A 55,976-nucleotide genomic window follows, 5' to 3' on the forward strand; every position below is an offset into this window, starting at 1 on the left:
CCCGTACCGGAGGCGCCGCGTTCCGGCAGAACGACGCCACGGCCCGCGCCGCGCTGAGCTTCCTGCGCGATCTCGCGTGTCGCCCCGTCAGCGCCTGACCGCCGTCTCCCCGCCGCCCCGCGTTCCGAAGGACCCGTATGTCTCTCACCAGCGATCCACCCCTCGCCCCGGCCGCACCAGCCGTGCGGCCCGACTACGCCTCGCTCACCGTGGTGCCCGTGCGCCGGCCCTGGCGCTGGGTCGCCGTCGCCGTCACCGCGGTGCTCGTCGCCCAGTTCGGGCACGGACTGCTCACCAACCCGGCCTGGGAGTGGGACGTCTTCGCCCGCTTCTTCACCACCGAGACCATCCTCAAGGCCGTCTGGATCACCCTTCAACTGACGTTCTACGGCACGGCGCTCGGCTTCGCCCTCGGTGTCGTCCTCGCCTTCATGCGCCTGTCGGGCAGCCCGTTCCTGCGCGCGGTCGCCTTCGGCTACATCTGGGTGTTCCGCTCGATCCCGCTGATCGTGCAGCTCCTGTTCTGGTTCAACCTCGCCTATCTGTACAAGGAGTTGACGTTCGGCGTGCCCTTCGGGCCGGGCTTCTTCACCTTCGACACGGTGGGGCTCGTGGGCGCGATGAGCGCGGCCGTCCTCGGGCTCGCCCTGCACCAGGCGGCGTACGCGGCCGAGATCGTGCGCGGCGGCGTACTCGCCGTCGACAGCGGCCAGTTGGAGGCGGCGGCCGCCCTCGGCATCCCGCGCCTGAGGCAGATCCGCCGGATCGTGCTGCCGCAGGCGATGCGCTCGATCCTGCCGAACGCCGCCAACGAGATCATCTCGCTCTTCAAGGGCACCTCGATCGTCTCCGTCATGGCGATCGGCGAACTCTTCTACCAGGTCCAGGTCGTCTACGGCCGCAACGGCAGGGTCGTACCGCTCCTGATGGTCGCCACCGTCTGGTACGTGCTGCTCACCACCGTGCTCTCCGTCCTCCAGCACTACGTCGAACGCCACTACGCGAAGGGGGCCACCCGATGAGCGGCGCCATGGTCGAAGTCCGGTCCGTGCACAAGAGCTTCGGCTCCCTCGAAGTCCTGCGGGGCGTCGACCTCGACGTACGGGCCGGTGAGGTCACCGTCGTCCTCGGGCCTTCCGGCTCCGGCAAGTCGACGCTGCTGCGCACCATCAACCACCTGGAGAAGGTGGACAGCGGCTGGATCACGGTCGACGGCACGCTCGTCGGCTACCGCCGCTCCGGCGACAAGCTGTACGAGCTGCGCGAGCGCGAGGTCCTGAAGCAGCGCACCCAGATCGGCTTCGTCTTCCAGAACTTCAACCTCTTCCCCCACCTCACCGTCCTGGACAACGTCATCGAGGCGCCGGTGGCCGCCCTCAAGCGGCCCCGCAAGGACGCGGTGGCCGCCGCCGAGAAGCTGCTCGCCCGGGTGGGCCTGTCCGACAAGGCGGACGCCTACCCCAAGCAGCTCTCCGGCGGCCAGCAGCAGCGCGTCGCCATCGCCCGCGCGCTCGCCCTCGAACCCAAACTGCTGCTCTTCGACGAGCCGACCTCCGCGCTCGACCCCGAGCTGGTGGGCGAAGTCCTCGACGTCATCAAGGACTTGGCCGCATCCGGCACCACGATGATCGTGGTCACGCACGAGATCGGCTTCGCCCGCGAGGTCGCCGACACCGTCGTCTTCATGGACGACGGGGCGATCGTCGAGCAGGGCCCGCCCGCCCAGGTCCTCGACGCCCCGCGCCACGAGCGCACCCGCGCCTTCCTTTCCAAGGTGCTGTGATGTCCCTCTTCCTCAGGAGAACGTACGTGTCCACGCGCCGCACCCTCGCCGCCCTCGTCGCCGCGATCGCCACCGCCGGCCTCCTCGCCGGCTGCGGCACCGGGGACTCCGCCACCGCCGACGTCGCGCCCAAGGGCGCCCACGGCACCGGCATCAACCTCGGCCCGGACCAGAAGCGGATCAGGGAGCGGAAGGTCGATGCGATCGCCGCCAAGCTCCCGGCGGCCGTGCGCGCCCGGGGCGCCCTGAACGTGGGCGTGGCGACCGGCTCGGTGCCACCGCTCAGCTTCTACGCCACCGACGACAAGACCCCCATCGGCGTCGAGCTGGACATCGCCACGCTGGTCGCGGACACCCTCGGCGTGCAGGCGAAGTTCCAGCCGGTCTCCTGGGAGAACCTCTTCGTCGGCCTCGACAGCGGCAAGTTCGACGCGGTGTTCTCCAACGTCACCGTGACCGAGGAGCGCAAGGAGAAGTACGACTTCGCCACCTACCGCAAGGACCAGCTCGCCTTCGAGACGAAGAAGGGCGCGGGCTGGAAGGTCAACGGGCCCGCGGACGTGGCGGGCAGGACGATCGCGGTGTCCTCGGGCACCAACCAGGAGAAGATCCTCCTGGACTGGAGTGCCGAGGACGTCAAGGCCGGGCGCAAGCCGGTGAACGTGAAGTACTACCAGACGGCGACGGACTACTACCTCGCCCTCCAGTCCGGGCGCATCGACGCCTACCTCGGCCCCAACCCGTCGGCCGCCTACCACGTGGCGTCCGCCGGACAGACCGAGATCGCCGGCACGTACTCCGGCGGCGGCGCGGGGCTCCAGGGGGAGATCGCCGCCACGACCAAGAAGGGCAGCGGCCTGGTCGAGGCGTACGCCGCGGCCCTCGACCACGTGATCCAGGACGGCTCCTACGCGAAGGTGCTGGCGCGCTGGGGGCTCTCCGGCGAGGCCGTCGCGCACTCGGAGATCAACCCGCCCGGCCTGCCCAAGCCCACGTCCTGACCGACCCGGTGCGCCGTCGCCACGGGCGGCGGCGCACCCGTAGCCCTCACGAAAGGTCCCCCATGCCCGCACCCCCCGTCCGCAGCCCCGTGCACCTGGCCGCCTCCCTCGACGGGGGCGGGCACTACGAGGCCGGGCACTTCACCGCCCTCGCGCGCCTCGCCGAACAGGGCACACTCGACTTCGTCACGCTCGGGGACTCCTTCACCCGGCCCGGTCTCGACGCGCTCTCCGTGCTGGCCCGGGTCGCCCCCGCCACCCAGCGCATCGGGCTCGTACCGGTCGTGAACACCACCCACACCGAGCCGTTCCACGTCTCCTCCGCCGTCGCCACCCTGGACTGGGTCAGCCGGGGCCGGGCCGGCTGGAGCCCCGAGGTGTCCACCACCGAGGCCGAGGCCCGCCTCTTCGGCCGCCGGCCCGCCGCCCGCAGCAGCGAGGTGTGGCACGAGGCGCGTGAAGTCGCCGATGTGGCGGCCAAGTTGTGGGACTCCTGGGAGGACGACGCCGAGATACGCGACGAGTCCACCGGGCGCTTCATCGACCGGGACAAGCTGCACCACGTCGACTTCGAGGGCCGCGCCTTCTCGGTGCGCGGCCCCGCCGTCGTGCCCCGGCCGCCCCAGGGCCACCCCGTCACCGTCATCGACGCGACCGCCGCCGACCCGAGGGCCGCCGCCGTCCGGCACGCCGACGTCGCCCTGCTCCGCACCCAGGACCCGCTCGCCGCGCGCACCGCCCGGGAGGAACTGCTCGACCGGGCCCGCGCACACGGCCGGGACCCCGAGCGGCTGCGGGTGCTCGGCTCGGTCCCGGTGGCCCTGCACACCACCGCGGACGCCGTGGAGCTGGCCGGGCTCATCGGCGACTGGCACGACGAACGGGCCGTCGACGGCTTCCATCTGCGCCTCGCCGACCCCGAACGCGACCTCGCGCTCATCGTCAAGGCCACCGTGCCCGTCCTCCAGCACCGCTGTCTGCTGCGGCGCTTCTATCCGGGCGCCACCCTGCGCGAACACCTGGGTCTGGCCCGGCCCGTCAACCAGTACGCCACCGCCGGGGGAGTCCACCATGGCCACGGGTAGGCACACGAGCGCGGGCGGGAAACAGATCCACCTCGCCGCCCAGTTCCCCGGCGTCGACAACACCACCGTCTGGGCCGATCCGCGTTCCCGGTCGCAGATCGACTTCACCTCCTTCGAGCACCTCGCGCGCACCGCCGAGCGCGGCAAGTTCGACTTCTTCCTCCTGGCCGAGGGGCTGCGGCTGCGCGAACACAAGGGCCGTGTCCACGACCTGGACGTGGTCGGCCGCCCCGAGTCGATCACCCTGCTCAACGCCCTGGCCGCCGTCACCGACTGGCTGGGGCTAGCGGCCACGGTGAACGCGACCTTCAACGAGCCGTACGAGACCGCCCGCCGCTTCGCCTCGCTCGACCACCTCAGCGGCGGCCGGGCCGCCTGGAACGTCGTCACCTCGCCCGACGCCTTCACCGGCGAGAACTTCCGCCGCGGCGGCTGCCTCGACCGCGCCGGCCTCCCCCAAGGTTCCGACGCCGCTCGACCAGGGGGGACCCCCATCAGCCGCGCCGCCGAATTCCTCACCACGGCACGGGAGTTGTGGGACTCCTGGCCGGAGGGCGGGACACCGGGGCCCGTCGTCCACCACGGGCGGCACTTCACCGTCGAGGGCAGGTTCGGGGTGCCGCGCTCCCCGCAGGGACACCCGGTCGTCATCCAGGCCGGAGACTCCGGCGAGGACCGCGAGTTCGCGGCCTCGTCCGCCGACGTCGTCCTCACCCGGCACGGCACCCTGGAGGCGGGCCGCGCCTTCTACGCGGACGTCAAGGGCCGCCTCGCCCGCCACGGCAGGGAGCCCGACGACCTCAAGATCATGCCCGGGGTCACCGTCGTGCTCGGCGACACGGCGGCCGAGGCGCAGGAGAAGGCGGCCGAGATCCGCCAGCGGCAGGTCTCTCCGCAGAACGCGATCGTCGCCCTCGAACGGCTCTGGGGCCGCGACCTGTCCGCCTACGACCCCGACGGGCCGCTGCCGGACATCGACCCCGCCCCGGACTCCGCGCCCGTCCAGGGCCGGGTCGACATCACCAACGCCCAGGAGACCGCGGCCAAGTGGCGTGCCCTGTCCGAGGCCAAGGGGCTCTCCATCCGGCAGACGGTCATCGAGCACACCGGCCGTCAGTCCTTCATCGGTACCCCCGACGCCGTCGCCGCCGAGCTCGACAGGTTCGTGCAGAGCGACGCCGCCGACGGCTTCGTCCTCGTCCCCCACCTCACCCCCGGCGGCCTGGACGACTTCGTCGACCACGTGGTGCCGCTGCTCCAGGAACGCGGGGTGTACCGCACGGAATACACCGGAACGACGCTGCGCTCGCACCTCGGGCTGCGTCACCCGGTATGGAAAGGTTGATCGCATGAGCACGCAAGCACACAACGGCCCGGAGTCCGACCACGCGCTCGACTGGAAGCAGTGGCACGAGCACCGCGTCGCGACGGTCTCCGCGCCGTACGGCCCGCTCGCCCTGACCGCCACCCACTGGCTCGCGGACGGGGTGCCCGAGGAGCTGGGGCAGTGGCGCGAGGACGGTGACGAGGTGGTCGTGACCGCCACCGCCGGACACCAACTGGCGCTGGACGGAAGCCCGTTGGCGGGCGAGATCCGGCTCGGTGCCGACTCCGGTCCGGTGGACGGCTCCCGGCTCTCCCAGCGCGGCCGCCGGCTCGTGGTGCTGCGCCGCGAGGGTCTGTGGGCGGTCCGGGTGTGGGACCCCGAGTCCCCGGCCCGCCGGGCCTTCGCGGGCATCGAAGCGGCCGCGTACGAGGAGCGGTTCCGCCTGCCCGGCACCTTCCGCCCGTACGAAAGCCGACAGGTGAGGGTGCCCAACGCGGACGGGGTCGAGCGCGGTCTCGAACTCGCCGGGGAGATCGCCTTCACGCTCGGCGGCCAGGAGCACACCCTTCAGGTCGCGGTGGAGGCCGACGGTTCGCTGTGGGCCGTGTTCGCCGACGGCACCAGCGGCAATTCCACCTTCCGGTTCCGCTTCCTGCGCCCCGAGGCGCCCGCCGCCGACCACTCGGTGACCGTCGACTTCAACCGCGCCCAACTGCCGCCCTGCGCCTTCGCGGACCACTTCATCTGCCCCTTCCCGCCCCCGGGCAACACCCTCCCCATCGACATCCCGGTGGGGGAGCGCACCATCCGCACCAACTGACCCCGGCGCGCGCTCCCTCGCGGGCGTCCGGCCAAAAGGCCCCCTTGCGCGCCCCGGCCGGGCCCCCGAATACTCCTCCGCAGCGCTTGTCAGGAGCACGGCCGCACGACCCGTCGTACGGCCGTGCTCCTCGGCTGCGCCTCACGGGGTCCCCCCACCCATGGGCCCCTCGATTCCCCTCGGGAGGAAAAGAAGTGAGGATCAAGCGCACCACCCCCACAGCCCGCACCACCCCCACAGCCCCCTCCGGTCTCGTGAGACGTGCCAGGCTGGCCGCGGTCGCCGCCGGTCTGCTCGGTGCCGCGGCCATCGCCGTTCCGCACGCCAGCGCCGCCCCCGTCCAGACCTTCGGCGCCGCCGCGCTGACCGCCGCGAGCGACGCCGTACGCGGCGCGGACGTGGCCGGAACCGCCTGGAGCGTGGACAGCGCGACCGGCAGGGTCGTCGTCACCGCCGACTCGACGGTCACGGCCGCCGACCTCGCGAAGATCCGGCACGAGGCCGGAGCCAACGCGGACGCGATACGCATCGAGCGCACCCCCGGCAAGTTCACCAAGCTGCTCTCCGGCGGCGACGCCATCTACACCACCAGCTGGCGCTGCTCCCTCGGTTTCAACGTCAAGAAGGGCTCCACCTACTACTTCCTGACGGCCGGTCACTGCACGGAGGGCAAGCCGAACTACTACACCAACTCCTCGCACTCGACGAGCATCGGCCCCACCGTCGGCACCAGCTTCCCGGGCAACGACTACGGTCTCGTGCAGTACACCAACACCTCGCTCGCGCACCCGAGCGCGGTGGGCAGCCAGCAGATCACCAGCGCCGCCAATCCCACGGTCGGCCAGACGGTCACCCGGCGCGGCTCGACCACCGGCGTCCACAGCGGCAAGGTCACCGCGCTCAACCAGACGGTCAACTACGGCAGCGGCGACATCGTCTCCGGCCTCATCAAGACCACCGTGTGCGCCGAGCCCGGCGACTCCGGCGGCCCCCTGTACGCCGGTTCCACCGCCCTCGGTCTCACCTCGGGCGGCAGCGGGAACTGCACCTCCGGCGGCACGACGTTCTTCCAGCCCGTCGTCGAGGCGATGAACGCCTATGGTGTGACGTTGTTCTGACGATCCATCAGCCCCATGCGGCCGCCCGCGGCCCCGAGCCCCCGCCCGGAAACAGTCGGACGGGGGCTTCCGGCTGAACGTGATGCGTGGTTTTGGGAGGATGTGCAAGGGCAGGACGGAATACGGGTCCACCGATGACCCGCGCCGGACACACGGGGTGAGACGCATTGAAGCGCATCGGAGTGACCGGTCACCGGGACATCCCGCCCGAAGCCTTCGAGGAGATCCGCGACCGCCTGCGGGTGCTGCTGTGCGGCCACGACGGCTCCCTCGAAGCCCTCTCCAGCCTGGCCACCGGCGCCGATCAGCTCTTCGCCGCCATCGCCCTGGAGTGCGGCGCCGCCCTCACCGTGGTCATCCCCAGCGGCGACTACGAGACGGGCTTCGCCGACGCCGCCGAACTGGCCCGCTACCGGGGCCTGAAGCGCCGTGCGAGCCAGGAGGTCGACCTCGGCTATCCGCACGCCACGGACGAGGCGTACTACGCGGCCGGCGCCTACATCGCGGACAACTGCGACCGGCTCGTCGCCGTCTGGGACGGCCTGCCGGCCCGGGGCCTCGGCGGCACCGGGGACATCGTGCAGTACGCCCGCGGCCTCGGCCGCCCCGTCACCGTCATCTGGCGGGACGGCGTCCGGCGGTCGTAGGCGGCGGCACGTCAACTCCGCAGCCGGGCCAGCCAGTCGGTGTGCTGCGGCGAGACGATGCGCTCGGTCTCGTACACGGCCTGCGGCCACTGCCGTTCGGTCACCGTGTTCTCCATCGCCACGTGCATCTCCATCAGATCCTGCTCCACCAGCGAGTGCGCCGATATCAGCGGCTGGTGGCGGCGGATCTCGCTCCAGGCCAGACAGGCCGCGGCCGAGGCCGACAGCAGGCCCGCGACGTCCGCCCGCTGGGCGACCGAGAAGGTCCCGAGGACGGCGAGGAAGAGCGCGAGGAGGGTGAGCAGCGTGATCGCCGTCGACCACAGCCGGGTGGCCCGCCGCGAGGTCTCCTGGCGGCGCCGGTACCAGTTGCGCTGCTCGATCAGACGGTCGCGCACATAGGTCTCCTTGCGGACGCTGAACGCCCTGGCCCGCAACTCCCGCATGCCCGGCGTGACGAGGCCCCCGGCGGCGAGCTCCCCCTCCTCGCGCGGGTCGCGCCAGCCGACCTTCTTCAGCTCGCGCAGGCCCTCCTCGACCCGCGCGACGAACAGGCCGTCCGGATCCGGGGCGCTCAGGTCGAAGGGGGCGCCGTGCACGGCATAGCGCCAGCACATCGACTTGATGAACTCGGCGGCGGAACGGTTGAGTTGCCAGTGCGAGGCGGCATGGCGCCGGGCCGCCCCGAACGTGGCCAGCAGCACTCCCGCGTAGGCGAGCGCGCTCACGGCGCTGAGCAGCTGGAGGCCGGAGCCGGTGCGCACCTGCGGCAGTGCCGCCGCGGCCGCCCCGACGACCAGGAGCGAGAGCTGGGTGCGGGTGAGCTTGACCGCCGACTGCTGCCGGCCGATCGCCAGCGTGTCCGCGTGGTGGAAGAGGCCCGGCAGATCCGCGTTCCGGAAGACCATGCTCTGCAGTGGGCCGGGAATCGCCGTCACATGCACCCCCGTCTGCGGTTATACCTGAATTCTGTGCCGGGTAAGGCAGTTGTGCGCCCCCTTTGCGCACTCCACCCCCCGCTGGGGATGAGAGTAAAGTCGTCCTGCCGACACTGCAACGGTGCATGTGCCGGTGCCACTGTCCACGCGCGGTTATCACTCACCCCAGGGACGAACGTGAAAACCTCCGTAAATACAGTCTCATTCAGCACCGAGAAGAAGGCCCGGGTGCCGCTGGCCGAGCTGGCCGCGAAGGGTTCGGACCCGGCCGCCGAGAAGAAGATCGCCAGGGTGGTGCCCGCATCGGGCCACCCGTGCAGGGAAGGCGCCTCGTTCAACTCTGCTCTCTGACACCGGAGTTGGCGGCAAGGCCCCGCCGGGCGTGCCCGGCGGGGAACGGGTGACGGGCGGGCCGCACGAGGTCGTCCGGGCGGGGAGCGCGAGAACTCCCGGACCGGACACCCCCATTCCCGTTCTCGCTAAACTGGCGCAATGACAGGACCCCTGGTCCCATTCCGCGAGATCGTTCTCAAGGTGCACAGCAGGTGCGATCTCGCCTGCGATCACTGTTATGTCTACGAAGCCGGAGACGAGACCTGGCGCGAACAGCCCCGGGCGGTCTCCGACCACGTTATTTCGCACACCGCCCGACGGCTGGCCGAGCATGCCGAAAAGCACCGTCTGCCGTCCGTATCGGTGATTCTGCACGGTGGTGAGCCCTTGCTCGCCGGCCCCGGCCGACTGCGGCGCGTCTGCGAGGAACTGACCGCCGCCGTCACCCCGGTCGCGGAACTCGATCTGCGCATCCACACCAACGGGGTGCTCCTCGGCCCGCCCTACCTGGACCTGTTCGCGGAGTTCGGCGTGAAGGTCGGCATCTCCCTCGACGGCGACCGCGCCGCCAACGACCGCCACCGCCGGTTCGCCGACGGCCGCAGCAGCCACCCCCAGGTCCTGGCCGCCGTCGAACTGCTCCAACAGCCGCGCTACCGGCCGCTGTTCCTCGGCCTGCTCTGCACCGTCGACCTCGCCAACGACCCCGTCGCCGTGCACGACGCCCTGGTGGGACTCGACCCGCCGCGCATCGACTACCTCCTTCCGCACGCCACTTGGGAGACCCCGCCCCAACGGCCCGGCGACGCCCCGGCGCCCTACGCGGACTGGCTGCTCGCGGTCTTCGACCGCTGGGACGAAGGCGGCCGGACGGTCCCGGTGCGGCTCTTCGACTCGGTGCTCTCCACCCTGCGCGGCGGGCCCAGCCTCACCGAATCCCTGGGCCTTGCCCCCGCCGACATCGTCGTCGTGGAGACCGACGGCTCGCTCGAACAGGTCGACTCGCTGAAGTCGGCCTACGAGGGCGCCGCCGCCACCGGATTCTCCGTCTTCCGGGACGACTTCGACGCGGTCGCCGCCCACCCCGGCGTGCGGGCCCGCCAGCGCGGCCTCGCCGGAGTCGGCGCGCAGTGCCGCCGCTGCCCCGTCGTCCGCTCCTGCGGAGGCGGCCACTACACCCACCGCTACCGCGCCGACCGCGGCTTCGACAACCCCTCGGTCTACTGCCCCGACCTGATGGCCCTGGTGCACGGCATCGAGGCCCGCACGCCGGTGCCGGACGATCTCCTCGACGCGGCCCGACTGGCCGAGGAAGCACTGGAGTTGAACCGGCTCCTGCTGGCCCGGCTGCACTCCGCGCTCGACGGGCGGGGCGGACCGGACTGGGCGCGGATCTGGGAGCTCACCACATCGCTCGACGGCCCGGGGCTCGATGCCGCCCTGGCCGCCCCGTACACCCGCGGCCGGCTGCTCGACGCCCTGGCGGCGCTGGAGGAGGGGCGTCCCGATGCCGGGATCGCGGCCCGGCGTCTCGCCGCGTGCACGGTCGCCGCGGCCGTGCACGACGGCGTCCCGCTGAGCCTCGCCGTCCCCTGGTCCGACGGCCGGCTGTACCTGCCGACCTTGGGGGAGCTGAGCCTGGGGGACCCCGGCACCCAAGGGCTGGCCGAGGTCACCGTCGGACGGCACGGCTTCTCGGTACGGCACGCCCACGCCGAGCACCACGTGCCCCGTCCCGGCCGACCCGCCCCGAAGTGGCGGCCGTTGACCAGGACCGACGACCTGATCGTCGACGACCTCGACCCCTACCGCGACTGCTTCGGCACCCCCGTGTCGCCCCGGCTCGATGCCCACCAGGCGCGCGAGTGGGGGCGCCGGGTGGCCCGCGCCCGCGCCCGCCTCGCCGAAGCCGTCCCTCCCTGCGCCCCGCCCGGCCCCCTCACCACCTTCACCCCGCTGGCCGGCGGGGCGGATCCCGCGGTGGGGCGGCACGGCTTCGGCGCGCTCGGTCTGCCCCTCGGTCTCACGGACCGCGCGCTCGACATCGCCCTGCTGCGCGGGGGACGCGCGGCGACCCTGCGCGCCCTGCTCGACGTGGCGGACCTGTACGACATGGACGGCGCGTGGCAGCATCCGTCGCCCCGGGGGCCGGTCCCGGTCTCCCGGCTGCTGGCCGAGACGTTCGAAGGGGTCGCGGTCGCCGCCCACACGGGCGACGCCCCGGCCCTGGCGGGGCTCGGTCCGGCCCTCGACTCGCTGGAGCGGGCGGCCGAACTCACCGTCACCGGAAGGCGCCTGGTCCAGACCCTGCGCCAGGAGTGGGAAGAGGCAACGCGTGCCCGAGAACACCGCTGAGGACCACGGGGAGCACACCGCGGGGGACCTCGCAGGCCAACTGGGCGCCCTCGGTGTGCGCGAGGGCGGCATCCTCCTCGTGCACGCCTCGCTGCGCGGCACCGGGCTGCGCAGCGCCGTGCTCCTGGACGCGCTGCGCACGGTGCTCGGCCCCGAAGGCACCCTGGTGGTCCCCGCGTTCACCCCCGAGAACTCCGACACCTCGCCGGCCCATCTGGCCCTCCTGCGCGAGGCCCCCGACCCGGTGGCGTTCCGGGCCGCGATGCCGCCCTTCGACCCCGAGCACACCCCGTCCCCGGGCACGGGACGCCTCGCCGAACGGGTCAGGACCACCGAGGGCGCCGTCCGCAGCGACCACCCGCAGACCTCCTTCGCGGCGCTCGGCGCCCGCGCCGCCGAGCTCATGAAGGGCCACGCCCTCGACTGCCACTTCGGCCCGGAGTCCCCGCTGGCCAAGCTCGTCGCGGCCGACGCCCAGGTGCTCCTCGTCAACGTGGGCTTCGCGGTGTGCTCCGCCTTCCATCACGCCGAATACCTGGTGCCCGCCGCGCCGACCCGCACTTACCGGGCGGTGATCAGGGACGAAGGGGGCGCGGCGAGGTGGTTCGCGTACCAGGACGCCGACCTCGACGACAGCGACTTCGCCCGCATCGGCGACGACTTCCCCGCGGCCCGGCTGCGCCAAGGCCCGCTGGGGCGCCGCACCGCCCGGCTCTTCCCGATCGGCGCGGCCGTCGAGCACGCGGTGGCCTGGATGGTCCGCCACCGGCCCCGAGCGACGACCGGGAGGGACGGTGGGAGCCCGTGAGAGCCCGTGAGTGCCCGGTGGGCCGCCCGGGGCCTCCTGCCGGGTGTTCGGGGCACCGGCCGGCGCTCCGGCCCGTCCGGCCGCAGACCATTCGCGGACAGGGGGCCCGGCGCAGGCCTCCCCCTGGGGGTGATGCGGAGTTACCGTCGAGGTACACGTCCGATTCGGACCCTTGGGGGCCGTGATGGTCGAGGCACTGGTGGCGGCCGGCATCGCCGTCGGATCCGGCGGGGTGCTCTACGCGCTGGCCGCGGCCCGCGTCGTCAAGCAGTACGAGCGCGGGGTGGTGCTCCGGCTCGGCAGGCTGAAGGACTCGGTGCGCGGGCCCGGACTCACGATGATCGTCCCCTTCGTGGACCGGCTGCGGAAAGTGAACATGCAGATCGTGACGATGCCGGTGCCCGCCCAGGACGGCATCACCCGGGACAACGTCACGGTCCGGGTGGACGCGGTCATCTACTTCAAGGTGATCGATCCGGCGGACGCGGTGATCCAGGTCGAGGACTACCAGTTCGCGGTCTCGCAGATGGCGCAGACCTCGCTGCGCTCGATCATCGGCAAGAGCGACCTGGACGACCTCCTGTCGAACCGGGAGAAGCTCAACCAGGGCCTGGAGCTGATGATCGACAGCCCGGCCATCGGCTGGGGCGTGCAGATCGACCGCGTCGAGATCAAGGACGTGTCGCTGCCGGAGACGATGAAGCGCTCGATGGCCCGCCAGGCCGAGGCCGACCGTGAGCGCCGGGCCCGCGTGATCAACGCGGACGCCGAACTCCAGGCCTCGAAGAAGCTGGCCGAGGCGGCCGGGGTGATGTCCGAGCAGCCGGCCGCTCTCCAGCTGAGGCTGTTGCAGACGGTGGTGGCGGTGGCCGCCGAGAAGAACTCCACGCTGGTCCTGCCGTTCCCGGTGGAACTCCTGCGCTTCCTGGAACGCGCCCAGCCGTCACCGGCCGGCCCGGCCGAAGCCCCGGCAGCGCCCACTGGAGCCCCGGCCGTGCCCGCCGAACCCCCGGCAGCGCCCGCCGAGCCCCCGGCAGCGCCCGCCGAAACGTCGGCCGCGCCGGAGATTCCCGCGGCGCAGGCGCATTCGGAGATCGTGGGCGAGGGCGGAGAAAACAACCCTCCGAAAAACTTGTGAAAGTTTTCACAAGCGCGCATGGGTCTTAAGTCCTGAGCTGTCAGTGCAGCTCAGCGCCGCATTTCGGATGACGGCCGGTCAATTGAAAGGACCTTCTGCCTTCGGGAACAGGGCTTTGTCGGGCCCGCGAGCACCGCGAACAGGTGTCGAATTGAGACATCGGAAAAGCATCGCAACGCCCGCAATGCTCCTAGCGCTCGACAAGAAGGAGTTCCTGCCATGGAGGCCAAGAACGCCGAGGACGTCACGACCGCCGAGACCGTCGTCGACACATTGGTGCGCGGGGCCCAGGAGGCCCTCGGCCGGTTCGAGACGTTCACCCAGGAGCAGGTCGACCACATCGTCAAGAAGGCCTCGCTGGCCGCGCTGAGCGAGCACGGCGAACTGGCCCGGCTCGCCGTCGAGGAGACCGGCCGCGGCCTCTTCGAGGACAAGGCCGTCAAGAACCTCTTCGCCTGCGAGCACGTCGTCAACTCGATGCGTGGCCTCAAGACCGCCGGGGTGATCAGCCGCGACGAGCTGAACGGCATCACCGAGATCGCCGAACCCGTCGGCGTCATCTGCGCGATGACCCCGGTCACCAACCCCACCTCGACGACCCTCTTCAAGGCGCTGATCGCCCTGAAGACCCGTAATCCGATCGTCTTCGCCTTCCACCCCTCCGCGCAGAACTGCTCGGCCGCGGCCGCCCGGATCGTGCGGGACGCCGCGATCGCGGCCGGGGCGCCCGAGGGCTGCGTGCAGTGGATCGAGACCCCCTCGATGGAGGCCACCGGGCTCCTGATGAACCACGAGGGCGTCTCCACGATCCTGGCCACCGGCGGCAACGCGATGGTCAAGGCCGCCTACTCCTGCGGCAAGCCCGCCCTCGGCGTCGGCGCGGGCAACGTCCCGGCGTACGTCACCCGCAGCGGCAAGCTCGCCCGGGCCGTGCACGACATCGTGCTCTCCAAGTCCTTCGACCACGGCATGATCTGCGCCTCCGAGCAGGCCGTCATCCTCGACCAGGAGGTGTACGAGCGGGGTCTGGCCGAGTTCCAGCGGCTCGGCGCGTACGTCCTGAGCGCGGCCGAGAAGACCAAGCTGGAGGAGTTCGTCTTCGGCACCACCGCCTTCGCCAGCGACTGCGCGGGCGCCAAGCTGAACGCCTCGGTCGTCGGCAGGTCCCCGCAGTGGATCGCCGAGCAGGCCGGCTTCGAGGTGCCGGAGACCACCTCGATCCTGATCGCCGAGTGCGCGGAGGTCGGCGAGGGCGAACCCCTCACCCGCGAGAAGCTGTCCCCGGTCCTGGCCGCCCTCAAGGCCGACTCCACCGAGCACGGCCTCCAACTCTCCGCGCAGATGGTCGAGTTCCACGGTCTGGGCCACAGCGCCGCCATCCACACCGAGGACGACGAGCTGGCCGAGGAGTTCGGCAGGCGCGTCAAGGCGATCCGCGTGATCGTGAACGCGCCCTCCACCTTCGGCGGCATCGGCGACGTCTACAACGCCTTCCTGCCCTCGCTCACCCTCGGCTGCGGCTCCTACGGACACAACTCGGTGTCCAACAACGTCTCCGCGGTCAACCTCGTCAACGTCAAGCGGATCGGACGGCGCAACAACAACATGCAGTGGTTCAAGGTCCCGCCGAAGATCTACTTCGAGCGCAACTCCATCCGCTACCTCGGCGAGATGGACGGCCTGAAGCGGGTCACGATCGTCACCGACAAGACGATGGGGAAGCTCGGCTTCGTCCAGAAGGTCAGCGACATCCTCCAGGCCCGTCCCGGCTCGGTCGTCCTCCAGGTCATCGACAACGTCGAGCCCAACCCGGAGCTGTCGACGGTCCGGACCGGCGCCGCGATGATGCGCGACTTCGAGCCGGACACGATCGTCGCCCTCGGCGGTGGCTCGGCCATGGACGCCGCCAAGATCATGTGGCTGATGTACGAGCACCCGGAGGTCGAGTTCGCGGACACGAAGGAGAAGTTCTTCGACATCCGCAAGCGCGCCTACAAGTTCCCGGCGCTCGGCGAGAAGGCCCAGCTGGTCGCCATCCCGACCACCTCGGGAACAGGCAGCGAGGTCACCCCCTTCGCGGTCATCTCCGACCCGGAGGCCGCGCAGAAGTACCCGCTGGCCGACTACGCGCTCACCCCGAACGTCGCGATCGTCGACCCGGTGCTCCCCATGGGCCTGCCCGCCACCGTGACCGCCGACTCCGGCTTCGACGCCCTGACCCACGCCACCGAGGCGTACGTCTCGGTCTACTCCAACGACTACACCGACGGCCTCTGCCTCCAGGCCATCAAGCTGATCTTCGAGAACCTGGAGCGCTGTGTGGTCGACGGGGCCGCCGACCCCGAGGCGCGCGAGAAGATGCACAACGCCTCGACGGTGGCGGGCATGGCCTTCGCCAACGCCTTCCTCGGCCTGGTGCACGCCATGGCACACACCCTCGGCAACACCTTCCACGTCGCCCACGGCCGCACCAACGCGCTGCTCCTGCCGCACGTCATCCGGCACAACGGCCAGGTGTCCGGCAAGGCGACCCCGTGGCCGAAGGCCGAGGTCTACCGGGCCCCGGAGCGCTTCCAGGAGATCGCCAAGATGCTGGGCCTGCCGGCCGCGACCCCCGAGGAGGGCGTCGAGTCCTACGCCCGGGCCGTCGAGGAACTGCGCGCCAAGTGCGGCATCCCCGCCTCCTTCCAGGAGGAGGGCGTGGACGAGACCGCCTTCATCGAGGCCCTGCCGGTCCAGGCGATGAACGCCTACGCAGACCAGTGCGCCCCGGCCAACCCGCGGATGCCGATGATCGACGACATGAAGGAGCTCATGACGCGGGCGTACTACGGCAAGTAGGCCGCCTCACGTCCCCAGGTCCGCCGGATGCGGGGCCGCCCTTCGACGGGGCGGCCCCGCATCGTGTCTCCGGCCGGCCGGTCAGGCGTCCGGCCGGTCAGGTCTCCGGGTGGTCGGGCGGGGACAGGAAGCGGCCCATCGGGAGCACCGGGCGGCCCCAGGTCGAGGCGAGGATCTGCCCCGCGAGGAGATAGGTCGCGCCGAGCGCCGCGCACAGTCCGGCCCACCCGGCGATCCGGTTCCAGACCACCTCGCCCGTGAACCCGTTGCAGACGAGCCCGACGAAGACGACGAGCACGCAGGTGAAGGTGGAGAGCAGTGCCAGATGGATGCGGAAGCTGCCCAGCCAGAGCACGAACACCACGAACACCCAGGGCAGGGTGAACAGCCCCATCGCGTCGCCGCGCAGCGACGGGTCGAGCGCCGGTGTCACCCACTGGAGCATCAGCGCCTTCGCCATCCAGAACACCCCGAAGCCGCCGAAGACCGTGGCGTGCCAGGTGTCGCCGCGCTGGGCCTGGAAGAGTCCGGCGAGCAGCTGGGCCAGGCCGCCGATGAAGAAGCCGACCAGCGGCACCACGGACGCCGCGAGCTTCTCGGGGAAGACCCCCGCGTCGATGCCGGTGGCGATGGTGGTCACCACGATGAACCCGGTCAGGCCGAGCGGACCGAGCTGTGCCTGCGCGCTCGGTTCCATCCGCCTTACGGAGAAGGCCTGTTCGGCCGGGCCGGAGCGGCGGGGGATGTTCACACGCCCACCGGCCTCTCGGCACGGTCGCGGCGCAGACCGGCGAGCACCATGGTGATGACGGCGCCGGCCACCGCCCAGACCGACAGCACCAGGAGCGGGCCGGTGACCGCCTCGCCCCGGAAGTAGGCGATCGAGCGGGCCGCCCAGGTGCCGGCGCCGGGCGGCAGGCCCGGCCCGATCGTCCGCCAGAACGGCGGCAGCAGGGGATACGGGTAGGCGCCGCCCGCGCTCGGATTGCCGAGTACGACGATGACCAGGATCGCCAGGCCGATGCCGACGACTCCGGCGAGGCCCTGGAAGGCGAGAGTGGTGGCGCCCACCGCGAACACGACGAGCGCGCCGAGCCCGGCGAGGCCCAGGTAGCTCCCCGGCAGCGCGCCGAGCACCGGTCCGATGATGAGCGAGCCGAGCAGCCCGGCGGCGATCGAGTACACGGCGAGCACCGCGAGCCGGATCAGCGCGCGATGGGTGTTGGCGGGCCGGGCGCCCGCGCTGATCGCGAGGATCGCGGCGCACAGATAGCCGCCCACGCACCAGCCGACGACGAGGTAGAACGCGGACAGCGTGCGGGAGTCGCCCGCGGCGGCCGGGGCGACGTCGGTCACCTCGACGGTACGCTGCTGGGCCTTCTCGGCGGCCGTCGTGATGGCCTCCACGGCCTGCGCGAGCGAGGCCCCGCCGCCGCTCGCCACGAGCAGCCGGTCGGTGGTGCCCCGCGGATCCACCAGCAGGGCCCCGTCGATGCTGCGGTCGCGCAGCTGGCGGGTGGCGTCCGCCGCGTCCTTCGCGGTGCGCACGTCCAGTGGCGTGCCGGGGAGCGCGCCCAGCTGCTTGGTGAGCTGCCCCTGGATCTGCGCGGGGGCGACCACGGCGAAGGGGATGTCCTTCGGCTTCGGGCTGTGGAAGGCGCCGGCGTAGGACGCGATGAAGGCGACCATCAGCCCCAGTACGCCGATCACCAGCAGGGCGGCCCGTACGGAGACGGCGCTCTTCACCTCGTCGACGAATGTCATGCCCCCACGCTCCGCTGCCCCGGTCGCCCCCGCAGTCGGGCTGACCCAAACGACTGACCGGGGCCCTCCGGGGTACTGGGGCCGCCCACACGGGCGCGGGGCTGTGACGTTTGCGCGGCTTCGCCGCGGTGGGCGCGGCCGGGAGGGGTGCTGGGTCGCCACAGGGGCGCGGGGAACTGCGCGAGGAGCGGGCACGGTCCGCAGCCGGGAAGGGGGTTGGGGGCGCGGGGAACGGCGCGAACAGCCACGCGTGGCGCGAGGACGAAAAGGGATTTGGGGGCGCGGGGAACGGCGCGAGCGGCCACGTACGGCTCGTACTCGACAGTGGGTCGGGGCGGGGGAGGCCGACCGGGGGCACCCCGTCGCAACCCCGCCCGGAGGGGCCGGACCGGGATTCGAACATGTGTGTCGCACGCACGTTCGAACTGGTCTATGGTTGAAGGGAGGGGGTGAGAGACGGCTCGGCAATCGGTAGGAGGCGCGGATGCCAAGGTTCACGCATCTGCACACCGTCTCGGGGTTCTCCCTCCGCTACGGCGCCTCACACCCGGAACGGCTGGCCGAGCGCGCCGTCGAGCGCGGCATGGACGCCCTCGCCCTGACCGACCGGGACACCCTCGCCGGTACCGTCCGCTTCGCGAAGGCCTGTGCCGAGGCCGGGATCCGTCCCCTGTTCGGGGCCGAGCTCGCCGTGCCGGAACACCTCGGGAACACCGGGGCCGGGCCGGGCCGGGGCCCCGCCCGGCGCACCCCCGTACGAGGCGGCGCGTTCGTCGACGAATCCGCCCCCCGCGTCACCTTCCTCGCCCGGGACGGCGCGGCCGGCTGGGCCGAGCTCTGCCGCCTGGTCAGCGCGGCGCACACCGCCGGGGGCCGCCCGCTCCTGACCCACGCCGACCTGCCCGCCGAAGGGCTCACCGTGCTGCTCGGCCCCGCCTCCGAGATCGGCCGCGCACTGAGCGCCGGCCGCCCCGACCGGGCCGCGCGCCTGCTCGCCCCCTGGCGGGAGATCTACGGCGACGCCCTCCGCCTGGAAGCCGTCCACCACGGCCTCCGCGGCACCGGCCCCGGCTCCCTGCGGCTGGCCGCCCGCACCGTCGGCTTCGCCGCCGAACAGGGCGTACGCGCCGTCCTGACCAACGCCGCGCGCTACGCCGACCCCGGCCAGGGCCCGGTCGCCGACGTACTGGACGCCGCGCGGCGCCTCGTTCCGGTGCGGGCACCGTTCGACAGCGGCGAGCGCTGGCTCAAGGACCCGGAGGCCATGTTCAAGATCGCCGAGCGGGTCGCAGAGGCGGCCGGCTGGCGGCGCGACGTCGCCCACCGGCTGCTCGCCATGACCGAGGAGACCGCCGCCGAATGCCTGGTCGACCCCCAGGACGACCTCGGCATGGGCACCGCGAGTTACCCCGAGCCGTATCTCGTCGGCGCCGCCCACCGCGCCCCCCAGCGGGTCCTCGCCTCCCGGGCCGCGGCCGGCATGGTGCTGCGCGGCTACGCGGGCCGGCGCACGTACTGGGAGCGGATGCACCACGAACTGGACATCATCGCGCACTGGGGTTACGCCTCGTACTTCCTCACCGTTGCCCAAGTCGTCGACGACGTGAAGGAGATGGGCATCCGGGTGGCCGCGCGCGGCTCCGGCGCGGGCTCGCTCGTCAACCACCTCCTCGGCATCGCCCACGCCGACCCGATCGAGAACGGGCTCCTGATGGAGCGCTTCCTGTCCAAGCGGCGCCCGGTGCTGCCCGACATCGACATCGACGTCGAGTCCGCCCGTCGGCTCGACGTCTACCGCGCGATCATCGACCGCTTCGGCACCGAGCGCGTCGCCACCGTCGCCATGCCCGAGACCTACCGCGTGCGGCACGCCATCCGCGACGTGGGCGCCGCCCTGTCCATGGACCCGGCCGTCACCGACCGGATCGCCAAGTCCTTCCCCCACATCCGGGCGCGCGACGCCCGCACCGCCCTCCAGGAACTGCCCGAACTGCGTTCCCTGGCAGGGGAGATGGAGAAGTACGGCAGGCTCTGGGAGCTCGTCGAAGCGCTGGACGCCCTGCCGCGCGGCATCGCGATGCACCCGTGCGGCGTGCTCCTGTCGGACGCCTCGCTGCTGCGCCGCACCCCGGTGATGCCCACCAGTGGCGAAGGCTTCCCCATGTCCCAGTTCGACAAGGAGGACGTGGAGGATCTGGGGCTGCTCAAGCTGGACGTCCTGGGGGTGCGGATGCAGTCCGCGATGGCCCACGCGGTCGCCGAGATCGGCCGGGCCACCGGGGAGGAGCTCGACATCGACGACCCCGCCCAGGTCCCGCCGGGCGACGCCAGGACGTACCAACTCATCAGCTCCACCGAGACGTTGGGCTGCTTCCAGATCGAGTCCCCCGGCCAGCGCGACCTGGTCGGCCGGCTCCAGCCGTCGACCTTCCACGACCTCGTCGTGGACATCTCGCTGTTCCGGCCGGGGCCGGTCGCGGCCGACATGGTGCGCCCGTTCATCGAGGCCCGGCACGGCCGCGCCCCGGTCCGCTTCCCGCACCCCGACCTGGCGGACGCGCTGCGCGACACCTATGGCGTGGTCGTCTTCCACGAGCAGATCATCGAGATGGTGAACGTTATGACCGGCTGCGGCCGGGGCGAGGCCGACCGGGTGCGGCGCGGGCTCTCCGACCCGGAGTTGCAGGCGCACATCAAGGTCTGGTTCGCCCAGCTCGCCCAGGAGCGCGGCTACTCGCCCGAGGTGATCGCCCGTACCTGGGAGATCATCGAGGCCTTCGGCTCGTACGGCTTCTGCAAGGCGCACGCGGTCGCCTTCGCCGTGCCGACCTACCAGTCGGCCTGGCTCAAGGCGCACCACCCGGCCGCCTTCTACGCCGGGCTGCTCACCCACGACCCCGGGATGTACCCGAAGCGGCTGCTGCTCGCGGACGCCCGGCGGCGCGGGGTGCCGATCCTGCCGGTGGATGTGAACCGGTCCTCGGTCGCACACACAATCGAACTGGTGTCCGGTAAGTGGGGAGTGCGCCTCGCGCTCTGCGACGTCCACGGCATCAGCGAGGCCGAGAGCGCGCGCATCGAGGCCGGCCGGCCCTACGTCTCGCTGCGGGACTTCTGGCAGCGGGCCAGGCCCGGCCGCCCGGTCGCCGAACGGCTCGCCCGGATCGGCGCGCTCGACGCGTTCGGCGCCAACCGCCGCGACCTGCTGCTCCACCTCTCCGAACTGCACGGCTCCCGCCGCGCCCCCGGCGGTCAACTCCCGCTGGACGGCGGCACGTTGACGGCCCGCGCCGGACTGCCCGACCTGGACGACGCGGAGCGGCTCAGCGCCGAACTCGGCGTCCTCGGCATGGACGCCTCGCGCCATCTGATGGAGGACCACACCGCGTTCCTCGACGAACTCGGCGTCGTCTCCGCCAGGCGGCTGCGCGACGCGAAGCACGGCGAGACCGTTCTGGTCGCGGGCGCCAAGGCAGCCACCCAGACGCCGCCGATCCGCTCCGGCAAGCGGGTCGTCTTCAGCACCCTGGACGACGGCACGGGCCTGGTCGACCTGGCCTTCTTCGACGACAGCCACGATGCCTGCGCCTACACGGTCTTCCACTCCTGGCTCCTCCTCGTACGGGGTGTGGTGCAGCGGCGGGGACCGCGCAGCCTCAGCGTGGTGGGCGCCCGCGCCTGGAACCTCGCCGAACTCGTCGAACTGCGCAGCGAGGGCGGCCTGGACGCGGTCTCGGCCCGTCTCGCGACCCCACCCGAGCCGGCGTCCCGGCCCGGAGCCTCGGACGGCGGCAAGTCCGGGCCCGGGGCGGGGATCGGGAGCGGGGCCGAGGCCGGGGGTAGGCCCGAGGGCGGGGCCGAGGCCGGCCCCGCGTCCGACGGTGCGACCGCGCCCACCGCCGACAACGGCCGCCGCATCCACCTGTCCACCGGCTACGAACTGAACCCCTGGGCCGACCTGCAACCCGCGGGTGAACGGGCCGCCACCGGGCGGAAGTTGTGGCATTCGAGCCCGGGGAGTGCGGGATGATCCTCTGTGCACATTTCGGTCTCGCGGAGGCGGGCACGGCGCTGCCCGCGCTGGTCGCCCTCGCCGAGGGCCTCACCCCGGTCGTCCAGGCACTCCCGCCCGACGGCCTCCTCGCCGACCTGGGCGGCGCCGAGAAGTACTTCGGGCAGGACGCCGGACAACTCGCCGCCGTCCTGCGGGTCCGCGCGCTCGCCCACTTCGGCCTGGACTGCGCCATCGGGCTCGCCCCCAACCCGATGCTGGCCAGGATGGCCGCGCGGGACGCCGGACCCGGCACGACCCGCACGGTCCGCCCCGGCGAGGTGGACCGGTACCTCGCCGCGAAGCCGGTCCGCGCGCTCGACGGCGTCGGCCGCTCGACCGCCGGCCGCCTCTGCGCGTACGGACTCGACACGGCGGGCCGCCTCGCCGCGGCGCCGCCGGGCACCGTCCAGCGGATCCTCGGCGCCCGGCAGGGCCGGGACCTCCAGGAGCGCGCCCGCGGCATCGACCGCACCCCCGTCGTGCCGAACGCCTCCGCCCGCTCGCTGGCCGCCGAACGGACCTTCCCCCGCGACGAGTTGGACCCGGTACGTCATCATCGGGCACTCCTCTCCCTCGCCGAGGAGCTGGGCGTCCGGCTGCGCGGATCCGGTCAGGCGTGCCGCTCCCTCACCCTCACCGTGCGCTACGCCGACCGGTCCACCACCACCCGCACCCGCGGCCTGCACGAGCCCACGGCCCACTCGCCCGCGCTGGCCGACCTCGCCCGCGCCCTCCACGCGGCGCTCGGTCTGCAACGAGCCAGGGTCCGCGGCATCGCGCTACGGGCCGAGGGGCTGATGGCGGCCGAACACACCGCCCACCAGCTGACGTTCGCCCCCGAGGACGAGCGGGCCCGTCGCATCGAAGCGGTGGCCGACCTGGCCCGGGCCAAGTTCGGCCCCCGCGCCGTCATTCCGGGCTCACTGTCCGACGCGGCCTGAACCGACCCGGCCCGCGCGGTCCCCGCGCCCGCATTGGCCCGGCCCGAAAACCCCGACTGGCGTCGCCCGAACCGAGGGCCCGAACCGAGGGGCCGAACCGAGGGCCCGAACCGAGGGATCCCGGGGCGGAACGGGTGGGGGCCTCAGGAAGCCAGTCGCTTCTTGACGTCCGCCACCTGCGGTCCCGCATCGACGGCCGGGACCTTCCAACGGTTCTCGGCTCCGGTGGCGTCGGTGTAGACGAGCGTGCCGCCGCCCTTGGCCTGATCCGGTGTCAGGTCGAAGACCTCGGAACGCGACTGGGAGGTCCCCGGCTCGATCCTGCCGGTGCCGTCGTAGCCGTTCACCAGGATCTTGGGCGCGCTGCCGTTGCCCTCGGCGACGCTCTGTCCGTTGGCGGCGAGCCAGCGCCAGCCTCCCTTCGTGCCGCCCGCACGCGCGGGCTCCTCGTCCGCGGCGTTCGCGGTCAGTGAGGCGTCCTTGGTGGTCACGACGGCGAAGGTGCCGAACCGTGACGTCGTGCCATCTGCCTCCTTGGTGTAGACGACGGTGGTCGGGGTGATCTCCAGGACTCCGACGAGCTGGCTCCCGACGGTCCGGGACGGCACGCCGAGCGCGAGCGCGGTTCCCCCGGCCCCGGGGTTCGCACTCGGCGTCGCCGAGTCGTTCCCCGGGGTGGCGGTGGGCGAGGAAGCGCCGGCGGACGGCTGCGCGGCGGTGGACGCGGAGGCGGACGCAGGGGTGGAGGCGGACGGTTTGCTGTCGGAGCCGCCTCCGTCCGGGCCGCAGGCGGTCAGGGCGAGGCAGGCGGCGGCGACACCGGCGGCGGCAGCGGTCAGGAACAGGGTCTTGCGCATTGGTTCCCCCCAAGGCATTGGCACTCTTCGCGAACGTACCGCGATGGAGGGGGCGCCCAGCGTGAAGTGACCGTACTGGGACGAACGGGTGCCTGTCGTTGCGAACTCCCCACAACCGGGCCCTGGTTGAGAGAAATCCGGCTGCCCGACTGCCCGGCTGTCCGGCTGCCCGGGTCCTTCGCCCGCTTGCTTCCTTACGCTCCCGAGGCCAGGCGGGCACCTCCGTCCACCGTCAGGACGATGCCGGTCGTGAAGCTGTTGCCCACCAGGAAGGAGATCGCGTCCGCGATGTCCTCGGGTCGGCCGCAACGGCCGGCCGGGGTGGACTTGGCGTAGGCCGCGAAGGTCTCCGCCTTGGCGTCCTCGTCCATCCAGTCCCACCAAGGGGTGTCCACCACACCCGGTGACACCGCGTTGAAGCGGACCGGGGCCAGCTCCACGGCCAGGACCGGGACCATGGCCGCCACCGAGGCGTTGACCGCGGCCAGGCCGGCCGTGCCGGGCATCGCGGCGCCCGCCGACGCGGCGGTCACGAACGTGATGGACCCGGTGGGGGAGAGGACGTCGAGCGCGGCCCGCGCGGTGACGCTGTGCGCGATCAACTTGCCCTCGCTCGCCTCGCGCAGGGCGTCCGTGGTCACCGAGCGGAACGGCCCGGCGGCTGTCGAGCCCGTGGCGGCGACCACGACGTGGTCGACCCGGCCGAGGTGTGCGAAGAACTCTCGCGTGGCCGTCTCGTCCCGAGCGTCCACGACCGAGCCGCTCGCCGTGCCCGCCGTGCCTTCCTTCGCGGTCGGTTGGGCCAGATCGGCCAGTGCGGTCCGCAGGCGCTCGGGGTCGCGGCCGGTGACGACGACGTCCCGGCCCGCGCCGAGCTGGCGGCGCGCCGTCTCCAGACCGATGCCGGAGGTACCGCCGACGATCACAACTCGCTCATTCATGGTGCGTGTCCTTCCAGGCCCTCTCGTACGGGCCTCCGTGCTTTTCGAGGCTCACTGTCTCGTAAAGAGTATTCCGATACATGGTGTCTTGTAAACTGTCCGCATGAAGAAAATCGAGAACGGACCGGGCGAGCCGGCCGACGGCTCCCCGCCGCGTGGCCGCCCCCGCAGCGAGACGGCCAGGCGCTCGGTGCTCGACGCGGCCCTGGAGCTCTGCCGGCGCGACGGGTACCAGGAGTTGACGATCAAGGGCATCGCGGACGAGGCCCAGGTCGGCCGGCAGACGGTCTACCGCTGGTGGCCCACCAAACAGGACGTGTTGCTCGAAGTCCTGACGGAGCTTCCGCACCGCAGCCAGGACGAGCTCTTCCCCGACACGGGGGATGTGTACCGCGACGTGGCGGAGCTGCTCGGCCACACCTTCCGGCTGACCCGCGGCGCCATCGGCCGGGCCGTCGTAGGGCTGATGGCCGACGCTCAGGCGGACGCCTCGCTCGCGCGCAGGCTCCAGACGGAGGTGATCGCCCCGCGCCGGGCCGCGCTGCGCGAGATCCTCGAACGGGGCGTGGCGCGCGGTGAGTTGAGGCAGGACGGGCCCGCCTCCCTCGACCTGGCGGTCGACTTCGCCTTCGGGGTGATGTGGTACCGGCTGCTCAGCGGTCACGCCCCGGTCGACGGCCCGCTCGCCGAGGAGATCGCCGTCGCGCTCGGCCCCCTCCTCGGAAGCGAGGCCGCGCGACGACACTGAGGCACGGGATCGGACGGGGGGCGGGCCGAGCAGGGTCGAGCAGGGCCGAGCAGGGCTGAGCAGGGCCGAGCGAGGGTGCGCCTGGGCGGGGCGGGGTGCGGGCCCGTCGGCAAGTGCCGTGCGAGCGGTGCGACAGTTTTTTACTGACGCGTAACTTCACTCCTGGGCTACCCGTGCGTAATTTGGCGTGAGCACGCCCCGTACATACCCAGTACGGCACTCACTTGTGGTCCGGGCCGCAGGGCGAACCCCCCATCGCAACTCCCTTGAGCCGCAAGGAGATCACCCGATGCTGCCCTGGAAACGTGTGCTCAGACCGCTGTCGGCGCTGTTGCTCGCCGCCGCGGCCTCGCTCGCCCCGGCCACCGCCGCGCATGCCCAGTCCGCGCCGAGCAGTGGCTGGAACAACTACTCCTGCAAGCCGTCCGCCGCCCACCCCCGGCCCGTCGTCCTGGTGCACGGCACCTTCGGCAACGGCACCGACAACTGGCTGGCCCTCGCGCCGTACCTGGTCGACCGCGGTTACTGCGTCTTCTCCCTCGACTACGGCCAGCTCCCCGGCGTGCCGCTCTTCGACGGCCTCGGGCCCATCGACAAGTCGGCCGCCCAGCTCGCCACCTTCGTCGACAAGGTGCTCGCCGCGACCGGCACGCCCAAGGTCGATCTGGTGGGCCACTCGCAGGGCGGCATGATGCCGCGCTGGTACCTGAAGTTCCTCGGCGGCGCCCCCAAGGTCAACGCGCTCGTCGGCATCGCCCCCGACAACCACGGAACCACCCTCGACGGCCTCACCCAACTGCTGCCCTACTTCCCCGGCGCCCAGGACCTGTTGACGCTCGCCACCCCCGGGCTCGCCGACCAGATCGCCGGATCGCCCTTCGTCACCAAGCTGAACCAGGGCGGCGACACCGTCCCCGGGGTCCACTACACGGTCATCGCGACCAAGTACGACGAGGTGGTCACCCCGTACCGCACGCAGTTCCTCGACGGCCCCGACGTCCACAACGTCCTCATCCAGGACAAGTGCGCGCTCGACCTCTCCGAGCACGTGGCGATCGGTCTCACCGACCGCGTCACCTACCACGAGGTGACCAACGCGCTGGATCCGGCGCACGCCACCGCCACCACCTGCGCCTCCGTCGTCGGCTGACCCACCGTCGAACCGCCCGCCCCCACGCGACCACCCCTCTCCCGGGATCCGGGAAAGGGGTGGTGTGGCCCGCGAGCCAGGAGTCAGCGGCCGTGTCGCCCTGCGGTCACGGCCTTGCGGCGGAGCGTCCCGAAGAACGCCGCGGCACCCACGGCGATCGCACCCGCGCCGCCGATGGCGAGGTACGGGGTGCTGCTGTCGCCCCCGGTCTCCGCGAGATTCTGCGTACCGGCCGTGCCCGTCGTGCCGGTCCCGCCCGTCGTGGTGACCGGGGTGCTCGCCGCGGCCCCGTCCGGCTGCGGCTGGTTGCCGGCGGCGGCCTCCGGGGCCGCGGCCGGGGCGGTGCCCGGCTGCGTGCCCGGGGTGGCGGAGGTGTCGTGGTGGTGCTGGACCGTCGACTTGGCCTCGCCGTCCGCGATCTCCTGGTCGGTGGGCGCGGAGGGCGCGGGCGCCGGGGCGCCCGCCGTGCCGCTGTCCTTGCCGAACACCACGTCGGAGCAGGTGTAGAAGGCCTCCGGGCTGTCCGAGCGCTGCCAGATCGAGTAGATCAGGTGGCGGCCGGACCGGGCCGGGATCTTCCCGTCGAAGACGTAGTCGCCGCCCTGCATCGGCGGGTCGGTGACCTTGACGAACGGAGTCGCCTCCAGGTCCGACCACTTGAGGGGCTTCGACGGGTCGTAGCCGTCCTTGGTGATGTACAGCTCGAACGATCCCTTGTGCGGGGCCGTTCCCTTGTAGTGGAAGGTGTGGTTGCCCGCCGACAGCTTGCTGGCCGGCCAGTCCGCGCGCGGCAGATCGAGCCCCTTGTACTTGTCGTTGCCACCGCTGCACAGCTGACCGTCCGGGATGATCTCCTTCGACTTGCCCGCGGCGTTGGCCATGTTCACCGCGGCCCAGTCGTAGAAGGCCTGCGCGCCGCTGGCCGCGACGGCCGCCTTGCACGCGGCCGACTTCGGGCTCTCCGGGCCCTCCGCGTAACAGGCCGAGACCCGGCTCACCGGGTCCGTCATGGAGCCGTGGGCCGCGGCGGGACCGGCCGCGAGCCCGGTCAGGGCGAGCGGCACGAAGCCGACGGCGGCGACGACGGCGGCCCTGCGCCGACGGGGACCCCGCTGTGCGGACGCGGTGGAGAGCTGGGGGAAGGTCATCGTGACGTACTCCTTCGATGGTGCACGGGCATGGGGGGGCGCGTGGGGGTTCGCGACTGCCGGAAGTCCCGTCCGGCGATCAGCACGCTAGCCCCAAGAAACCGCGAAATCCCCTGCTGGGAGCGGGTGATGACGATCCTTATGGTCGCTTTAAGGAGACGCTAAGCGGGGGCACAGATACGAGCCGCGCGAGCCGCCGGCCCTCGCCTCGGCAGGTATGCCGGCCCTCCTCCCCAGGCGGGGCGATGGGACTACAGCACAGCTTCTGTTGCACGTGAACCGGCGGCAGTTCGACCGGGACGCGGAAGGCGGAGAGAAGGACCTGGTCCATGAGGGCGGCGACCCCGCTCGACCCTGCCGACAAGTCGTACGTCACAGATGATCTCTTCGCCGTGTCGCCCGGTTCCGCGCCGGCGGCGAGTTCGTCCGAGCGGACGCCGTCGGACGATTTCCTGGATCTGGTGCGGGCCACGGCTCCGCTGGTCTCGGGGAATGCGAGCGGCCCCACCAGGCTCCAATATGTCGTGCACGTCGGGCGTGTATCACGGTGCTCCGGCCGCCCGGGCGCGGGTCTCCGCAGCCGTGACGAAGGGGAACGGGCCCGTCCCCGCACCGTACGGTGACGCCATGAACGAGGAGATCAGGCTCGCGAACGCCGCCGACGTGCCCCGGGTGAAGGAGGTCACCGACGCCGCCTACCACCCCTACATCGCGCGCATCGGGGTCGTGCCCGCCCCCATGGAGGCCGACCACGTGGCGAACGTCGCGGCCGGGCGCGTCTTCGTCGTGGGCGAGCCGGTCGCCGGGGTCTTGGTCCTCGTCGCGGAGCCCGACCACCTCTTCCTCGACTCGGTCTCCGCCCATCCGGACGTCCGGGGCACCGGACTCGGGCGCCGCCTGCTGCGCTTCGCGGACGACCACGCGCGGGCGCTCGGCCTGCCCGAGGTGCGGCTCTACACCAACGCGATGATGTGGGAGAACCAGGAGATCTATCCGCGGTACGGATACGAGCTCGTCGAGCGGCGCGTGGACGGCCCCTACGACCGCCTGCACTACCGCAAGGTGCTGGACCCGCGGGCCGGTGGTGGGGCGGGCCGGGCCTGAGCGCCAAGCCGATTGTCAGTGGCGGCAGGCACGATCGGGGCATGGACATCGACTGGGACGAAGCGGCGGCCACGTTCGACAGGGAGCCCGACCACGGGCTGCTCGACCCTCTGGTGCGGGCCGCGTGGGACGAACGGCTCGGGGGCTGGCTCCCGGAGCGCGCGGGCGAGTTCCTCGACCTCGGGTGCGGCACCGGAAGCCTGTCGCTGCTCGCCGCGGCCCGCGGCCATCGCGTCACGGCCGTCGACCTCTCGCCCCGGATGTCCGAGCTGGCCCGCGCCAAGCTGGCCGGCACGGGAGCCGAGGTCCTGATCGGGGATGCGGCCCGCCCGCCCGTCGAAGGGCGGACCTTCGACGTGATCCTGGCCCGCCATGTGGTGTGGGCCCTGCCCGACCCCGAGGCGGCGCTGCGCCACTGGTGGTCCCTGCTGCGTCCGGGCGGCCGGCTGATCCTGGTCGAGGGGGTGTGGGGGGAAGCGGGCATACCCGCCGAGCGCCTCACCGGGGCCCTCGCCCCGCTGAACGCCGAGGCGCGCTACGAACGGCTTTCGGGAGACGCGCGGTTGTGGGGACGCGAGGTGGACGATGAGCGGTACGTGGTGGTCGCCACGGCGGGTACGGCCGCGGCCTGACGACGGCCCCCCGCGGCGGGTCCCGGGACCGGTCGAGCCCCCGCGGCGGGTCCCGGGTCCGGTCGGGCCCCCGCGGCGGGTCCCGGGTCCGGTCGAGCCCCCATGGGTCCCGGGACCGGTCGAGCCCCCGCTTCGGATCGCGGGGTCAGTCGATCAGAGCCGTGAACCGACCGAGTTTCGCCAGGAGTTCGAGCTCGTCCAGGGCCGCGAGCGCGCGGGCCGCCGCCTCGGGATCGCGCTCGGCAAGCCCGCTCTCGGCGAACTCGTCCTCGTCCAGGCGCAGTACGGTCGCGCCGTCGGCCGAGACCCAGAGGTCGAGGTCCAGGTCTTCCGCGATCAGCTCGCCGTCCCGGGCCACCGCGGGCCGTGTGATGTCGCAGTACCACCCCTTGAGCGCCGCGTCGCCACCGCGGACCTCCTTCACGGCGTACCAGCGATCGCGCCAGTAGTGCTCGGTGAACACATCGCCCGGCTCGAACCGGACGAAGCCGAAGTCGCGGACGCCCTCGGCCGCCCAAGGGGCGACGGCGGTGAGCCGGACCCCGTCGTCGGACACCACCGACGCCGGATAACGCAGCTTCGTACGCCCGGCCTTGACCAGGACGATCTCGATCCGGGAGCCGGCCTCGGCCGAAGGCGCGGACGCGGACATGACGTACCTCCGTGGCACATATCTGCTGACAGGAACTCGGGTGTGCGGACAGTTCCGGGCGGTCGTGGCACGGTACGCGGGCTCCCGGTACGGGCGCCTTCGATTTTCGGGACCCGCGCCCCGCGTGTTCCCGGTGGGCCCCGGGGCGGGGGAGAATCGGCCCGTGACCCTCAAGATCGTGATCGACCCGGGCGCGGCCACCGCGCCGTACGAGCAACTGCGCGCCCAGATCGCCGACCGGGCCCGTTCGGGGAAGCTGCCGGTGGGCTTCAAACTGCCCACGGTCCGGGGCCTCGCCGAGGACCTGGGCCTCGCGGCGAACACCGTGGCCAAGGCCTACCGGGCCCTGGAGGCGGACGGGGTCATCGAGACCCGGGGCCGCAACGGCACGTTCGTCGCGGCGGCGGGAGACGCCTCGGAGAGGCTGGCCGCGGCCGCCGCGGCCACCTACGCGGGGGAGGCCCGCAGGCTCGGTCTGGATCGGGAGGCGGCGCGCGCCGCCGTCGAGGACGCGCTGCGGGCGGCGTACGGGAAGTAGGCCCCGCGGCGCGGAGCCGGGCTGTGAAGGTCGTCCGGGCCGCCCGGCTACAGGTACAGCCCCTCGTCCGACCCCGGGCGCTGGTCCGGGACCGAGGCCGGGGACGTGCCGCGGCGCAGGGCGAACAGCTCGGCCAGGGAGGTGCCTTCGCGGCCGATGCCCTCTTCCGTGCCCAGCCAGCCCACCGCCTCCGACCGGGTCAGCGGGCCGACCTCGATCCGGGCGAGGCAGCGGCCGGGGCGGACCACCGCGGGGTGCAGTCGTTCCAGGTCCTCGTTGGTGGTGACGCCCACCAGGACGTTGCGGCCCTGGCCGAGCAGGCCGTCCGTCAGGTTGAGCAGCCGGGAGAGCGCCTGGCCCGCCGTGTGCTTGGCCTCGCCGCGGATCAGCTCGTCGCAGTCCTCCAGGAGGAGCAGCCGCCAACGGCCCTTCGCGCTGCCGTCGTCCTCGCCGATCGCGATGTCCATCAGATAGCCGACGTCGTTGAAGAGCCGCTCCGGGTCGAGCACGCAGTCGACCTGGCACCAGTCGCGCCAGGAGCGGGCGAGCGTGCGCAGCGCCGAGGTCTTGCCGGTGCCCGGCGGCCCGTGGAGCAGCAGCAGCCGGCCCGCGATGTCGTCCGGGGTCACCTTCATCAGACGGTCCATGGCGTCGGCCACCGGCGCCGTGTAGTTGTGCCGCACCTCGTCCCAGGTGCCGGCCGCGATCTGGCGCGTCGTGCGGTGCGGGCCGCGCCGGGGCGAGACGTACCAGAAGCCCATGGTCACGTTCTCGGGCTGGGGCTCCGGCTCGTCCTCGGCCCCGTCGGTGGCCTGTTTCAGCACCTCCTCGGCCAGTTCCTCGCTGGTCGCCGTCACCGTGACGTCCGCGCCCCGGTTCCAGCGCGAGACGAGCAGCGTCCAGCCCGGGCCCTCGGCGAGGGTCGCGCTGCGGTCGTCGTCGCGGGCGGCGCGCAGCACCTTCGCGGCGGGCGGCAGCAGGGTGAGCCCCTTCTTGACCCGGTCGATGGAGGAGCTGTGCGAGTACGGCTGCTCGCCCGTGGCGAAGCGGCCGAGGAAGAGCGCGTCGACGACGTCGGACGGCGAGTCGCTGTCGTCCATGGTCAGCCGAATCGGCAGCGTGGCCTCTGGGTTTGCGGACATGCCGCCCATGATCCGGCAACACGTCCGTACGCGCACGTGTTTTGTCCCGTTGAGCGGCGGGGTGGTGGCCGGGGCTGCGGCCGGATCACCGGGCGGGGGACGTTCCGTACGCGTTCCGGAGAAACTGGCCGGAACGACAACTACCGCCCTTACGCTGCCTCGTGATGGAACGTCATCGTGGGATCACCGTCCGGAGCGGGAGGCCGCCCGGCGCCGCGTCCCGGGCCCGGACCGCCGCGCTCCGGGCCGCCGTCCTGCTGGCCGCGCTCGCGCTCCTCCTGGCGGCGAGCGGCTGTACGAGCCGCGACGGCGGGGCCGGGCCCGGGCGGACCGGGGCGAGCAACACCGCCACCGCCCTCGGCTGGGGATTCACGCACACCCAGTACAGCGCCGACAGCGGCGACGACGCCTCGGTGGCACGCGCCCGCGAGCTTCTCTCGGCCCAGGGCCTGCCGCAGGACCAGGCGATCATGGGCTGGGGCGCGGGCAACCCCGAGCCGTCCCCGGGCAGTTACGACTTCTCGGACCTGGACCGGCGCGTGAACTTCATCCGCTCCACCGGCGCCACACCCGTCATCACCCTGTGCTGCGCGCCCGACTGGATGAAGGGCGGCCGGGCGGGGGCGAGCGGCACGGACTGGAGCGTGCGGTCCCTGGAGACGGCGCCGCTGCCCGCGCACTACCAGGACTTCGCGGACCTGGCCGCCAAGATCGCCCGGCGCTATCCGGACGTACGGCACTTCGTCGTCTGGAACGAGTTCAAGGGCTTCTTCGACGACGCCGACCAGCGCTGGGACTACGAGGGCTACACCCGGCTCTACAACACGGTCTACGACGCCCTGAAGAAGGTGAATCGCGGCAACCTGGTCGGCGGCCCCTATCTGGGCATGGAGAGCTACGGCCCGCAGGACCAGTCGTTCGCCTCCGCTCTCAAGGGCCCCTGGGGCTCGGTCGACCAGCGGGTGCTCGATGCCTTCCGCTACTGGAACAAGCACAAGAAGGGCGCCGACTTCGTGGTCGTCGACGGCGCCAGTTTCACCCGCACCAGCCAGCTGCTCCCCGATGCCTTCGCCGCCACCGAGAAGTTCACCGCCGTCAGCGAGTGGCTGCGCGAGCAGAGCGGTCTGCCGCTGTGGTGGGCCGAGTACTACGTCGAGCCGGACAAGGCGGGCTGGAGCGAGCAGCGGCGCGTGGCCACCCAGGCGGCGGGGCTGATGGCCCTGGCGCGCGGCGGCACCGTCACCGCCCTGTACTGGAGCCCGGAGCAGCGGAGCGGATCGTGCCCCGGCTGTCTGTGGACGCCGACCCAACAGCGTGACGGCGGGCGGGAGTTGCCGATGTACGCCCTCATCGCCAGGTTCGCCAGGGCCTTCCCGCCGGGCACCCGGTTCACCACCGTCGACGTCGCCGCCGACGACGAGCCGGACGTTCGGGTGCTCGCGAGCGTCAAGGACGTGCTCGTGGTCAACACCCTCGACCGGGCCATCGACGCGCAGGTGGACGGCAGGGCGTTCCCGATGGCCGCCTACGAGGTGCGCTGGCTCACCCGCTGAGGCTCCGCCGGGCGCAGCACCCCGAACAGCCTCACCGCGGCGACCGCCGCGATCACCGAAAGGCTCGCGACCTCGGCGATGCCCACGCCGGTCAGGCCGAGCGGCCCCAGCAGCGCGAGGGTCGATCCGAGCACCAGCACACACAACGCGCCCTGGAGCACGGCGAGTCCGGCCGTACGGCTCCGGGCGCGCAGCACCGCGAAGTACAGCTCGATCACCACCCGCAGCACCGCCCCGACCACCAGCCAGCGCAGCAGCGCCGTGGCATGGTGCGCGTACCCCGGGCCGAACACACCCAGGATGTAGGGCGCGCACACGAAGAGGAAGGCGCAGATCGGCAGCACGATCTTGATCATGCGCAGGAGCGCGTCCCGGGCGTTGCGGCCGAGCCGCCCCGGGTCGTGCGCGCCCTCGACGGTCAGCGAGGCGCCCATGTTGATGGCGAGCAGTTCGACGGTGCCGCCGATGGTCGCGGTGATGTAGAAGTACGCGTTGTCGGCCGAGCTGATCTGCGAGGCCACGACCACCGGCACCAGATAGACCACGGCGAGCGCGAACAGCGACCCCGTGCAGTCGCCGGCCAGGAAGCGCCCCATCTCCCGGAAGGTGGGCGGTCGCGCGGTGTGCACGGTGAGCTCCACATGGCGGGGGACCAGGCGCCGGAACACCAGCCAGCCCAGCGGCAGTACGGACACGGCGATCGCCGCGACCCACGACACGAAGACGCCGCTGGTCGGCAGCGAGGCCGCGATCAGGACCAGGAGCAGCAGTTTCACCGCGGAGAACGCGGTGTTGCCGACCGGCACCCAGAACGCGCTGCGCAGCCCCGTGAGCACCCCGTCCTGCAAGGTGAGGACGGACCAGGCGACGACCGCCGCGATGAAGCCGAGCCCCTTGAAAGGGCCGTGCAGAAAGCGGTACGAGGGCCCCCAGAAGTCCAGCGTCTCCATGAAGACGAGCGCGGCCACCGCGACGACACAGGCGCTCAGCGCGTAGGTGCGCAGCACGAGGCGGCCGGTGGCGGCGCCCGACACCGGGATGAAGCGCGCCATCGCCCCGGTCAGGGTCAGCGCGGTGAGCCCGGCCAGGAACTTCATGGCGGCGATCGCCGCCGAGCCCTGGCCGACCGCGTCATCGGTGTAGTACCGGGCGGCGATCAGCCAGAAGCCGAGCCCGAGGACCGCGCTGATGCCGGTGTTGAGCATCAGCGCGTAGGCGTTGCGGAAGAGCGGGGTGCCCCGGCGCCTGCCGGCGACGGGGGGCCCTGCGTCCTGGGCGGTGCTCACCTCGGCCACGGGTACCGCTCGCCTCCTGCTCGTTGGGTACCGCTCGCTTCCTGATCGTTCGTCGGTCACCGCCGGGCCGTCCGCGGCCCGGTCAGTCGCCACCGAGCCCGCGCCCGGCCCGGCGGGCCCCGCGGATCACGGCATAGCCCTTCGTCAGGACGCGGTCGCGGGCGAAGGTGCGGATGATGTCACGGCCGGTGCCGATGAGCAGCCGCTCGAACTCGTCGAGACCGGTGGAGCGCCGTACGGTCACCCGCTCCAGGGCGTACGGGCCCTGGCGCCGTTCGGCGAGCGCGTTGCCCACGGCGAGCGCCTGCGCGAACCCCGCCGAACGCACCGTGCGTCGCACCCGTCGGCTGGAGTAGCCGTAGGGGTAGGCGAACGAGACCGGAGGCGCGCCGAGCTCGTCGGCGATGATCTCCTTGCAGCGCAGCGTCTCGAACCAGAGCCGTTCGTCGGGGAGTTGGTCCAGCTGCGGATGGCTGTGGCTGTGCCCGCCGATCTCGGTTCCGGCCGCCGCGAGTGCGCGCACCTGGTTCCAGTCGAGCATGGTGTCCAGGGCGCCGCCCCCGTCGTGCGGGCCGCGCAGCCAGCCCGTCGACACGAAGAGCGTGGCGGCGAAGCCGTACTTGGCGAGCACCGGCAGGGCATGGCGGTGCACGCCCTCGTAGCCGTCGTCGAAGGTGATCAGTACCGGGCGGCGCGGCAGCGCCCCCGCCGTGCGCCAGGCGTGCGCCAGCTGGGCCGTGGTGAGCGGAATGCATCCGAAATCGGCGATCACCTCCATCTGGCCGGCGAAGGCGTCCGGCGAGACGGACAGGCCGTACGCCTCCTTGGCGGGGCTGTGCGCCACCGAGTGGTACATCAGGATCGGCACCGGGACCGGGTGAGCCGCATTCATGCCGCCTCGCCCTCCTCGCCGGCCCGGACGGACCCCACGCGCGCGATCGGGGCGACGCTGAAGGCGGCCCCGCCCCGCAACGCCCGTACGGTGCCGAGCAGATAGCCGCCCGCGGCGACCGCGACCCCGGTCACGATCGCGCCCGCCCGGCCCGCGCCCCCGGCCCGGCCGAGTACCGCGTCCCGCACCCCGCGTGCCACACCGGCCGGCAGGACCCGGCTCGTGTAGCGGCGCTCCGACTCAAGTCCCTTGCCGGCGCCGACACTTCGAGCCACCAGGGCCTTCGACAGACCTTCCGCGTACGCCCGCGTACGGAAGTAGCCGAAGCGTTCGCGGGCGGCGGGCACCCGGTGGTGGATCACCGCGCGGTCGTCGATGAGCAGGACGGCGCCCGGCAGGGCCCCGCTGAGCCGGATGCACAGCTCCGTCTCCTCGCAGCCGAGCGGCCGCTTGTCGCCGTCGCGCCCGATGCCGGTGGCGAAGCCGCCCGCGGCGTCGAACGCCGAGGTGCGGAAGGAGGCGTTGCCGCCGAGGACGTTGCGCACCTCGACCCGACCGGGGGGCAGCCCCCGGTAGGTGCAGCCGACGATCCAGTCGAACTCCTCGGGGAACCAGGCCGGCCGCCGCCCCGAGGCCCAGGCGGGCACGGTGCGGCCGCCGACCGCCATCACGCGCGGGTCGTCGTAGCCCTCGGCGAAGTGCCGCAGCCAGTCCCGCTCGGCCACCGCGTCGTCGTCGAGGAAGGCCACGAACTCGCCCCGGGCCACCGCGATCGCGGTGTTGCGTCCTGCCGAGAGGCCACGGGGGCCCGCGTTGGCGAGCACCCGTACCTCCCCGGACGCCGTGTGCTCCTCGAACTCCCGGGCGAGCCGTTCCCGGAGCCGCTCGTTGTGGTCCACCACGAGCAGCGTCTCCAGGGCGGGCAGCGACTGCGCGCGCACCGAGGAGAGGGCCGCCAGGATGTCCTCCCAGCGCTCCTCGGTGTACACACAGATCACCACCGAGAATTGACGCTCCGTCAAGTCACCTCTCCTCGCCGTGTGTTGAGGAAGACGGCCTGGGTCCGCCGGCGGGCCCGGGGCACCGCCTTCTCTCTGAGGATCACCTTCAGGACCCGGATGCCGTCGCGCACCGCGCTGAGGTTGGAGACGCCGTGGATCCGGTTGTACTCGTAGCTGGGGACCTCCTGGACGCGCAGGCCCGCCTTGACGATCCGGATGTTGATCAGCGTCTCGATCTCGAACCCCGAGCAGTCGAGCACGATCTTGTCCAGGCAGTGCTTCCAGAAGGCGTTGTAGCCGTAGCAGAGGTCGGTGTAGCGGGCCCCGAACTTGCGGTTGACGATGCCGCACAGCACGGCGTTGCCGAGCTTGCGGATCGGGGTCATGTCGTCGGTGCCGCCGCCGTTGGCGAAGCGAGACCCCTTGGCGAAGTCGGCACCGCCGACCAGGGCCGAGACATAGCTGACGATCTCCTCGCCGTCCGCCGAGCCGTCCGCGTCGACCATGACGACGATGTCTCCGGTGCAGGCGGCGAAGCCACTGATCAGCGCGTCGCCCTTGCCCTTGCCGACCTGCTTGACGACCACCACGTCGGGCCACAGTTCGCGGGCCACCTGCACGGTGTCGTCGGTGGAATTCCCGTCCACCAGGACGACTTCGTGGATCCAGTCCGGAAGTGTGCTGAAGACGTGCGGAAGGTTTTTCGCCTCATTCATCGCCGGGATGACGACGCTCACCGGTGGAGCAATGGCGAGATTCGCCGAAACCGGTCGATAGGACCCGGCTATTCGGGCGACGGCAACGGATTCCGCATGACTGTTCGGTGAATCCGCCATCAATTGATCTTCGCCCGGAGTGGCCGGGCGCACGGAAGGAATCATGATGTGTCTCTGTCCCTCTCGTCCGGTGGACCGCCCGCCCCCGGGCGGTCCGGATGGTTTTCCGGTTACGAAAGGGGGGTTCTCACCCCGGTCATGACGGCATGGCACACCGCACTCTTCGGGCGAGCTGGCTTTGCTGGCCGCGCGGCCCGTGCTCCGGCCCCCGCAAGGTGAAGGCCGACCACGGTACCCCCCTACCGCGCCCCGCACCGGTGGCCATCACGGCGCTTGAGCCCTCCCCCAGTGCCGTTCGACGATGGACCGTTGCGGGTGGATGCAAGACGGTATTGATGATGGGGACTTTAGGGCAAGACCCCGTCCGGGGCCCTACCTTTCGCTGTTTTCGACCGTTCTTTCACGGCCGGTCCCGAAGGTATTCACCCCCGTTCCGAGCAGCAGGAGGAGAAGGCTGATCGCGCCCACCGCGGTAACGCCGTTGCGGGTCGACCAAAGGTGCAGACCTGCCATGGTTTCGGCGGCCAGCAGATCGATGAGTACCGCTCCCGACAGCGACGCCACCAAGCGGGCGAACGGTTCCAGTCGGCGCAGCAGGAATGCGGCCGCTTCCGCGGGTGCGGCCAGCAGAGAGAAGAGCGCGAGCGGAGCGCGCAGCGGAGAGTCCAGGTCGGCGTACGCCAGGGCGGCACCGACGGCCGAGGCGGCGAGAACCGCTCCCGCGAGGACGGCGAGCAGATCGGCCCGGACGGGCGAGTCGACTGCCGATCTGTCACTGATCGTCTGCATTGGCGACGGTTCCCCCCGATGCGCCGGATGCGAGGCTTCAATGTGTCGCAGTCCGGACAGTCCCGTCAAGACGCCGACTCGCTTGCTGTGAACAGGGATTGACGCACTGTCAGCGGAGTGTGGTGCTCCGGTGAAGGATTACTCGCGAGTTGCTGACGGATCGCCAGATAGCCGCAGATGTCCGTCGGCTGTTCTTGGCATGGACACTTCCGGCGGACTCTGGGGGCTGGTACCACTGCCGTGGCGGAAAACCCGCTACAAGGAGGTTCCATGAAACTGTCCCGAATCGCGGCATATGCATGGGCGCTCGTGCTGACCACCGCGCTTTCCCTCACCGGGGCCGGCGTGGCATCGGCGGCAACCCAGGCGGCCGGATCCCACTACGTGGCCCTCGGCGACTCGTACTCCTCCGGCGTCGGTTCCGGGAGCTACGACAGTTCGAGCGGCAGCTGCAAGCGTTCCACCAAGGCCTACCCGGCGCTGTGGGCGGCGGCGCATTCACCCGCCTCGTTCAACTTCACCGCTTGCTCAGGCGCTCGTACGGGTGATGTGACGTCGAGCCAGCTCGGCCCGCTCAACTCGTCCACCGACCTGGTGTCGATCACCATCGGCGGCAACGACGCCGGCTTCTCGGACGTCATGACCAACTGCGTCCTGTACTCGGAGTCCACCTGCCTCGGCAAGGTGGCGGCGGCCCGCGCCTACGTCGACTCGACGCTGCCCGGACTGCTCGACTCGGTGTACTCGGCGATCAGATCCAAGGCGCCCAACGCCCACGTCGTCGTCATCGGATACCCGCACTTCTACAAGATCGGCGGCAGCTGCATCGCGGGCCTCAGCGAGAACTCCCGCTCGGCCATCAACGGCGCCGCCGACGAACTCAACTCGGTGACCGCCAAGCGCGCGGCCGACCACGGCTTCGGCTTCGCGGACGTGGTGGGCGGCTTCACGGGTCACGAGATCTGCTCCAGCAGTCCGTGGCTGAACAGCGTCGTGTGGACCAACATCGGCGAGTCCTACCACCCCACCGCCGCCGGCCAGTCGGGCGCCTACCTGCCCGCCTTCACCCGCGCGGCCTGAAACCGCTCAGCCGGAGGGCGAGGAGGAGCCCGTCGGTGACGGCGAGGAGGAGGGCCCGCCCGTCGGTGTCTCCTCCTCGCACGTCACCTGGTACGCCACCGCGTCGGACGAGACCTTCACCGGAGCACGCACCTCCACACGGACCTCGTTCGAGCCGCTGTGCGACGGCGACTCGGTGTGCACGACCTGCCGGGTCATCGGGCCGCCCGGGGCGAACGAGAGCGTCTTCCAGCCCGGGTCGGACGACTGGCCGTCCCGGGTGACCCAGCGGTACTCCACCTGGGCCGGCGCCCGCCCCACCGTGAGGACGGCGACCATCGAGGGCGCCGACGTGCTCGGGGCCGGACACGTGCCCCGGTAACTCCCGCGCAGTACCTGGACGTTGACCGCCACCGACTGCTCGGGTGTCGGCGAGGGTGACGGGCTGCCGCTCGCGGACGCGGTCGTGGGCGGCGGGCTGCTCCTGGGAGTGGACCCGGTCGTCCCGGGCGCCTGCGCGGAGTGCGGGAGGGAGGGCGTGGGCGAGCCGCCGCCCGATGAAGTCCCCCGGGTTCCCTGCCCGTTGTCCCGCACCAGCAGGTACACGAGGAGTCCGAGCGCGAGCAGCAGCACCACGACACCGGCGATGACCGCTGCCCCGGTGCGGGAGCGGGGCTCGCCGTGCGCCGCGGGTCCGGCGTCCCCGGCGGGCGCGGACACGGGGCCGAGCACGGAGGTGGGCGGCAGGACGGGCGGACCTGCCGGGACCGTGGTGTCCTCGTACCGGTCCATGGGGGAGCGCACGGTGCCGCCCGCCGCGACGAGTCGCAGCTGGTGCTCCGCCTCCTCGGCGGGCAGCCGCTCGCCGGGCTCCTTGCGCAGCAGCCCCTCGATGACCGGTGTCAACGGGCCTGCCCGGAGCGGCGGTTCGAGGGGATCGTCCACCACGGCCCGCAGCGTGGACAGCGGGGTGTCCTGGCGGAACGGCGAGTTGCCCTCGACGGCGGCGTACAGGAGTACGCCGAGCGACCACAGGTCGGAGGCCGGGCCGGGGGTGTGGCCCAACGCCCGTTCGGGAGCCAGGAATTCGGGCGAGCCGACGACCTCGCCGGTCAGGGTGAGGGTCTGGCTCCCGGCCACCGTGGCGATGCCGAAGTCGGTCAGGACCACCCGGCCGTCGTTGGCGAGCAGTACGTTCGCCGGCTTCACGTCGCGGTGCAGCACCCCCGCGTCGTGCGCGGCCCGCAGCGCGGCGAGCACCTCGGCGCCGATCCGCGCGACGCGCTGCGGGAGCATCGGCCCCTCCGCGTCCAGCACGTCGGACAGGGCGAGGCCGCGGATCAGCTCCATGACGATCCACGGCCGCCCGTCCTCGGTGGCCACGTCGTACACGGTCACCACGTTGCGGTGCGAGACCCGGGCCGCGGCCCACGCCTCCCGCTCCAGGCGGGCGTACAGCCGGGCCACCTCGGGGGAGTCGAGCGCGGCGGGGGCCAGGACCTCCTTGACGGCCACCTCGCGCCCGAGCACCTCGTCCCGGGCGCGCCACACGATGCCCATGCCGCCCCGGCCGAGCGGCGAGAGAAGCCGGTAGCGGCCCGCGATCAGACGTTGCTCACTGCCCGGCACTTCGCTCACTGGCGAGCCCCCCATCCGCGGCGGAGAAACCCTTCCAAGTTAGCTCAGGGCCGGGCCGCTGCCGCCCCCTTGAACGGCATTGCGCAGCACGTGCGAACACGGGCCGCGACTCTGCGTGAGGGGCAGTCAGTAATGTGTCCAACTCGCCCTGGAATCAGATGTATTCGGAGCGTAATCGTCAACCCGGCCCCCCTGAAGGTGAATCCTGCCACCGGATTCACGAGTGTGACGCGGGGGCGATAGGGTTACCCTGCCCGGGGCCGGGTGCCCTCGTACGGGTGGGGAGTGACATGGAACAGATAACAATGCACAGCAGGGCGCGAGTGCCTGCCATCACCTGCGGGAGCAGCGCGACCAGTTCGCGGCTCGACCGCCATCTCTCGGTGCTCGGCGGTCCTGCCGTCCCGCAGCGCGAGGCGGCCGAGGCGACGTTGCTGATGCGCGAGCTGACCTCGCGTGACGTGGCGCACACCCGCAGGAGCAAGAGTGCTCGCGTCTCGCTCTTCGCGCCGCTGCGGCGGCTGCGCCGCTCGCTCTTCGGCAGCCGCGGCTGAATCCACTCCCGACACCAGGCGCCCCGCGTTCAGGCGATCACGCCGTCCCGGCGCAACTCTGCCAACTGCTCGTCCGTCATTCCCAGGGCCCGCAGCGTTGCGCAGGTGTGTTCGCCGAGCGCGGGCACCGCACCCATGTACGCCTCCTGACTGCCGCCCAGAGTGATGGGCGGCAGCAGTGCCCGCAGCGGCCCCACCGGTGACGCCACCTCCCGCCAGCGCTCCCGTGCCGCCAGCTGCGGATGCGCGGCGACGTCCGCGACCGTGTTGATCCGGGCACACGCGATCCCCGCCGCTTCGAGCCGGGTGACGGCCTCGGCCGCCGTGAACCGGGCCAGCGCCCGCGCCACCGCCTCGTCGGTCCCCGTCCGGTGCGCCACCCGCGCCGCATTGGTGGCGAAGTCCGGATCGTCCGCCAACTCGGGCCGCTCAAGGACCAGTTCGGCGAGCCGTCGCCACTCCCGGTCGTTCTGCACCGACAACAGCACCTGCCCGCCGTCCGCCGTGTCATAGGCGTCGTACGGCGCGATCACGGCGTGCGCGACGCCGGTGCGCGCCGGTTCGGTGCCCCCGTGCATCACGTGGTGCAGCGGATGCCCGAGCCACTCGGCGAGCGCCTCCAGCATCGAGATCTCCACCGGCCCGCCGCGGCCGGTCGTGCCGCGCCGCACGAGGGCCGCCAGGACGCCCGAGAAGGCGTACATGGCGGCCGCGATGTCGGCGGCCGGGATCCCGGCCTTGACGGCCCGCTCGGGCGTCCCGGTGACGGACACCAGGCCCGCCTCGCACTGCACCAGCATGTCGTAGGCCCGCTTGTGCGCGTAGGGGCCGCCGGCGCCGTACCCCGATATGTCGACGGCGACGAGCCGGGGGTGCGCCGCGCACAGCGTGGCCGCGTCCAGGCCGAGCCGGGCGGCGGCGCCCTGCGCGAGGTTCTGCACGAACACGTCGGCGTCGGCGACGAGCCGCCGCAGGATGGCGAGGCCGCGCGGGTCCTTGAGATCCAGGGCGACCGACTCCTTGCCCCGGTTGCACCACACGAAGTGCGAGGCGAGACCGCGGGCCGCGGTGTCGTAGCCGCGCGCGAAGTCGCCGCCGTCGAGGCGCTCCACCTTCACGACGCGGGCCCCCAGATCGGCGAGCTGACGCGTGGCGAACGGTGCGGAGACGGCTTGTTCGACGGCGACGACGGTGATGCCTTCGAGAGGCAGGGGCTGAGTGCTCATGGCCGTACTTATCGCGTACGGGCGGCTCCTGTCACCCCGCGGTACCGCTCAGCGGCCGTTGTTCGCGTACCGGCGCACCGCGAGCGGCACGAAGACCAGCAGCAGGAGACCGCACCAGGCGAGCGAGCCGGCTACCGGGTGGGCCACCGGCCAGGCGGCGTCCGCGGCGGGGGAGGCGTTGCCGCAGAGCTCGCGGACGGCCGAGGCGACGGCGCTGATGGGGTTCCACTCGGCGATCGTGCGCAGCCAGCCGGGGAGGCGGTCGGTGGGGATGTAGGCGTTGGAGAGCAGCGGCAGCATGAAGGTGGCCGAGCCGAGCTGTCCGGCGGCCTCCTCGCTGCGCGTCAGCAGGCCGAGGAACAGGCCGGCCCACGTCGTCGCGAGGCGCAGCAGCATCAGGAGTCCGAAGGCGCCGACCGCGCCGAGCGGCCCCGCGTCGATCCGCCAGCCCACCGCGAGCCCCACCAGCATCAGCGGGACCGTGCCGAGCGCGGTGGTCAGCAGGTCCGCCGCGCTCTGGCCGACCGGGACCGCGGCCCGGCTCATCGGCAGGGTGCGCAGCCGGTCCATCACCCCGCGGTGCGAGTCCTGCGCGGCCTGGAACATTCCGGTCATCAGGCCGTTCGCGGCGGTGGCGACCAGGAGGCCGGGCACCAGGTAGGCGCGGTACTCCTCGCCGGGCATGGCGAGCGCGCTGCCGAAGACGTAGCCGAAGAACAGCAGCATCGATATCGGCATGGTCTGGGTGAGGACGAGCACGCCGGGCGCGTGCTTGATGCGCTGGAGCTGGCGGCCGAGCATGGCGGTGCTGTCGTATGCGAGCGAGGTCATGACACAAGCTCCTTGCGGGAGTTGGCGGCGGTGGTGAGGCGCAGGAACACCTCGTCGAGGGTGGGCGGGCGCAGGCTCGCGTCGAGGATCGGCACCGCGGCGCCGTCCAGTTCGCGCACCAGGCGGGGCAGGGTGAGCGTCGGGTCCATGGAGACGGCGCCCACCGTCCGCGTGGCGGCGTCGAGTTGGGGCCGGGCCCCCGTCAACTGGTCGAGCACGGCCGCGGCTTGGGGCAGGGCGCCCTCGTCCGCGACCACGACCTGGGCGTAGGACCCGATCCGGGCCTTCAGCTCGGCCGGGGTTCCGGTCACGGCGGCGCGGCCCTGGTCGACGAGCACGATGTGGTCGGCGAGCCGGTCGGCCTCCTCCAGGTACTGGGTGGTCAGCAGCACCGTGGTGCCCTCGGCGGTCAGATCGCGTACGGCGGACCAGATCTGGTTGCGGCTCGCCGGGTCGAGTCCGGTGGTGGGCTCGTCGAGGAACAGCACGCGGGGGTGGGTGAGCAGGCTCGCCGCGAGGTCGAGGCGGCGCCGCATGCCGCCGGAGTAGGTGCCGGCGGCGCGGTCGGCCGCGTCCGTCAGCGCGAACCGCTCCAGGAGTGCGGCGGCCCGCTCGCCGGCCGCCGCGCCGCGCATGCCGTGCAGCTTGGCGAACAGGCGGAGGTTCTGGCGCCCGGTGAGCTCCACGTCGACGGAGGCGGACTGGCCGGTCACGCCGATGGCCCGGCGGACCGCGTCCTGCTCGCGCACCACGTCGTGCCCGGCGACCCGCGCGGAGCCCGCGTCCGGCGCGAGCAGCGTCGTCAGCAGGCGTACGGCCGTCGTCTTGCCGGCGCCGTTGGGCCCGAGCAGCCCGCAGACCGTGCCCTCGGCCACGGCCAGATCGAGCCCGCGCAGCGCGTGGACCTCGCCGAAGCGCTTCTCCAGACCTTCACTAAGTACAGCGTACGTAGTCGTCATGCGGCTCACCATAGCGCACTACGTACGGTGTACGTAACTACGATGGGGGGCGAGGTGATGATCCATGGCAGGGCGACCTGCTGAACCAGAAGTGATCTGGGCGCGCCCCGAGCGCGCCGGACGGGGCCCCAGGCCCGCATTCAGCCGTGCTGACATCGCGGCCGCCGCCGTACGCATCGCGGACGCGGAGGGCATCGACGCGCTCTCCATGCGCCGGGTCGCGGCCGAACTCGGCTGCGGAACGATGTCCCTGTACAACTACGTGCCGCGCAAGGAGGACCTGTACGAGCTGATGGTGGACGCGGTCAGCGCCGAGTACGACCTGAGCGAGCCGACCGGCGACTGGCGGGCCGACATGCTCGCCCTCGCCCACCAGACCCGGGCCCTGATGCACCGCCACCCCTGGGTGCCCCGCCTGATGTCCCCGGTGTACGGCTTCAGCCCGAACGCGCTGCGGTACCTGGAGCACTGCATGACCTGCCTCGACCCGCTGGAGGCGAAGTACGGCACCAAGATGGAGCTGATCGCCTCGGTGAACGGCGTCGTCACCACCTACGTCGCCAACGAGATCGCCACCGCCGAGCGGACCCGCTCGCTGCCCTGGTCGCCGGAGCAGGAGCAGGGCGTGCGGATCGCCTACCTCTTCAGCCAGGTCGCCACCGGCCGCTATCCGCGCCTGGCGGCCGCCTTCGCCGAGGACTCGGGACCCATAGACATGGACGCGGTCTTCGAGCGGGCCCTGACGAGAACGCTCGACGCGTTCGCCGGGTAGCGGCAGCGGCGTCGACAATCCCCTGCGCGCGCCCGCGTCCGCGCCGTACGGTGACCATGATCGGTTCTTGGCGGTGAGAGGCGGGGCGCATGTCGCAGAGCAGCATCGGGGTCGAGGTCGTCTGCGATCCGGTCGGCCGGGTGGTCGGCGGCCGCGGTGAGGTCCGCGACGACGAATGGGGCGGGGTGTCGGCCGTGATCCGCCTCGACGAGCAGCGGTTCGGGCCGGAGGCACTCGCCGGCCTGGACTCCTTCTCGCACGTGGAGATCGTCTACCACTTCGACCGGGTCCCGGTCGACAAGGTGGAGACCGGAGCCCGGCACCCGCGCGGCAACACCGACTGGCCGTTGGTCGGCATCTTCGCCCAGCGCGGCAAGAACCGGCCCAACCGGCTCGGGGTCTCCCGGTGCCGGCTGCTGCGCGTCGACGGACTCGACGTCCACGTACAGGGCCTGGACGCGGTCGACGGCACTCCCGTGCTCGACATCAAGCCCTACCTGGCGGAGTTCGGTCCCCGCGGCGCCACCACGCAGCCGGACTGGGCCACCGAGATCATGCGCGAGTACTACTGACGGAGCTTGTGACCTGGACTTCCGTCCGTGCCAACGCAGTCCTGGACCTGGGAGCCGGGGGTGGATTTCCGGCTCGGCGCCGCGCCGTGCAGGATGACCCCATGACCGAGATCCGCACCCCCCGCCTCCTGCTGCGCCGCTGGACCGACGACGACCTCGTCCCCATGGCCGAGATCAACGCCGACCCGGAGGTCATGCGCTGGATCGGCGACGGCTCGGTCCGGGACCTGGAAAGGACCGCCGCGGACATCGAGAGGTGGGAGGAGGAGTGGGACGACGAGGGCTTCGGGCTCTTCGCCGTCGAGCTCCTCGGCTCCGGCGAGATGATCGGTTTCACCGGCCTGTCCGTGCCGCACTTCCTGCCCGAGGCCGAGCACGAGGTCGAGATCGGCTGGCGGCTCGGCCGGCCGTTCTGGGGCCAGGGGTACGCCTCCGAGGCGGCGCACGCCGCGCTGGAGTTCGCGCTCCAGGACCGCGGGCTCGGCCGGGTCATCAGCGTCTCCCGGGTGGGCAACGACGCCTCCGAGAACGTGATGCGCAAGCTCGGGATGAAGCAGGAGCGCGAGACGGTCCACCCGGAGTTCGGGCACGCGCTGAACATCCACTCCATCGACCTGACCGAGTACACGGCCTGAACCCCGGCCGGCCCGCCCGGGGCCGGGCGGCGTCAGATGAGGGCGAACTGGCCCCCCGGTCCCTCCTCGGGGTGATCGAGCACGGAGGCGGGGTGGCGCGCGCCCGCCGGTACGGGCAGCACACCGGCGCCGCGCAGTTCGCCGCGCGTCACCGGTTCCGTGAGGGCCGCCGTCAACTCGGTCCGGGCCGAACGCAGTTCACCGAGGAGGGCGAGCACGGTGATCAGCTCAAGGAGGTCGGACGTCCACTCCTGGGGCCAGTTCGCGGGGCCGACCGCGGCGAGCGTGCCCGCATCGGCGGGCCCGGTGCGCCGCTCGAACCACAGCTCCAGCATCCGCACCCCGCCCACCCGGAACTCCCAGGCTCCGGGCGGCACCGGCGCGACGCGGCCGCCGTCGCCGATGTGCAGCACCTCCTCCGCGGCGTCGTAGCGCAGTTCGCGCGGGCGGGCCGGGACGGCCGCGCGGACATAGGGCCGCCGCCCGCCCGGCAGCCGCGGCTTCTCGCCGCCGCGCGCCCCGCGCACCATCAGGTCGCCCATCCGCTGCCCCAACTCCACTCCGCTGGACCAGAGTTGAGGGTCACGCGGCAGCGTGACGAGGCATCCCGTTGCGCTCGGGCGGGCCACGGCCAGGGCCCAGGCGGCCACCTCGTGCGGGGCCACCGGGTGCCCGTACGTCTCGGTGAGGAACGCGAGCAGGCCGGGTGCGAGGTTCGGCTCCAGGCCGCCCGGCCGGCGGTAGAGCGGCCGGATGCGGCCGGGGCGTCCGGCGGGGGAGCGCCCGTCGGGCAGCACGGCCGAGACGGTGAGCGCGGGCCCGTCGGCCTTCGGCACGTATCCCTGCTCGACCACGAAGAGCTGGTGTTCGTCGGCCACCCGCCACAGCTCGGGCCGGGCGGCGTCGAGCAGCCGCTGGTCCGGTATCAGCCACTGCTCGTCGAAGGGCCCGTGCTGGACGCGGACCGGATCGGGGCAGCCGCCCCGCTCCTGCGCGAACGGGCCGGTGCCCGCGGTCCTGCCGGGCAGCGCGGCCACCGCGGAGCGCAGCGTACGGGCCCGGCTCGGGCCGAACAGCCGCTCCCGCTCGGCCCCTTCGGACCGTACGAGCAGGTCCCAGCGGGAGCGCAGGGTGCGCTCGTCGGGCGCCACCACCCAAGGCCGCCCGAGCCGCAGCGGGGCCACCGACCAGGGCATCAGGTCGTCGAGGAGAGGCACGTCATCGCTCACAGCCAGCATGCTAGTGAGAATGCTCAGCGGTCCTCGACCGTCACCGGGAAGCCCCGGCGGTTACCGGGAAGCCCCGGCGGTCACGGGGAAGCCTCGACGGTCACGGGGAAGCCCCGACCGTCATCGGGAAGCCTCGACCGTCACCGAGAACGAGAAGCGGTCGCCGCGGTAGTGGATGCGGGCCACGTCGACGACCCGGCCCTTCCCGTCGTAGGTGACTCCCGTGTAGTGCAGGATCGGCGAGAGCAGCGGGACCTGGAGCAGCTCGGCGGTGACCGGATCGGCGAGCCGGGCCTCCACGGTGTCCGTGATGCGCGCGATGTCCACCCCGACCGCGTCCCGAAGGACCTTCGTCATGGGCCAGCGCGTGAGGTCGGTGAGGTCGATCGCGGCGGCGACCTCCGAACGCACCGCGTTGTAGGCCCAGTTGGTCGGCTCGCCGCTCTCGTCGTCGCACCGCAGCCGCCGGTACGCCACCACCTCGGCGCTGCCCGGGAAGTACTCGGCGAGGTCGCCGGGCACCGGCTCCGGGCCGTGGCCCAGGATCGTGGTGCGCTCGCCCGACTGCTGGGCCACGATCGCGTCGATCGAACCGAGCAGCCGGACCGGGGACGCCCGCCGGGCGGCCGGCTCGATGAACGTGCCGCGCCGCCGGTGCCTGCTGATCAGGCCCTCCTCCTCCAGCTCCTTGAGTGCCTGACGCATCGTCAACACGCTCACCCCGTAGTGCGCGGCGAGCTGCTCCTCGGTGGGCAGCCGCAGCGAGGCGTCGGGGGAGCGGCCCAGTATCGAGGCGCGCAGCGACTGGGACACCTGGTACCAGAGCGGCAGCTTCCGGTTCAGGACCAGGGAGTCGGGAGCGAAGGAGGAGGTCACAGGGATTCCGTATCAGGTGGTGCTCAGGAGCGGAAGGCTCGCTTCATGAGCGGAAGTGGCGCTGAAGACCCTGCCACACGTCGTCGTAGCCCCGCTGGAGATGGTCGGCGCTCGCCGCCTGCTCGGTGGCGGTGACCGGCCAGCGCGTCTCGAACATGAAGGCCAGGCCGTCGTCGATCTTCTGCGGCTTCAGCTCGGCGGCGCTCGCCCGGTCGAAGGTCTCCCGGTCCGGGCCGTGTGCCGACATCATGTTGTGCAGCGAGCCGCCGCCGGGCACGAAGCCCTCCGCCTTGGCGTCGTAGGCGCCCTCGATCAGGCCCATGTACTCGCTCATCACATTGCGGTGGAAGTAGGGCGGCCGGAAGGTGTCCTCGCCGACCAGCCAGCGCGGCGCGAACACCACGAAGTCGACACCGGCCAGGCCCGGGGTGTCGGACGGCGAGGTGAGCACCGTGAAGATGGACGGGTCGGGGTGGTCGTAGCTGATGGTGCCGATCACATTGAAGGTGCGCAGGTCGTAGACGTACGGCGTGTGGCTGCCGTGCCAGGCCACGACGTCGAGCGGGGAGTGGTCGTAGGTCGCGGTCCAGAGGTTGCCGCAGAACTTGTTGACCACCTCGACCGGGCCCTCGACGTCCTCGTACGCGGCGACCGGGGCCCGGAAGTCCCGTGCGTTGGCGAGGCCGTTGGCGCCGATCGGACCGAGCTCGGGCAGCTCGAAGGGGCGGCCGTAGTTCTCGCAGACGTAACCCCGGGCGCTCGCGTCGAGCAGCTCGACCCGGAAGCGCACGCCGCGCGGGATCAGGGCGACCTCGCCGGGGCGGGCGGCGAGCAGGCCGAGCTCGGTGCGCAGGAGCAGTCCGCCGCGCTCGGGCACGATCAGGAGCTCACCGTCGGCGTCGCTGAACACCCTCGATTCCATCGAGGAGTTGGCGTGGTAGAGGTGCACGGCCATGCCGGTGCGCTGCGTGGCGTCGCCGTTGCCGCCCAGCGTCCACAGTCCCGCCAGCCAGTCGGTGCCGGCCGGGGGCTCCGGCAGCGGGTTCCAGCGCAGCCGGTTGGGGTCGGGGACGGACTCGGTGAAGGGCGCCGAGCGGAGGTGGCCGTTGTCGGTCCGGGTGAACGGCGGGTGCGCGGCCGATGGCCGGATCCGGTACAGCCAGGAGCGGCGGTTGCCCGCGCGCGGCTCGGTGAAGGCGGAGCCGCTCAGCTGTTCCGCGTACAGGCCGAGGGGGGCGCGCTGGGGTGCGTTGCGGCCGTGCGGGAGAGCGCCGGGGACGGCCTCCGAGCTGTGCTCGTTGCCGAATCCGCGGGAGTAGCCGAGGCCCTCCGCGATCTTCCCCGCCTGTTCGCCGGTCGATGTCGTCATCGTGCGCTCTCCTGCTCCCGTGCCGGAATCCTATGGTCAACCGTAGGATTACGATGCGGTCGCGTCAACGGGAAAACCGGCCGGGCGGGAGATGATGGGCGGGTGTCTCCTGCTCCTGATCTCCACGCGAACCTCCGCCGGGCGCCCGTGCAGCAGCGCAGCGCCGAGCGGCTCTCCCGGATACTCGACGCCTGTGCCGAACTCCTCGACGAAACCGGTTACGAAGACCTCTCCACGCGGGCCGTCGCCCAGCGCGCCGGGGTGCCGATCGGCTCGGTCTACCGCTTCTTCGGCAACAAGCGGGCCATGGCCGAGGCGCTCGCGGCCCGCAACCTCGACCGCTATGCCGGCATGATCAATGCCCGCCTCGAAACGATCGAGGCGGCCGACTGGCGCGGGGCCGTCGACGCCGTCCTGGACGAGTACCTGGTCCTGAAGCAGACCGTGCCCGGGTTCAACCTGGTCGACTTCGGCGGACCCCAGCCGGTGCCCGATGATCCCGACGCGGACGCCAACCACCTGCTGGCCGCCCGCCTCGCCGAACTGCTCCCGGCGCAGTTCGGCCGCACCCTGGACGCGGAGCTGCGCCGGGTGATCCTGGTCGCGGTGGAGGCGGCCGACGCCACCTTGCGCCTCGCCTTCCGCACCGACCCGCAGGGCGACCCGAAGATCGTCGAAGAGACCCGGCAGCTCCTGCACGCCTACCTCGCCCGCACCCTGGACTGACCCCGGCCGGGACCTCCCGGACATGCCTACCGGTCGGTATGCTCCAGGGACTCGCGCGCCGTCGCCCCGGGAGGACGAATGTCCCGCACCGCCCTGCGTATCTGCCCGCTCTGCGAAGCCACCTGCGGGCTGAGCCTCACCGTGGAGGGCACGCGGGTCACCGGTGCCCGGGGGGACGCGGACGACGTGTTCAGCCAGGGTTTCATCTGCCCCAAGGGTGCCTCCTTCGGGGAGGTCGACGCCGACCCCGACCGGCTCGGCACGCCGCTCGTGCGCCGCGACGGCGAGCTGGTGCGGGCCACCTGGGACGAGGCCTTCGACCTGATCGCGGCCCGCCTGCCGGCGATCATCGAGGAGTACGGGCCGAACGCGGTCGGCGTGGTCCTCGGCAACCCCAATGTGCACACCATGGCCGGCGCCCTGTACCCGCCCGCCCTGCTCGGCGCGCTGCGCACCCGCAACCTGTTCACCGCGAGCACCCTCGACCAGATGCCCAAGCACGTCTCCAGCGGGCTCCTGTTCGGCGACCCGTTCGCCATCCCGGTGCCCGACCTCGACCGCACCGGCCATCTGCTGCTGCTCGGTGCCAACCCGCTGGAGTCCAACGGCAGCCTGTGCACGGCCCCGGACTTCCCCGGCAGGCTCCGGGCCCTGCGCAGGCGCGGCGGCAGCCTCACCGTCGTGGACCCGCGCCGCACCCGCACCGCGAAGCTCGCCGACCGGCACGTGGCGATCCGGCCCGGCACCGACGCGCTGCTGCTCGCCGCGATCGCCCAGGTGCTCTTCGAGGAGAAGCTCACCGCCCTCGGCGCGCTCGAAGCGCGAGTCGAGGGAGTGCCCGAAGTGGCGCACGCCCTGCGGGAGTTCACGCCCGAGGCGGTCGGTCCCGTCTGCGATGTGGAGCCGGACGTGATCCGGGACATCGCCCGGGAGCTGGCCGCCGCACCCACCGCCGCCGTATACGGCCGGATCGGCAGCTGCACCGTCGAGCACGGCACCCTGGCCAGCTGGCTCGTCGACGTGCTCAACGTCCTGACCGGCAACCTCGACCGGCCCGGCGGCGCGCTCTTCCCGCTCTCCGCCACCGACCGGGCACCCCGCCCGGCCGGGCCCGGCAAGGGCTTCTCGCTCGGGCGCTGGCACAGCCGGGTCGGCGGCCACCCCGAGGTGAAGTCCGAACTGCCGCTCGCCGCGCTCGCCGAGGAGATCGAGACGCCGGGCGAGGGGCGGATCCGCGCGCTCATCGCCTCGGCCGCCAACCCGGTGCTCTCCGCGCCCGACGGGGACCGGCTCGACCGGGCGCTCGCCGGGCTCGACTTCATGGTCAGCATCGACCCGTATCTGAACGAGACCTCGCTGCACGCCGATGTCGTACTGCCCCCGCCGCCGCCCTCGCAGAGCGCCCACTTCGACTTCGCCTTCAACGGCTTCGCGGTCCGCAACCAGGTCCGTTACACCCGGCCCGCCGTGCCGCTCGCCGAGGGGCGCATGGACGAGTGCGAGATCCACGCCCGTCTCGTGCTCGCCGTCGGCGGACTGCACGGCACCGCACCCGCCGCCGTGGATGCGACGGCCATCGAGCGCACCCTGGCCAAGGCCGTCGCCGACCCGCACTCACCCGTGCACGGCCGCGACGCGACGGTGCTCGCCGCCCAACTCACCGGCGCCGGCGGCCCCGAGCGCCGTCTGGACCTCATGCTGCGGCTCGGCCCCTACGGCGACGGCTTCGGCGCCGACCCCGACGGGCTCACCCTGGAACGCGTGCTCGGCCACCCCCACGGCATCGACCTCGGCGCGCTGGAGCCGCGCCTGCCGCAGGTGCTGCGCACCCGCACCGGCCGTGTCGAACTGCTCCCCGAGCCCGTCGCCGCCGACCTGCCCCGGCTGCGGGCCGCCCTCGACGAACGGCCCGCGGCCCTGGTGCTGGTGGGTCGGCGCCATCTGCGCTCCAACAACAGCTGGCTGCACAACATCCCGGCGCTGAACGGCGGTTCCAACCGCTGCACCCTCCAGATCCACCCCGAGGACGCGGCCAGGCTCGGCCTCGCCGACGGCGCCGAGGTGCGGATCACGGCGGAGGGGGGAGCGGTCGCGGCCCCCGTGGAGATCACCGACAGCGTGCGCCGGGGCGTGGTCAGCCTGCCGCACGGCTGGGGCCACAGCCGCCCCGGCAGCCGGCTCGCGGTCGCCGCGGGCCGGCCGGGCGTCAACGTCAACCAGCTCCTCGACGGCTCACGGTTCGACCCGCTCTCGGGCACCGCCGTGCTCAACGGCTTCCCCGTCGAACTCGTACCCCTATCGTGACCTGGAGTTTTGCTCGTATTGCTCAGGTGTCAACATCTTGTTAAGGATTGAAACGGCGACCTAACGTCATCCGCACCGCCGGCCCCCGGCGCCAGTTCAAGGGTGAACGTTAGGTGTCCTGAATGCTGACCATCCTCGGCTTCGGCATGATCGCGACCTTCCTGGTCCTGATCATGCTGAAGAAGATGTCGCCCATCGCGGCGCTGGTTCTGATCCCCGCTCTCTTCTGCGTCTTCGTCGGCAAGGGAGCCCATCTCGGTGACTACGTCATCAAGGGCGTCGGCTCGCTCGCGCCGACCGCCGCGATGCTCATGTTCGCCATCATCTACTTCGGCGTGATGATCGACGTGGGCCTCTTCGACCCGATCGTGCGAGGCATCCTGCGCTTCTGCAAGGCCGACCCGATGCGCGTGGTGGTCGGCACCGCGGTGCTCGCCGCGATCGTCTCGCTCGACGGAGACGGCTCCACCACCTTCATGATCACCGTCTCGGCGATGTACCCGCTCTACAAGCGGCTCGGCATGAGCCTGGTGGTGATGACCGGCGTCGCCGCGACCGCCAACGGCGTGATGAACACGCTCCCTTGGGGCGGCCCCACCGCCCGCGCGGCGACCGCCCTGAAGCTGGACGCCTCCGACATCTTCGTGCCGATGATCCCGGCTCTCGCCACCGGTCTGGTCGCCGTCCTCGTCCTGTCGTACGTACTGGGCATGCGCGAGCGCAAGCGCGTGGGCTACCTGTCCCTCGACAAGGTCCTGGAACCGGAGGCCGAGACCGTGCTGGTCGGTGCCGGAGGCTCCGGCGAGACCCCGCGCGCCTCGGGCGGCGGCGCCGGCGCGGACGCACCCGAGGGCGACGACGGCTTCCAGGGGCTCGACCCCGCACGCGAGACCCTGCGGCCCAAGCTGTACTGGTTCAACGCGCTGCTCACCGTCGCGCTGCTCACCGTCGCGCTGCTCACCTCCATGATCATGGAGTGGCTGCCGATCCCGGTCCTGTTCCTGATCGGCGCGGCGCTCGCGCTGACCGTGAACTTCCCGCACATCCCGGCCCAGAAGGCCCGGATCGCCGCCCACGCGGACAACGTCGTCAACGTCTCGGGCATGGTCTTCGCGGCCGCCGTCTTCACGGGCGTCCTCAACGGCACCGGCATGGTCAAGCACATGGCGGACTGGCTGGTCGGCGTGGTGCCGGACAGCATGGGCTCGCAGATGGGCCTGGTGACCGGCGTGCTCAGCCTGCCGCTCACCTACTTCATGTCGAACGACGGCTTCTACTTCGGCGTCGTGCCCGTCCTCGCCGAGGCGGGCGCGGCACACGGCGTCTCCCCGCTGGAGATCGCCCGCGCCTCCCTCGCCGGGCAGGCCCTGCACATGTCCAGCCCGCTGGTTCCGGCCGTGTACGTGCTGGTCGGCATGGCCAAGGTGGAGTTCGGCGACCACACCCGGTTTACGGTGAAATGGGCGGCCCTGACCTGTCTGGTGGTGCTCGGCTCGGGCATTCTGTTCGGCATCATCTGAGCCAGGTCCGCCAGGGGGCCCTGGCGCCGAAAAACTAACGGCGCTAGTTTGAGCGGCGGACGACCACGGCGGCACGGCTCGGGAGGATTGTGATGAACGCCCACGACGGCATGTACATCGACGGCGAATGGCGGGCCGCCGCGGGCGGCGACACCATCGCGGTGCTCAACCCGGCCGACGAGCAGGTCATAGGCCACGTCCCGGCCGGCACGGCCGAGGACGTCGACGCGGCGGTACGCGCCGCCCGCGCGGCCCTGCCGGGCTGGGCCGCGACCCCGCCCGCGGAGCGCGCGGCCGGGCTCGCGGCGCTGCGGGACCAACTGGTCGCCCGCAAGGACGAGATCGCCGCGACCATCAGCGCCGAACTGGGCGCCCCGCTCCCGTTCGCCCAGGCCGTACAGACGGGCCTGCCGATCGCGATCGCCGGCTCCTACGCGGAACTCGCCGCCTCCTACTCCTTCGAGGAGAAGGTCGGGAACTCCACGGTCTACCAGGAGCCGGTCGGCGTCGTCGGGGCGATCACGCCCTGGAACTATCCGCTGCACCAGATCGTCAACAAAGTAGCTCCCGCGTTGGCGGCGGGCTGCACGGTCGTCCTCAAGCCCGCCGAGGACACGCCCCTGACCGCGCAGCTCTTCGCCGAGGCGGTGCATGAAATCGGCCTGCCCGCCGGGGTGTTCAACCTGATCACCGGGCTCGGCCCGGTCGCGGGCCAGGCCCTCGCCGAGCACGAGGGCGTCGACCTGGTCTCCTTCACCGGCTCGACGGCCGTCGGCAAGAAGATCGGCGCCACGGCCGGCGCCGCCGTCAAGCGGGTCGCCCTGGAGCTGGGCGGCAAGTCCGCCAACGTCATCCTGCCCTCGGCCGACCTCGCCAAGGCCGTCAACGTGGGCGTCGCCAACGTGATGGGCAACTCCGGCCAGACGTGCAGCGCCTGGACGCGGATGCTGGTCCACACCGACCGCTACGACGAGGCCGTCGAGCTGGCATCGGCCGCCGCGGCCAAGTACACGGTCGGCGACCGCGTCGGCCCGCTCGTCAACGCCAAGCAGCTCGCGCGGGTGCGCGGCTACATCGAGCAGGGCGTCCGGGAAGGCGCGCGCATCGCCGCGGGCGGCGCCGAGGCGCCCCTGGAGCAGGGCTACTACGTCTCGCCCACGATCTTCGCGGACGTCACCCCCGAGATGACCATCGCCCAGGAGGAGATCTTCGGCCCGGTCGTCTCGATCATCCGGTACGAGGACGAGGACGACGCCCTGCGCATCGCGAACGGCACCGTGTACGGCCTGGCCGGCGGGGTCTGGGCGGGCGACGACGCGGAGGCCGTGGCCTTCGCCCGCCGCATGGACACCGGCCAGGTCGACATCAACGGCGGGCGCTTCAACCCCCTTGCCCCCTTTGGCGGTTACAAGCAGTCGGGGGTGGGCCGCGAGCTCGGCGTCCACGGTCTGACCGAGTACCTCCAGACCAAGTCG

The 55,976-nt window shown here is 72.1% G+C and carries 50 protein-coding genes and 1 pseudogene (2 of these 51 cut by a window edge); 31 read left to right on the forward strand and 20 right to left on the reverse strand.

Annotation, left to right across the window (positions count from 1 at the left end; all coding sequences use genetic code 11):
- From ACFYNP_RS30140 to ACFYNP_RS30180, 9 genes are all read left to right on the forward strand, one after another.
- A protein-coding gene (locus ACFYNP_RS30140; RefSeq protein WP_388789872.1) for an FAD/NAD(P)-binding protein crosses the window boundary here: on the forward strand, positions 1 to 98 show its 3' portion. It extends 1,675 nt beyond the left edge of the window; 98 of the gene's 1,773 nt are visible here — the last part of the coding sequence; the start codon falls outside the window, past its left edge; the stop codon is at positions 96 to 98.
- A gap of 39 nt (positions 99 to 137) precedes the next feature.
- Positions 138 to 1,022 (forward strand): amino acid ABC transporter permease, encoded by an 885-nt coding sequence (locus ACFYNP_RS30145; RefSeq protein ID WP_388789874.1) that lies wholly within the window; start codon positions 138 to 140, stop codon positions 1,020 to 1,022.
- Between the two features lie 8 nt (positions 1,023 to 1,030).
- Positions 1,031 to 1,783, forward strand: coding sequence for an amino acid ABC transporter ATP-binding protein (locus ACFYNP_RS30150; RefSeq protein ID WP_388790042.1), 753 nt, complete (start codon positions 1,031 to 1,033; stop codon positions 1,781 to 1,783).
- Between the two features lie 26 nt (positions 1,784 to 1,809).
- Positions 1,810 to 2,784, forward strand: a complete 975-nt coding sequence (locus ACFYNP_RS30155; RefSeq protein WP_388790045.1) for an ABC transporter substrate-binding protein — start codon at positions 1,810 to 1,812, stop codon at positions 2,782 to 2,784.
- Positions 2,785 to 2,846: 62 nt separating this feature from the next.
- Positions 2,847 to 3,869 (forward strand): LLM class flavin-dependent oxidoreductase, encoded by a 1,023-nt coding sequence (locus tag ACFYNP_RS30160; RefSeq protein ID WP_388789877.1) that lies wholly within the window; start codon positions 2,847 to 2,849, stop codon positions 3,867 to 3,869.
- Positions 3,856 to 5,214: an NtaA/DmoA family FMN-dependent monooxygenase gene (locus ACFYNP_RS30165; protein ID WP_388789880.1), complete on the forward strand. Its 1,359-nt coding sequence runs from the start codon at positions 3,856 to 3,858 to the stop codon at positions 5,212 to 5,214. Before ACFYNP_RS30160 ends, ACFYNP_RS30165 begins: the two co-directional genes overlap by 14 nt.
- A gap of 4 nt (positions 5,215 to 5,218) precedes the next feature.
- Positions 5,219 to 6,016, forward strand: coding sequence for a DUF1684 domain-containing protein (locus ACFYNP_RS30170; protein WP_388789883.1), 798 nt, complete (start codon positions 5,219 to 5,221; stop codon positions 6,014 to 6,016).
- Positions 6,017 to 6,210: 194 nt separating this feature from the next.
- The gene (locus ACFYNP_RS30175; RefSeq protein ID WP_388789886.1) at positions 6,211 to 7,134 is read left to right on the forward strand and encodes a S1 family peptidase; all 924 of its coding nucleotides are present in this window, start codon (positions 6,211 to 6,213) and stop codon (positions 7,132 to 7,134) included.
- Positions 7,135 to 7,301: 167 nt separating this feature from the next.
- The gene (locus ACFYNP_RS30180; protein WP_388411044.1) at positions 7,302 to 7,781 is read left to right on the forward strand and encodes a hypothetical protein; all 480 of its coding nucleotides are present in this window, start codon (positions 7,302 to 7,304) and stop codon (positions 7,779 to 7,781) included.
- A gap of 11 nt (positions 7,782 to 7,792) precedes the next feature.
- On the opposite strand, the gene ACFYNP_RS30185 is transcribed toward ACFYNP_RS30180, so the two are convergent.
- On the reverse strand, positions 7,793 to 8,689 hold the full coding sequence (locus ACFYNP_RS30185; protein ID WP_388789888.1) for a DUF4231 domain-containing protein: 897 nt from the start codon (positions 8,687 to 8,689) through the stop codon (positions 7,793 to 7,795).
- 207 nt (positions 8,690 to 8,896) lie between these two features.
- On the opposite strand from ACFYNP_RS30185, the gene ACFYNP_RS30190 reads away from it, so the two are divergent.
- From ACFYNP_RS30190 to adhE, 5 genes are all read left to right on the forward strand, one after another.
- Positions 8,897 to 9,070, forward strand: coding sequence for a hypothetical protein (locus ACFYNP_RS30190; RefSeq protein ID WP_388789891.1), 174 nt, complete (start codon positions 8,897 to 8,899; stop codon positions 9,068 to 9,070).
- A gap of 141 nt (positions 9,071 to 9,211) precedes the next feature.
- Entirely contained in the window at positions 9,212 to 11,407 is a 2,196-nt protein-coding gene (fxsBH, locus tag ACFYNP_RS30195) for a radical SAM/SPASM protein FxsBH, inactivated beta-hydroxylase extension form (protein ID WP_388789894.1), read from the forward strand.
- A complete protein-coding gene (locus tag ACFYNP_RS30200; protein WP_388789896.1) occupies positions 11,388 to 12,215 on the forward strand; it encodes an aminoglycoside N(3)-acetyltransferase in 828 nt (275 codons plus the stop codon). Before fxsBH ends, ACFYNP_RS30200 begins: the two co-directional genes overlap by 20 nt.
- Before the next feature lie 184 nt (positions 12,216 to 12,399).
- Entirely contained in the window at positions 12,400 to 13,353 is a 954-nt protein-coding gene (locus ACFYNP_RS30205) for a slipin family protein (RefSeq protein ID WP_388790047.1), read from the forward strand.
- 219 nt (positions 13,354 to 13,572) lie between these two features.
- A complete protein-coding gene (gene adhE / locus ACFYNP_RS30210; protein WP_388789899.1) occupies positions 13,573 to 16,194 on the forward strand; it encodes a bifunctional acetaldehyde-CoA/alcohol dehydrogenase in 2,622 nt (873 codons plus the stop codon).
- Positions 16,195 to 16,291: 97 nt separating this feature from the next.
- Here adhE and ACFYNP_RS30215 read toward each other — a convergent pair whose 3' ends face one another.
- Positions 16,292 to 16,945, reverse strand: coding sequence for an acetate uptake transporter (locus ACFYNP_RS30215; protein ID WP_388411059.1), 654 nt, complete (start codon positions 16,943 to 16,945; stop codon positions 16,292 to 16,294).
- Positions 16,942 to 17,958 carry a DUF3533 domain-containing protein gene (locus ACFYNP_RS30220; protein ID WP_388789902.1) on the reverse strand — a complete coding sequence of 339 codons (1,017 nt, stop codon included), beginning with the start codon at positions 17,956 to 17,958 and terminating at the stop codon, positions 16,942 to 16,944. Before ACFYNP_RS30220 ends, ACFYNP_RS30215 begins: the two co-directional genes overlap by 4 nt.
- A gap of 484 nt (positions 17,959 to 18,442) precedes the next feature.
- On the opposite strand from ACFYNP_RS30220, the gene ACFYNP_RS30225 reads away from it, so the two are divergent.
- Positions 18,443 to 21,988: a DNA polymerase III subunit alpha gene (locus ACFYNP_RS30225; RefSeq protein ID WP_388789905.1), complete on the forward strand. Its 3,546-nt coding sequence runs from the start codon at positions 18,443 to 18,445 to the stop codon at positions 21,986 to 21,988.
- Complete coding sequence (locus tag ACFYNP_RS30230; protein WP_388411067.1) at positions 21,985 to 22,953, forward strand: hypothetical protein; 969 nt, start codon at positions 21,985 to 21,987, stop codon at positions 22,951 to 22,953. The genes ACFYNP_RS30225 and ACFYNP_RS30230 overlap by 4 nt, the downstream gene beginning before the upstream one ends.
- A 143-nt stretch (positions 22,954 to 23,096) precedes the next feature.
- Here the strand turns inward: ACFYNP_RS30230 and ACFYNP_RS30235 are convergent, their stop codons facing one another.
- Together ACFYNP_RS30235 and ACFYNP_RS30240 are read right to left on the reverse strand one after the other, a co-directional pair.
- The gene (locus ACFYNP_RS30235) at positions 23,097 to 23,810 is read right to left on the reverse strand and encodes a hypothetical protein (protein WP_388789908.1); all 714 of its coding nucleotides are present in this window, start codon (positions 23,808 to 23,810) and stop codon (positions 23,097 to 23,099) included.
- A 194-nt stretch (positions 23,811 to 24,004) separates the two neighbouring features.
- A complete protein-coding gene (locus ACFYNP_RS30240) occupies positions 24,005 to 24,751 on the reverse strand; it encodes an SDR family oxidoreductase (RefSeq protein WP_388789911.1) in 747 nt (248 codons plus the stop codon).
- A 103-nt stretch (positions 24,752 to 24,854) separates the two neighbouring features.
- Here ACFYNP_RS30240 and ACFYNP_RS30245 point away from each other — a divergent pair, with 103 nt between their 5' ends.
- The gene (locus ACFYNP_RS30245) at positions 24,855 to 25,499 is read left to right on the forward strand and encodes a TetR/AcrR family transcriptional regulator (RefSeq protein ID WP_388411075.1); all 645 of its coding nucleotides are present in this window, start codon (positions 24,855 to 24,857) and stop codon (positions 25,497 to 25,499) included.
- Positions 25,500 to 25,788: 289 nt separating this feature from the next.
- On the forward strand, positions 25,789 to 26,649 hold the full coding sequence (locus ACFYNP_RS30250; protein WP_388411077.1) for an esterase/lipase family protein: 861 nt from the start codon (positions 25,789 to 25,791) through the stop codon (positions 26,647 to 26,649).
- 83 nt (positions 26,650 to 26,732) lie between these two features.
- Here the strand turns inward: ACFYNP_RS30250 and ACFYNP_RS30255 are convergent, their stop codons facing one another.
- Complete coding sequence (locus ACFYNP_RS30255; RefSeq protein ID WP_388789915.1) at positions 26,733 to 27,797, reverse strand: lytic polysaccharide monooxygenase; 1,065 nt, start codon at positions 27,795 to 27,797, stop codon at positions 26,733 to 26,735.
- 627 nt (positions 27,798 to 28,424) lie between these two features.
- Between ACFYNP_RS30255 and ACFYNP_RS30260 the strand changes: the two genes are divergently transcribed.
- Both ACFYNP_RS30260 and ACFYNP_RS30265 read left to right on the forward strand, forming a co-directional pair.
- Positions 28,425 to 28,901: a GNAT family N-acetyltransferase gene (locus ACFYNP_RS30260; protein WP_388789918.1), complete on the forward strand. Its 477-nt coding sequence runs from the start codon at positions 28,425 to 28,427 to the stop codon at positions 28,899 to 28,901.
- Between the two features lie 41 nt (positions 28,902 to 28,942).
- Entirely contained in the window at positions 28,943 to 29,533 is a 591-nt protein-coding gene (locus ACFYNP_RS30265; protein WP_388789923.1) for a class I SAM-dependent methyltransferase, read from the forward strand.
- 145 nt (positions 29,534 to 29,678) lie between these two features.
- On the opposite strand, the gene ACFYNP_RS30270 is transcribed toward ACFYNP_RS30265, so the two are convergent.
- Positions 29,679 to 30,185: a DUF402 domain-containing protein gene (locus tag ACFYNP_RS30270; protein WP_388789926.1), complete on the reverse strand. Its 507-nt coding sequence runs from the start codon at positions 30,183 to 30,185 to the stop codon at positions 29,679 to 29,681.
- Between the two features lie 163 nt (positions 30,186 to 30,348).
- Here ACFYNP_RS30270 and ACFYNP_RS30275 point away from each other — a divergent pair, with 163 nt between their 5' ends.
- Complete coding sequence (locus ACFYNP_RS30275; RefSeq protein WP_100576998.1) at positions 30,349 to 30,723, forward strand: GntR family transcriptional regulator; 375 nt, start codon at positions 30,349 to 30,351, stop codon at positions 30,721 to 30,723.
- A 47-nt stretch (positions 30,724 to 30,770) separates the two neighbouring features.
- Here ACFYNP_RS30275 and ACFYNP_RS30280 read toward each other — a convergent pair whose 3' ends face one another.
- Positions 30,771 to 31,865 carry a DUF5925 domain-containing protein gene (locus tag ACFYNP_RS30280; protein ID WP_388411088.1) on the reverse strand — a complete coding sequence of 365 codons (1,095 nt, stop codon included), beginning with the start codon at positions 31,863 to 31,865 and terminating at the stop codon, positions 30,771 to 30,773.
- 164 nt (positions 31,866 to 32,029) lie between these two features.
- Between ACFYNP_RS30280 and ACFYNP_RS30285 the strand changes: the two genes are divergently transcribed.
- Entirely contained in the window at positions 32,030 to 33,418 is a 1,389-nt protein-coding gene (locus tag ACFYNP_RS30285; protein ID WP_388789928.1) for a xylan 1,4-beta-xylosidase, read from the forward strand.
- Between the two features lie 5 nt (positions 33,419 to 33,423).
- Here ACFYNP_RS30285 and ACFYNP_RS30290 read toward each other — a convergent pair.
- The 5 genes and pseudogenes from ACFYNP_RS30290 to ACFYNP_RS30310 all read right to left on the reverse strand — a co-directional run.
- A pseudogene (locus ACFYNP_RS30290) lies at positions 33,424 to 34,713 on the reverse strand (lipopolysaccharide biosynthesis protein); the annotation flags it as partial.
- Between the two features lie 82 nt (positions 34,714 to 34,795).
- Positions 34,796 to 35,605: a polysaccharide deacetylase family protein gene (locus tag ACFYNP_RS30295; RefSeq protein WP_388789931.1), complete on the reverse strand. Its 810-nt coding sequence runs from the start codon at positions 35,603 to 35,605 to the stop codon at positions 34,796 to 34,798.
- Positions 35,602 to 36,627, reverse strand: coding sequence for a glycosyltransferase family 2 protein (locus ACFYNP_RS30300; protein ID WP_388789934.1), 1,026 nt, complete (start codon positions 36,625 to 36,627; stop codon positions 35,602 to 35,604). Before ACFYNP_RS30300 ends, ACFYNP_RS30295 begins: the two co-directional genes overlap by 4 nt.
- Positions 36,624 to 37,442 carry a glycosyltransferase family 2 protein gene (locus ACFYNP_RS30305; RefSeq protein ID WP_388789937.1) on the reverse strand — a complete coding sequence of 273 codons (819 nt, stop codon included), beginning with the start codon at positions 37,440 to 37,442 and terminating at the stop codon, positions 36,624 to 36,626. The genes ACFYNP_RS30300 and ACFYNP_RS30305 overlap by 4 nt, the downstream gene beginning before the upstream one ends.
- A gap of 372 nt (positions 37,443 to 37,814) precedes the next feature.
- Positions 37,815 to 38,231 (reverse strand): hypothetical protein, encoded by a 417-nt coding sequence (locus ACFYNP_RS30310; protein WP_388411100.1) that lies wholly within the window; start codon positions 38,229 to 38,231, stop codon positions 37,815 to 37,817.
- Positions 38,232 to 38,501: 270 nt separating this feature from the next.
- Here ACFYNP_RS30310 and ACFYNP_RS30315 point away from each other — a divergent pair, with 270 nt between their 5' ends.
- A complete protein-coding gene (locus ACFYNP_RS30315; RefSeq protein ID WP_388789940.1) occupies positions 38,502 to 39,311 on the forward strand; it encodes an SGNH/GDSL hydrolase family protein in 810 nt (269 codons plus the stop codon).
- Between the two features lie 6 nt (positions 39,312 to 39,317).
- Here ACFYNP_RS30315 and ACFYNP_RS30320 read toward each other — a convergent pair whose 3' ends face one another.
- Positions 39,318 to 40,943, reverse strand: a complete 1,626-nt coding sequence (locus tag ACFYNP_RS30320) for a serine/threonine-protein kinase (RefSeq protein WP_388789942.1) — start codon at positions 40,941 to 40,943, stop codon at positions 39,318 to 39,320.
- 275 nt (positions 40,944 to 41,218) lie between these two features.
- Here ACFYNP_RS30320 and ACFYNP_RS30325 point away from each other — a divergent pair, with 275 nt between their 5' ends.
- Positions 41,219 to 41,482, forward strand: a complete 264-nt coding sequence (locus ACFYNP_RS30325) for a hypothetical protein (protein WP_189765214.1) — start codon at positions 41,219 to 41,221, stop codon at positions 41,480 to 41,482.
- A gap of 29 nt (positions 41,483 to 41,511) precedes the next feature.
- Here the strand turns inward: ACFYNP_RS30325 and ACFYNP_RS30330 are convergent, their stop codons facing one another.
- From ACFYNP_RS30330 to ACFYNP_RS30340, 3 genes are read right to left on the reverse strand one after another with little or no spacing between them, the layout of a single operon-like run.
- Positions 41,512 to 42,708, reverse strand: coding sequence for a CaiB/BaiF CoA transferase family protein (locus ACFYNP_RS30330; protein WP_388789945.1), 1,197 nt, complete (start codon positions 42,706 to 42,708; stop codon positions 41,512 to 41,514).
- A 48-nt stretch (positions 42,709 to 42,756) separates the two neighbouring features.
- Positions 42,757 to 43,539 carry an ABC transporter permease gene (locus ACFYNP_RS30335; protein ID WP_388411111.1) on the reverse strand — a complete coding sequence of 261 codons (783 nt, stop codon included), beginning with the start codon at positions 43,537 to 43,539 and terminating at the stop codon, positions 42,757 to 42,759.
- Complete coding sequence (locus ACFYNP_RS30340) at positions 43,536 to 44,498, reverse strand: ATP-binding cassette domain-containing protein (RefSeq protein WP_388789948.1); 963 nt, start codon at positions 44,496 to 44,498, stop codon at positions 43,536 to 43,538. Before ACFYNP_RS30340 ends, ACFYNP_RS30335 begins: the two co-directional genes overlap by 4 nt.
- A gap of 64 nt (positions 44,499 to 44,562) precedes the next feature.
- Between ACFYNP_RS30340 and ACFYNP_RS30345 the strand changes: the two genes are divergently transcribed.
- The 3 genes from ACFYNP_RS30345 to ACFYNP_RS30355 all read left to right on the forward strand — a co-directional run bounded on the left by ACFYNP_RS30345 (position 44,563) and on the right by ACFYNP_RS30355 (position 46,477).
- Positions 44,563 to 45,270, forward strand: a complete 708-nt coding sequence (locus tag ACFYNP_RS30345; RefSeq protein ID WP_388789951.1) for a TetR/AcrR family transcriptional regulator C-terminal domain-containing protein — start codon at positions 44,563 to 44,565, stop codon at positions 45,268 to 45,270.
- Positions 45,271 to 45,359: 89 nt separating this feature from the next.
- The gene (locus ACFYNP_RS30350; RefSeq protein ID WP_388411119.1) at positions 45,360 to 45,842 is read left to right on the forward strand and encodes an SAM-dependent methyltransferase; all 483 of its coding nucleotides are present in this window, start codon (positions 45,360 to 45,362) and stop codon (positions 45,840 to 45,842) included.
- Between the two features lie 101 nt (positions 45,843 to 45,943).
- Entirely contained in the window at positions 45,944 to 46,477 is a 534-nt protein-coding gene (locus tag ACFYNP_RS30355; RefSeq protein ID WP_388789953.1) for a GNAT family N-acetyltransferase, read from the forward strand.
- 32 nt (positions 46,478 to 46,509) lie between these two features.
- Here the strand turns inward: ACFYNP_RS30355 and ACFYNP_RS30360 are convergent, their stop codons facing one another.
- From ACFYNP_RS30360 to hmgA, 3 genes are all read right to left on the reverse strand, one after another.
- The gene (locus ACFYNP_RS30360) at positions 46,510 to 47,715 is read right to left on the reverse strand and encodes a type ISP restriction/modification enzyme (protein ID WP_388789956.1); all 1,206 of its coding nucleotides are present in this window, start codon (positions 47,713 to 47,715) and stop codon (positions 46,510 to 46,512) included.
- 111 nt (positions 47,716 to 47,826) lie between these two features.
- A complete protein-coding gene (locus ACFYNP_RS30365) occupies positions 47,827 to 48,582 on the reverse strand; it encodes a GntR family transcriptional regulator (RefSeq protein WP_388411126.1) in 756 nt (251 codons plus the stop codon).
- A 43-nt stretch (positions 48,583 to 48,625) separates the two neighbouring features.
- Positions 48,626 to 49,951, reverse strand: a complete 1,326-nt coding sequence (hmgA, locus tag ACFYNP_RS30370; protein WP_388789959.1) for a homogentisate 1,2-dioxygenase — start codon at positions 49,949 to 49,951, stop codon at positions 48,626 to 48,628.
- Between the two features lie 102 nt (positions 49,952 to 50,053).
- Between hmgA and ACFYNP_RS30375 the strand changes: the two genes are divergently transcribed.
- The 4 genes from ACFYNP_RS30375 to ACFYNP_RS30390 form a co-directional block, all read left to right on the forward strand.
- Positions 50,054 to 50,677 carry a TetR/AcrR family transcriptional regulator gene (locus tag ACFYNP_RS30375; protein ID WP_388789961.1) on the forward strand — a complete coding sequence of 208 codons (624 nt, stop codon included), beginning with the start codon at positions 50,054 to 50,056 and terminating at the stop codon, positions 50,675 to 50,677.
- Between the two features lie 78 nt (positions 50,678 to 50,755).
- Positions 50,756 to 52,981 (forward strand): molybdopterin oxidoreductase family protein, encoded by a 2,226-nt coding sequence (locus tag ACFYNP_RS30380; RefSeq protein ID WP_388789964.1) that lies wholly within the window; start codon positions 50,756 to 50,758, stop codon positions 52,979 to 52,981.
- 122 nt (positions 52,982 to 53,103) lie between these two features.
- A complete protein-coding gene (locus ACFYNP_RS30385; protein ID WP_388789967.1) occupies positions 53,104 to 54,501 on the forward strand; it encodes a CitMHS family transporter in 1,398 nt (465 codons plus the stop codon).
- A gap of 92 nt (positions 54,502 to 54,593) precedes the next feature.
- Positions 54,594 to 55,976, forward strand: partial view of an aldehyde dehydrogenase family protein gene (locus ACFYNP_RS30390; protein WP_388789969.1) — the 5' portion only. 12 nt of this gene lie beyond the right edge of the window; only the first 1,383 of its 1,395 coding nucleotides appear in the window; its start codon is at positions 54,594 to 54,596; its stop codon lies off the right edge, out of view.

Source organism: Streptomyces sp. NPDC006691, from assembly GCF_042869955.1.
Taxonomy (GTDB): domain Bacteria; phylum Actinomycetota; class Actinomycetes; order Streptomycetales; family Streptomycetaceae; genus Streptomyces.

Coding starts and splice junctions, on each gene's coding strand:
- ACFYNP_RS30150 (WP_388790042.1), top strand. CDS start 1,031: ATGGTCGAAGTCCGGTCCGTGCACAAGAGCTTCGGCTCCCTCGAAGTC.
- ACFYNP_RS30350 (WP_388411119.1), top strand. CDS start 45,360: ATGTCGCAGAGCAGCATCGGGGTCGAGGTCGTCTGCGATCCGGTCGGC.
- ACFYNP_RS30340 (WP_388789948.1), bottom strand. CDS start 44,498: ATGACGACTACGTACGCTGTACTTAGTGAAGGTCTGGAGAAGCGCTTC.
- ACFYNP_RS30165 (WP_388789880.1), top strand. CDS start 3,856: ATGGCCACGGGTAGGCACACGAGCGCGGGCGGGAAACAGATCCACCTC.
- ACFYNP_RS30325 (WP_189765214.1), top strand. CDS start 41,219: ATGGAACAGATAACAATGCACAGCAGGGCGCGAGTGCCTGCCATCACC.
- ACFYNP_RS30250 (WP_388411077.1), top strand. CDS start 25,789: ATGCTGCCCTGGAAACGTGTGCTCAGACCGCTGTCGGCGCTGTTGCTC.
- ACFYNP_RS30380 (WP_388789964.1), top strand. CDS start 50,756: ATGTCCCGCACCGCCCTGCGTATCTGCCCGCTCTGCGAAGCCACCTGC.
- ACFYNP_RS30220 (WP_388789902.1), bottom strand. CDS start 17,958: ATGACATTCGTCGACGAGGTGAAGAGCGCCGTCTCCGTACGGGCCGCC.
- ACFYNP_RS30260 (WP_388789918.1), top strand. CDS start 28,425: ATGAACGAGGAGATCAGGCTCGCGAACGCCGCCGACGTGCCCCGGGTG.
- ACFYNP_RS30360 (WP_388789956.1), bottom strand. CDS start 47,715: ATGCTGGCTGTGAGCGATGACGTGCCTCTCCTCGACGACCTGATGCCC.
- ACFYNP_RS30160 (WP_388789877.1), top strand. CDS start 2,847: ATGCCCGCACCCCCCGTCCGCAGCCCCGTGCACCTGGCCGCCTCCCTC.
- ACFYNP_RS30355 (WP_388789953.1), top strand. CDS start 45,944: ATGACCGAGATCCGCACCCCCCGCCTCCTGCTGCGCCGCTGGACCGAC.
- ACFYNP_RS30320 (WP_388789942.1), bottom strand. CDS start 40,943: ATGGGGGGCTCGCCAGTGAGCGAAGTGCCGGGCAGTGAGCAACGTCTG.
- ACFYNP_RS30305 (WP_388789937.1), bottom strand. CDS start 37,442: ATGGCGGATTCACCGAACAGTCATGCGGAATCCGTTGCCGTCGCCCGA.
- ACFYNP_RS30345 (WP_388789951.1), top strand. CDS start 44,563: ATGGCAGGGCGACCTGCTGAACCAGAAGTGATCTGGGCGCGCCCCGAG.
- ACFYNP_RS30270 (WP_388789926.1), bottom strand. CDS start 30,185: ATGTCCGCGTCCGCGCCTTCGGCCGAGGCCGGCTCCCGGATCGAGATC.
- ACFYNP_RS30240 (WP_388789911.1), bottom strand. CDS start 24,751: ATGAATGAGCGAGTTGTGATCGTCGGCGGTACCTCCGGCATCGGTCTG.
- ACFYNP_RS30280 (WP_388411088.1), bottom strand. CDS start 31,865: ATGTCCGCAAACCCAGAGGCCACGCTGCCGATTCGGCTGACCATGGAC.
- adhE (WP_388789899.1), top strand. CDS start 13,573: ATGGAGGCCAAGAACGCCGAGGACGTCACGACCGCCGAGACCGTCGTC.
- ACFYNP_RS30225 (WP_388789905.1), top strand. CDS start 18,443: ATGCCAAGGTTCACGCATCTGCACACCGTCTCGGGGTTCTCCCTCCGC.
- ACFYNP_RS30185 (WP_388789888.1), bottom strand. CDS start 8,689: ATGGTCTTCCGGAACGCGGATCTGCCGGGCCTCTTCCACCACGCGGAC.
- ACFYNP_RS30265 (WP_388789923.1), top strand. CDS start 28,943: ATGGACATCGACTGGGACGAAGCGGCGGCCACGTTCGACAGGGAGCCC.
- ACFYNP_RS30385 (WP_388789967.1), top strand. CDS start 53,104: ATGCTGACCATCCTCGGCTTCGGCATGATCGCGACCTTCCTGGTCCTG.
- ACFYNP_RS30230 (WP_388411067.1), top strand. CDS start 21,985: ATGATCCTCTGTGCACATTTCGGTCTCGCGGAGGCGGGCACGGCGCTG.
- fxsBH (WP_388789894.1), top strand. CDS start 9,212: ATGACAGGACCCCTGGTCCCATTCCGCGAGATCGTTCTCAAGGTGCAC.
- ACFYNP_RS30205 (WP_388790047.1), top strand. CDS start 12,400: ATGGTCGAGGCACTGGTGGCGGCCGGCATCGCCGTCGGATCCGGCGGG.
- ACFYNP_RS30245 (WP_388411075.1), top strand. CDS start 24,855: ATGAAGAAAATCGAGAACGGACCGGGCGAGCCGGCCGACGGCTCCCCG.
- ACFYNP_RS30145 (WP_388789874.1), top strand. CDS start 138: ATGTCTCTCACCAGCGATCCACCCCTCGCCCCGGCCGCACCAGCCGTG.
- ACFYNP_RS30235 (WP_388789908.1), bottom strand. CDS start 23,810: ATGCGCAAGACCCTGTTCCTGACCGCTGCCGCCGCCGGTGTCGCCGCC.
- ACFYNP_RS30295 (WP_388789931.1), bottom strand. CDS start 35,605: ATGAATGCGGCTCACCCGGTCCCGGTGCCGATCCTGATGTACCACTCG.
- ACFYNP_RS30335 (WP_388411111.1), bottom strand. CDS start 43,539: ATGACCTCGCTCGCATACGACAGCACCGCCATGCTCGGCCGCCAGCTC.
- ACFYNP_RS30315 (WP_388789940.1), top strand. CDS start 38,502: ATGAAACTGTCCCGAATCGCGGCATATGCATGGGCGCTCGTGCTGACC.
- ACFYNP_RS30285 (WP_388789928.1), top strand. CDS start 32,030: ATGGAACGTCATCGTGGGATCACCGTCCGGAGCGGGAGGCCGCCCGGC.
- ACFYNP_RS30170 (WP_388789883.1), top strand. CDS start 5,219: ATGAGCACGCAAGCACACAACGGCCCGGAGTCCGACCACGCGCTCGAC.
- ACFYNP_RS30255 (WP_388789915.1), bottom strand. CDS start 27,797: ATGACCTTCCCCCAGCTCTCCACCGCGTCCGCACAGCGGGGTCCCCGT.
- hmgA (WP_388789959.1), bottom strand. CDS start 49,951: ATGACGACATCGACCGGCGAACAGGCGGGGAAGATCGCGGAGGGCCTC.
- ACFYNP_RS30330 (WP_388789945.1), bottom strand. CDS start 42,708: ATGAGCACTCAGCCCCTGCCTCTCGAAGGCATCACCGTCGTCGCCGTC.
- ACFYNP_RS30310 (WP_388411100.1), bottom strand. CDS start 38,231: ATGCAGACGATCAGTGACAGATCGGCAGTCGACTCGCCCGTCCGGGCC.